The sequence below is a fragment of the Paenibacillus sp. N119s genome (assembly GCF_059447605.1).
The window spans coordinates 1-49,096 of record NZ_JCAJRU010000008.1; the positions used below are offsets into that span (position 1 = coordinate 1).

A 49,096-nucleotide genomic window follows, 5' to 3' on the forward strand; every position below is an offset into this window, starting at 1 on the left:
AAAATCAACACGAATATCAAAAGCAAACACGACCATACACGCAACGGCGATTTGAGCCAAAAATTTGAGCTTTGCATTGAGATCAAAACGATCATCGAGAGCACCAATCAATGTAATCAACGTACCGCCAATCAGAAAGGCTGCGATAAAGTTAATATCCCGCGAGGACAGCATTCCTTCAGGCACAAAAGGTAACATCGCCAATAAGGATAACAGAAATGCCAAGAAAATCCCCAGACCGCCAAGACGCGGCATAATTCGGGTATGTACTTTTCGGGCATTCGGCACATCGACGGCTCCAACCTTCACAGCGAACTTTTTAACAAGCGGTGTCAGTAACAGCGCAAGTCCCAGTGCCATGATGAAACCAATAATATAGATCAATAACATTTGATCATTCGACCCCCAATTTTAAAGCAATGCCTTTTCAGATGTAACCGCATTGAATTATACTCTGATCAAAAATAAATACCAAGCCTCATATTCTGGCAAATTAGCGGGTTTTGAAGGCAGATTCAAGCTATTTATCACACTTTTGTGACGTTTTCTTTTTCACGCATCACTTTCACTGCGAATTTCGGCAACGCAAGCATTCTTTTGTAACGACTGGGCTCTTTTAGGAGTCTATATAACCATTCCGCTCGTAGCTTTTGAAACAGTTTAGGTGCGCGTTTGGTTTTGCCCGATATAACATCGAAACTACCACCAACACCCATCATCACCGGCACTCCCAGTTGTTCTTTATATTTACCAATCCAGGGTTCCTGTGTATCTGCTCCACGCGCTACAAACAATAAATCAGGATTTGCTTCGCGAATAGCCGCAATCACCGCTTCGTCCTCGTTAGGTCCAAAAAAACCATCGCGCTTGCCACAAACCGTAATTCCAGGATAAAGCTCATGTACCCGCTGAGCAGTCGCTTGAATCACTTCAGGCGTTGATCCAAGTAAATAAACTTTCCAATGATAGCTTTCTCCGGCTGCGAGCAATTCATGTAACAAGTCATAGCCCGCCACTCTCTCGGGTACAGGATGTCCAACATAATTTGCTGCCCAAACCACACCCGTTCCATCTGGAACAATCAATTCTGCCTGTTTCATCACATTCATATACACTGGATCTTCCAATGCAGCCATGACCATAATCGGATTGGCAGTGATCACTTGATGAGGGCGGCGAGACTTCACCGCCTGAACTAATACATTTAATGTATCTTTCATATTAAGCCTTGATACCTGAACACCGAAAATCGGGACGGTAGGCACATTCGTAACCTTATCAACTGTCACTGTATCCATCATCCTTTGCGACGCAAGTAATTAACGATATGCTGAGCTGGTAAGCGAGCCTCACTTTTTAACAAAGCAATTGCTGCCCTCTGGCTCTCAATCCATTGACTACGCTGATCTAGCAGCCGCATAGACTCATTAGCCAGCTTTTGCCCATCCAATGCTTCTGTAGTACCTACAGGCTGGCTACCCACACGGCTGAGGAAATGATCAATTTTGGGATCGTAGGATATACCCAACGGGGGCACCTGATGGGATGCTGCATAAATCAAGCTGTGCAGCCTCATTCCGATCATCAAACTGCATCTACTGACTTCCAAAAGCATCTGTTGAGGATCGGTCACTTGGTCACACATACTAACAAGGCTTCCTGTCCCCCTAATATCCCCCAACAAATCTATTACCATCCTAGAGGCCTGTTCATCGTCAGGTAAATGGAATGGTAAGAAACGCAAGTGAATACGACGCTCCGTAGCTAATCTTTTTAAGCCATCCGCAATAGCCGTTAAATCGCGTTGTTCCTTATCCCAGTAGCGTACTGATACGCCAACGATGGGAAGTGTGTCCTCATCTGTCTCAGTTCCCGCATTATGCAGCTCGGAACCGGAGGGCAAAGGAAGCCCCATAACAGGATCAGGAACAACCTCGACAACCGGGTGTTTCAGTTTCATGGTACCCAGCAATGCAGCAGATTGTTCATCTCTTACGGAAACATATTCACAGCGTTGGAACACAGACCGGATCATGGGATAAAATATCTTCCGTTGTACCGGGCCCATGCCCTGAGCATAGATAAACGTTGGCTTTCCAGCCCATTGAGCCAGTTTCAGAATCCCCAGATAATACGGAATGCTTTTAGGGCTTGTAGCATCCTGGAGCAGACTCCCGCCGCCACTAATTAGCCCGTCGCTGTTTTTAATCACTCTCCGAACTTCCCCTAGGCTCATACGTGGAACAGCTTCTACCCCGTACATTTTCTGTGTCCAAGCAGGATCAGAAGATAAAACAACAGGCTTAATCGTAATCCCCGCCTGACGGCTCTCCTCTTCTAAAGCAGTCAAAATCGACTTGAGCACCGCTTCATCCCCACTATTGCGAAACCCGTAATAACCCGAGATTATTATCGTTTTAGCTGTGGTGACCATTTCTTCCAACATCCTTCCAGCACTTGCCACACGACAATTGCGATAATTCCCAGTATCAGACCCAATCCCAATCCCAACAACCCGCGACTAAGCGAAAGTGCCGCTGGAGAGTGAATGTGAGCGAAGGTATCCACCATCGAGGCTTGACCAATAGCAGCTATGATCAGCAAATAGATTGCTTTGCGATATTTTAAAGCCAGGAATGCCCCTGCAATAAACAGTGGATGAGCCATTAAAAATTCCTTATTGCGCGGACGTACACCAAACGCATTCTCCAGGAAGTTACGGAAGACCAGCTCGGTGTTCGACACCGTACCTGCATTCCCAGTACGAGTCAAATAGTAGTAGCCTGCCGCTGCGATCACAGCCAGTGCGATCACCCACAAAACAGTAATCGGTGTACGCAGCAGTTTGGAAATTTCCTCCCGTATAGAAACACCACGATAAAAGAAAATATAAATCGCCGCCAAGAAGATCGGCAGAATATGAAGCAAGCTTACACCTCTAAATTGGTTTAACACCAGACTGTAAGCAATACTGTTCAACAGCGCAATAACAAAAGGCACTGCAGCCAGCGACAAGATCGCAGTCTGTACGTATAGTATAAGCGTTTGAGTCAATCGTTGACCTACAGATAATTCATGTCCCTGTTCACGTTTAATTCTGATCGTACGCACTGCAATAATCATTGCAACCGTAGGTCCGCTAATTGCTGCAAGCAGCGCTAAACCTTGTTCCATCAAGCTGGAGTTCAAAACGTAAAGCCCTGCAGAACCTACCAAACCGAGTGCAAATACCAGCAGAGTCAGCGCTGGGACGAAATAGGACACCATAATGGAGAAGAACGCCAGTGCACCCAGCACGACGAGCATCTTCAGATAACGCTGAATGGATGAATCAACTACTTGGAATGGTTCAGCCTGTCCAAGTTCAAACCCTTTTTTCTCCATCCGCTGTACTGCGTTGCCCGGCTTGTCCAAGCTGTGGATCAGGTTGTCTACTGAATCTTTCACCTTAGCTTCAGCAACACTGCGACTTGGCGCAGTATTCAGATACAACATGCGAATATTACGATCCTTGGTGGCGAGCGCAAAACGATCGGCCAACGTTTCCACATCGAGCATTGAATCTTTATCACTCAATGAATATAGACGCACAACATTATAGTGGATATCGTAAGCGAGCTTGTTGAAGCCTGCCTGCGGTTTTTTTAAGTTTTCGATAGCAGCTAAGCCAATATCGTATTTGTTCAGCAATTTAGCAAATGCCGCTAAGCTATGTTGTTTCTCGTTATCAGTAAAGCCTTTGACTGAATCACCTTCGAACAAAATGCGTTTTACACCATTTTGCTGAAAGGAAGCCAGCATCTCTTCCGTCAACTCCTGGTTATAGGGCAGACTGTCACTCATCCGTGGAACGATAAAAAATCCTTTGCTACGAAGCTGTTTCATAGCAATCGGGTCAGGCTGCATAGGCTTGAGATACGCATCCTCTGGAGATGTTTCTACAACTAGCCCTTCCTGCCCTTGATAACTCCACGGCTTTACATTGATGCCCAGACTTGTAAACGTACGTAAAATTAACGGTTTTAACGCCTCGGCATTTTCTTTGTTGGTGAAAACAACGTAAGTAAAATTCTCATTTGTAGGTGAAAGACGTTTTTCCAGATCCGCAACATTCTGAGTCGTATAAGTTACCACACGACCGGCTTTACGGAAATCATCCAGCGTACTTTCATACATCGCCATGCTGTTTACACCCGCTTGTTGTAGGCGGTCAAGCTGCTCATTCAGATAGTCCTGCGGATGAGCCTGATACGAAGCTGCCTCCGTCAAATCCCGATAATCGAATACAATCTCTACCTTTTTACTTGACGATTCTGTCTTTACACGATCGGCGATGACTGGAATGGAAGCCAGCAAGCCAACAGCGACCAGAATCCATAACCATTTTCGAGAAGCCGTATTCCAATACTGCCATTTCTGATACACCAAAGAACCTCCTTAATATTCGGGATTTTGCAAAATTCAATGCTGCCCACTTTGCCATTCTACTGTTAGGTAGGTCACTCATTGAATTTTGCAAAATCCTCCGTTGCCGGAATAAGCCTATTTTCCCAAAGCCTCTTCCAGGTTATTCTGCAATACAGAGAAATGACCTCCACGGCGTACTGCCCTTTGCCGTGAGAGGTCACCGATAACTTATTTCTATCTAATTACCTTAACCTATTCTATTATAAAGGGAATTTCCTCAAGCGTCTACGCGAGCCATAACAGCCTCGATCAGCTGACCGATTCTGTGCTCTGCGTCAGGCAGCGAGGAGCCGCGTACTGCAAAGTATACTTTGATTTTAGGCTCTGTGCCTGAAGGACGCAGGCAGAACCATGAACCATCCTCCAGTAAAAACTTGAGTACATTTTCCCGCGGAAGTCCGTCCAGGCCTTGTGAGTAGTCTAGTACTTTGTCTACCTTCACACCTGCAATCTCTTGAGGTGCGTTGCTGCGCCAATCCGTCATTTTGCCTTGGATTTGCTCCACTCCATCCTTACCCTTGAGTGTACGAGACTCCAGCTTCTCAAGGAAGTAGCCAAACTGCTCGTACAGCTCTTGCAAAACATCATAAAGCGTCTTGCCTTGTGTACTGTAATAAGCAGCAGCTTCAGCGATCAGCATAGCTGCCAAGACAGCATCCTTATCGCGAGCATAATTTCCTGCCAAATAGCCGTAGCTCTCTTCATAGCCAAACAAGTAGGTATACTCGCCAGTTTGGTCAAACTGATTCATTTTCTCGCCAATATATTTGAAGCCAGTTAGCGTGTTAAACACTGTTGCTCCAAAATGTTCAGCAATGACCGCACCCATTTCGCTAGTTACGATGGTTTTGATAACTGCACCATTATTCGGAAGCTTGCCGGTTTCTTTCAGCTGATTCAGCAAGTAGTAGACCATAATTGCGCCCGACTGATTACCGGACAAAACCACATATTCGCCATCACGGTTTTTTACCACTGCACCCATGCGGTCAGCATCAGGGTCTGTTCCGATCAACAAATCTGCACCAATTTTCTCACCTAGCGCAATGGCCAGCTTGAACGCATCACGTTCTTCCGGATTAGGCGACTTAACGGTCGGAAATTCTGCATCTGGTTGCTCTTGCTCGGGTACAATATGCACCTGTTCAAAGCCGATTTTCTCCAGCACACGACGAACTGGTATATTCCCAGTGCCATGAAGAGGTGTAAACACAACTTTAAAGTTTTTGCCCGGTCCAGCTGCAATCAGTTCTCGGTTCACACTCACACTGGCTACCGTATCCACAAACGCTTCATCTTCCGCTTCTCCAAGCCAAACCAACAATCCCTGTGACTCTGCTTCTTCACGGGTGAGCGTTTTGATGTCAGCAAAAGAAGGGACCTCACGAATGTAGCCAATCACCTTTTCAGCCTGATCTGGAACAAGCTGCCCACCTTCATTGTTGTATACCTTGTACCCATTATACTCGGGAGGGTTGTGACTCGCAGTTACAACAATTCCTCCACTGGCTCCCAAATGACGTACACTAAACGAAAGCTGTGGCGTTGGACGCAGGGAAGGGAACAACTTAGCTACGATCCCATTGCCCGCCAACACCAAAGCTGCATCCAGAGCAAACTCTGGCGAAAAGTGACGCGAATCATGGGCAATGACAACTGAAGGCTTGCCTTCTTTGCCAGCGTGCTGCTCTAAAATATAGCGAGCGAGCCCTTGAGTCGCACGTCCAATCACATAACGATTCATCCGGTTACTGCCTGCCCCGATCACTCCACGCAGACCACCTGTACCAAATTCCAGTTCTTTGTAAAAGCGATCCTCTAGTTCACGGTCATTGCCTTGCAATGCGCGCAACTCCTGTTTGGTTTCTTCATCAATATAAGGGTCTTGCAGCCAGCTCTCAATGCCTTCTAATGCTTTTTTACTCAACTGCGTCATACGGAATTTCCCCTCTCCATTTTTGGTTATCAAAACAGGATTTCTATGTACACATGCACTCGGTTAGACGTGGTGCTTATGTCGGCAGAACTTATTTATTGGGGCGGGTCTGATAAAGCAAACATAATTTCGCCCTCAGCTACCACCGTGTCACCCACTTTCGCCGTTGCTTTCCCTTTACCAAAAGCGCCTTTGGAACGGGTAATTTCCACTTCAAGTGTCAGTGTATCCCCAGGAACTACCTGTCCGCGGAAGCGGAAACCATCCAACCCTGCCAAAAAGCCGATTTTGCCGCGATTGCTTTCTAGGTGCAGTAATGCGACTGCTCCGACTTGAGCCAATGCTTCAGTGATCAACACACCAGGCATAACGGGATAACCCGGAAAATGTCCAATGAAATGAGGCTCAGTCATTGTTACATTTTTGATGCCTACTGCTCTTTTCCCTTCCTCCAGTTCAATAATACGGTCCACCAACAAAAATGGAGGGCGATGCGGAATAATCTCCTGAATTTGATTAACATCCAATTGCAATTTGTCCATTTATCTTAATAACTCCTCCCGCTTGCAGATTTGACTCTGTTCAGCCCTGAGTTACTGCAAGCATAATATTACCCCGCAAACGCTGTATAAAAACAGCTCATCACGGCAACAATGTTAGATATCCTTCACCTACTGCAGAAGTGAAGGTTGAGATAAGGGGCTTTTTCCGCCGGTTACGCAACCAGAGGCGAGAAAAAGCCCTTTTGCATGTGCTTGGTTTTACCCCGCAATGTTATAAACTCCCCATCATTATACATTCATCAGATGCAAAAAGAAAATTATGCGGAAGTACCATATTTGTTGCTCCTATTATGGGGTGAAGCGAAGTTTGATTTGAGTCAAGGTGGGCGGGCTACGGGGATGGATCATTCTTCCGATCGCTGTTACCCTCGGATTTTTTCATTATTTTAAAACCCGGAAAGGTTAAAACCCGAGGATAAAGGCGAACGCTATCGCTTCTTCAGACGATTCCATCCCCTCCGCCGAGTTACTTTTGTTCAAAAAGAAAGCTCGCCTCAATAATGCTCGCTTGTCGCGAAGAGCAAACAAACGAAGGCCTCCGCGATGGCCTCAATTGGTTGCAATCCATACTCGCTACACTGAAGGATTCTCCATTGAAGACAAAACAAAACCCTGCGCCACTGGCACAGGGTTTTGTTTTCTATACTCCCCACACAAATTGCGGGATTATTTATCTTAACAAGAGTGGCCCTGATAGCGGGTAGCCAGCGGAGCGGGCAGAATTGTTCTGGGGAAGCGCAGCGTTTGCCTTTATCCCCGGATTCAAACCTCAAAAGTTAAAATCAAAATAAATCTGGGGATAACAGCAATCGGAAGAACAATCTGCACGCGGAGCGTCCATTTCCCTCCACAGCCACTCTTTTAAAGCAAACTAAGGCGCAAATATAAGATCAATGACATGCTGCCAGGTCTTCCACTCAAATACGCCTGCCAGCCCTTGCTTACCTACAATTACATATCCTGCAATTAAGCCGCCTAACAGCGAGAACAGAAACAACAACGGAACAACGAAATAACGAGCAGTACGCCAGCGGGATTTAGTCTTTTCAGGCACCGGACGGGAATCAGATTGTTCTTCCTTCATCACCAAATCCTTATGCCCTCAAATTGTTGGCCAGGTTCATCATCGTGTCGCTAGAGGTTAAGGCCCGTGCCGCCATTTGATACATCCGCTGGACTTGCATCATATCCGTCATTTCGCCCGCTAAATCCACGTTAGACTCCTCAAGATAGCCGGAACGCACAGTAACGTCCGTTGGAACAGCGCCTGCCACACCTGCTGCTCCGAATACATCGGCTTCAGTCACGCCATTCGCTAACACGAACAGGTTATCATCCCGCTGCTGTAACCCTTCTGGACGCTGTACATCCATTAGCTTAATTCGCTGGCCAGCTGTCGGGGCACCAGTTCCATTAGCCCGAATTAACAATTCGCCATCGGAGGTAATAGCTACCTTGGAACCCGCTGGCGCGGTTACAGGTACATCATTATTGTCTAACACAGCGTAACCCTCAGCCGTGGTCAACATCATCGTTGCATTATCATTCGGATCAGGAACAAAATGAAAACTGCCTGCACGCGTCCAAGCTTTTTGTCCATTCCCCTGAACTTCAAACAAAGCATTTCCCTGAATGGCCAGGTCGGTAGGAAGTCCCGTTTCCTTGAGCGGACCTTGCTCCATATTTTTCATAACTGCGGTTGTTTTGACTCCGTAGCCCAAATTATAGCCAAGCGGCATCGCCCGTCCATTTTGGAGATACGTTGAAGGTTGCTGCTGCACATTAGCCAATACATCTTCAAAGGAACCCTGTTTACTCTTATAACCAACCGTATTGACATTGGCGATATTATCGGCAATTAAATCCAAACGCTGCTGCACACTGGCCATAGACACCATTGCGCCAATCATGGAGTTGTTCATCACTTACCCCCTGTTATACACGGCCTACTTCATTAACGGCCTTGTCCAAGCTTTTATCATAAAATTGAATAACCTTCTGATTCGCTTCATACGCTCTTAACGCAGCCATCATATCCACCATCGACTGAGCAGCATCTACATTCGATACTTCCAGATAGCCCTGACGAACCGATACCGTATCATTAGCGGTCATCATTCTAGCCGTAGCACCATCCGTATTATTCAAACGGAAATTGCCGTTGCCCTCACGAACGAGCTGGTATGGTCGATCAATAACGCTAATCCCAAGTGTCGTTCCGAGCGGCTGGTTGGATTGGCTGTCCACCAATTGACCCCGTTCATTTACTTTAAGCGCTGAGACAGATCCCGTCAATTGAATTGGGTTTCCATTCGTATCTAGCACTGCTGAACCAGTCGACGAAAGCAATGCGCCCGTTCCACTTACTTGAAAATGTCCATCACGTGTATAGCGGACATTACCATTACTGTCCCGTACCGTAAAAAACGCTTCTGGACGATAGGTGACTTCACCGTTAGCATTGATGAATTTCCCTGCCTGATCAAAAGCCATAGGTCGGCCAGTCGCCGGGTCGTTCACATTAATATTGGACTGTATCGCAAAATCCGTAGTTTGTCCACTATCCTTCAACGCTCCCTGAATGTAAGGGGAGAGGCTTTCCTCAGCAAAAACGCCAGTATTGAGTTTGCCGACGGTACGATCCGGGTTATCAGGGTTTCCCCCCGTCATGGAGATAAGCATTTCGGGGAATGAGCGTTGAACGCTGTTCTCCTGCTTGTATCCCGTGGTATTCATATTAGCAATATTTTGCGTTACGGTGTCATGACGTCGCTGTTGTGTCATCATCCCGGCGGCCGCAGTATATAAACCTCTCAACATGTATCGTGCACCCCAATCCTATACTCTGCTCATCAATTGTATGCTCGCATGGAGGCACTAAAGCCAAAACGCTAGGCAGCCTGCCTGACAGCACACGAGTCTCTTATAGTCACTATCGGCAGATTAGAACTTTTTCTTAACCACATGATCCAAATTATCCAGCATAATTCCTGTACCTTTAACGACACAATGCATCGGATCTTCGGCAACGAGTACTGGAACACGCAATTCTTCAGCAAGCAGCTCGTCCAAACCGCTAAGCAGCGCACCACCGCCGGTCAAAATAACCCCACGGTCAATAATATCAGCAGATAGTTCCGGTGGGGTCTGCTCCAGTACAAACTTAGCTGCAGCAACAATCGCTGACACGGGATCTCTTAGTGCATCCTGTACTTCTTCCGCAGAAATGCTTAACGTTTTGGGCAATCCGGATACCATATCCCGTCCACGGATATCCATCTCAGCATGCCGTCCGCTTGGATGTACAGTTCCAATAGCAATTTTGATATCTTCAGCCGTACGTTCCCCGATGAGAAGTTTGTACTTCGTTTTTACATATTTCATAATGGCTGTATCAAATTTGTCCCCCGCCATTTTAATGGAAGAAGCTGTTACAACATCCCCCATAGAAAGGACTGCAACGTCAGTTGTTCCACCACCAATATCTACGACCATGTTGCCGCTAGGCTCAAAGATATCCATTCCTGCCCCGATGGCAGCCGCCTTTGGCTCTTCCTCCAAAAATACTTCTTTCGCCCCGCTACGCTCCGCCGCTTCACGAATCGCTTTTTGCTCCACTGAGGTAATGTTCGTCGGCGCACAAATCAAAATACGAGGGTGACTGTACCAGCTTTTTCCCCCTACCCGATTAATAAAATATTTTAGCATCGCTTCCGTGACTTCAAAATCGGCGATGACACCATCACGCAATGGGCGGATGGCTATGATATTACCAGGAGTACGTCCTACCATTCGGCGCGCTTCCTCTCCGACAGCCAGAACTTTTTTTGTATCGCTTTCTATCGCAACAACGGAAGGTTCGTCAAGAACAACTCCCTTACCTTTGACGTGGATAAGCACGTTGGCCGTACCGAGGTCGATACCAATATCATTACTGAACATATTAAAAAGGCCCCCAAAGTGATATTTTAAAAAGCTAAGATTCGACAAGAAGCGGCAAATATATGTATAAACCTACGGTTACATGTCATTTTTCGTCTTGTACCATCTTTTAACATATCATACTTCAGGGGGTTGATTCAATGGCTTTGCCAGCCAATTCACTATATATTTTTAGGACTTGCCGGAAACAAGAATTCCCCTTCTTTTCCCACTCGTTTTTTTGTACTTAATTTTCGTCGCTTCACCCCCCCGCAGATGGCGGATGGATTTATGGTATTCGAGAATGTGCTTCACCTGATCAGCAAGATCCGGGTTAATTTCAGGCAGCCGTTCGGTCAGATCTTTATGCACCGTGCTCTTGGAGACACCAAATTCCTTGGCAATCGTACGGACCGTATTCCTTGTTTCCACGATACAGCGACCGATTTTGATGGTCCGTTCCTTGATGTAATCGTGCACGCTCCCGCCTCCCTACTGTGGATAGTTTGGTACATTATATGAGGAGCGTGCCTATATATTCGCGGTTTGGCGGGAAGACATGCTTCGGAAGGCCTATTTATTTGGCAACAGCAGCTTATGTTTACGCTATGCGCTAAAACTGCACAAGAAAAAAGCAGGGAATATGAATTCCCCGCTTAACATGCAAAGCTATGGCCTAATTTATTTTTTAGGAAGCAGACCTGTTGGATTCACTGGCTTGTCATCCTGATACACTTCAAAATGCAGATGTGTTTTCAAATCCTTTTCAAGCTCATTGCGACCTGCTGAAGCAATCACATCATTTTGTTTTACTTGATCGCCTTCTTTTACTTTCAGATCACTCAAGCTTTGGTATACTGTTTTGAGATTATTATCATGCGTGATTTCTACGACATTCCCTACCAGCGGATGTTGTTCCACACGGGATACTTTTCCACTCAGGGCGGCTCTCACTTCAAATGCCTGATCGTCGGACCGAGAAAGGTCAATTCCGGTGTTGGCGGTAAATGTTTTATCGTACTCTACCATAGCTGCCGCTTGCTCATCAGCTGTCGCTTTTTCATCAAAGAAAGGCTTTACAACTTTCACTGCACTCGCATCTGCCACCGGCCATGCGATATTTTCCGACTGAGCAACAACTTCCACACTTTCTGGTTGTTGTTCGCTAACGTCGGTACTTACAGCGCTTGTGCTTTGTACCGACGGACTAGCTGGGTCAGGTTTGAAAGACTTCTGGCTAGCATCCTGATAGACCCACACTAAGGTTAGTATAATGGCTGCTGCGGCAATGTAGGCTGCCGGGTATGCCCACCTTTTGGACAACAGCTTTTTCCACGAAGACGGCCGTGAAGCTCTTCCACCCGGAAAGGTTTTGGGTGTATCTTCATGATTTTGGTTCTGGTTTTTATTTTGTTCACTCATTTGCTCATCACCTCAGTAACCAGTGTTACCGGGTGCAACTCTTTTATACTTCAAAGTTACGAAAAATTTACTAACTTAGAATACGAGAGGCATTCGCAAAAGATATACCAGTATAATAGTGAAGGAGAATCTGAGTGGCCGTATGACCTTCTTTGGCCATTCCATTGGCTCCCCACTGGCTCATACCAACGCCATGACCATAGCCATAGGTTGTTATAGCAATCCGATTCCCTTCGGTCTTCCATGTAAATTCAGCCGACCGTAATCCTAGTTTGTTCCGAATCTCCGGTCCCGTAAAGACCAAGCCTCCTACCTCAATCTTCTTGATGCGATGACCTTCTGTCTTGGAGAGGATACGAATCTCTGGCATACCTCCCCCTCCAGTAGAAGCAGTGACCGCAGCACGACTTAATCCCAATCTATCGAACACACTCTGACGGCTCAGTGTAACGGTTTCTGTAAAACGAGGGGCCAACTGCTTGTCCCATGGACTGGACACACTTCGTAAATAGGGCACTGCCTTCGCCCATACATCCTCTGAATTTTCAGTGTAGCCATTGCTGGTAGAAAAAAAGGAAGCAGTAATAGGTTTCCCCTCATATACCATGATGGTATCCTTGGTGTCGCGTACAGCCTGGCGAATTTTTTCCAGATCTGCGGATTTTCCAGAATGCTCCCATTCTCTAGCAAGCTTAGCTTTGGAAATGTAAGCCTGATGTTTGACGGTATCTGTCACATCTGCCCCCGCCGGGGAGCCGCTGGTGTCATCAGCTAACAAACGCCTTGTAATGAAGGTACGTGCAGCAATGGCCTGTGCCTTTAGCGCTTCTTCCTCAAAGCTGGGAGGCATTTCGGCCGCTACTACACCGACAATGTATTGCTCCAAAGGCAGTGATTCCGTCCGGCCAGTAGACGTGACGTACACCCGCACGTCCGGCTCTGCCGCAACCGGCGCGCTGCTCGCTGGAGCAGCGGGTACTGCCGGCATCGGCGGGACGCCCGGCAGGCGCGTTACGGGTGCCTCGCTCTTTGCCGCCTTATTGGGCTGCACGGGTGCGGTTGTGCGGCTCCCAGACGGCAAAGGCTGCGCTGCCTGGCGAGGCCATGCCATTAGCGTGGGCACCACTATGGCAAGCACCAGCACCCCGGCCATGGCGGCAAAGGGCAGCCATGGCCGGCGGCTGCCCCAGCGTGGGGCTCGCCCGGCTGCAGGTCGCAGGTGTGGCTGCGGTCCCTGCGGCTTGCTTGCGTCCCATGTTTTACTGGGCGCTGTTTTTGCGGCGGGAGGCACCACTGTAGTACGCCGATGCGTCTTGACGCAAGTCGGTAATGCATCTGACGTGTCTGGCTGCTGCATAAGCATATTTTTCTGCAATGAAGTTGCTATAGAGCCACAGCTTTTCTCCGCAAATGAGACCTGGCGGTGTTTCTTAGGATGATGAATTGGTATACGGATGCGAACCTGTGAATCTTTCATAGGCTGAAACCTCCATCAAAGGGCTAAATGTCCGGCTGAAAGTACAGATATACTCCAGCTGATATTTTCAATCATATGAGGTCGTCCACTTTGATAGAACCGTTTTAAGAGAACTGAAAGAATGAAAAAGCCAGGCAGCAAAAACACAAAAAGAACCAAGCCCTTTCGGACTTGGTTCTTTTTGCTCAAGTTTATAACTATGCAATAAGTTAAAGCTTAGGCGAGGGAAGGCTGAATCTTCTTGAACAGATTCCCCGATGTTTCTTCTGGTACAACACGTTCTGCGCTAGCCGAATGATCCAGTTTGGATTCATCTACTGTCACTCTGTAAATGTCAGCTCCCAATCCAGTCAGTTTCTCAGCCAAATGAACGTATCCACGGTCGATGTGATGGACGCCGGATACCTCCGTTGTACCTTCCGCAATAAGTCCGGTCAGAATTAACGCAGCACCTGCACGTAAATCTGTCGAGGTTACTTTCGCACCCGTCAGCTTAGCATTGCCAGTTACAATCGCCGTACGACCTTCGACCTTAATTTCCGCATTCATAAGATGAAATTCATCTACATGCATGAAACGATTTTCAAACACGGTTTCTGTAATGATGCTCGTTCCTTCAGCGGCAAGTTGAAGTGCCATCATCTGAGACTGCATATCAGTTGGAAACCCAGGATAAGGCAGCGTTTTAACATCAACGGCCTTCAACGGTTTATCCGCAATGACACGAATACCATTTTCATCAGGTTGAATTGTTACACCCATTTCTTCCATCTTGGATATAACCGGACCCAAATGATCGGATATTGCGCCTTCTACATATACGTTCCCGCCTGTGATCGCAGCAGCAACCATATAAGTACCTGCTTCTACCCGGTCGGGAATAACCGTATGTTTTACACCACGCAGCTTCTCGACGCCTTCTATACGAATGACGCCTGTGCCTGCACCGCGTACTTTCGCTCCCATGCCATTCAGGAAGTTGGCGAGATCAACGATCTCAGGCTCCTTAGCAGCATTCTCAATGGTAGTTACGCCCTCAGCAAGAGTAGCGGCCATCATAATATTCTCGGTTGCTCCTACGCTGGCTACATCCAAATAAACCTTAGCTCCGCGCAGACGACCGTTACTTTTAGCTTCAATAAAACCCTGGCCCAAGCTTATCTCGGCGCCCAACGCTTCAAACCCCTTCAAATGCTGATCAATAGGTCTTGTTCCAATTGCGCATCCGCCTGGAAGCGAGATTCTTGTACGTCCCAAACGAGTAAGCAATGGCCCCATAACCAAAAATGATGCGCGCATTTTCCTAACCCACTCGTAAGGGGCTTCACAGGAAATTATCTTCCGCGCGTCAACACGAATGACCTCGTCTTGGTATGTAACGCCTGCTCCTAAGGACTCCAGCACTTTGTTAATGGTCATCACATCGTCTAGAGGAGGTGCATCCATAATAACACTTTCTCCTTCTTCTCCTAACAGAGAAGCGGCGATGATCGGCAGAACTGAGTTTTTGGCTCCGCTGACTTTGACACTCCCGGTCAATCTGTTGCCACCGCGGACGATAAATTTGCTCATCTATGGTTCCCTCCGCGCGTCATTTCCCTTTTCCATTCTGGAAAAAAAGAACATATTCCGCTATTTTCATGCCTTGCTTTTTCATTACATAAAAAAACAAGATTTTACTAATACCCTAACTGCCATCATACCACTGATTAAAACAAGTATACAAGCGTTTTTTACACTTGACGTCCACATGAGTTCTAACGGATTCATCCTGTTATACATGTATGGTGCTTTTGTTTACCATTGTTAACAATATGGCATGATGTTATTCGACAATTCCTGCACATACGGAGTCATAAAATCATATAACCCGCCTACTTCATGTTAAAACAAATTCTACAGCATCTGGCTCCAAGAGATGTAGCTCAACAAGAAACCAGAAACCAACTGTCCCAAAATAATAGCAAGAAACAAGTGCAGCAATCTGCCCTGCGGTCCTTTGGGTTGCCGGATGAATAAATCCAGCTTTAAGCTCTGCAAAGCCCACCAGGCTAACGCTATACAGATGAGCGATACGATCATAGAGATCAGCGCGGTCATACTCGCCGATTGACTTAACTGTTCAGCCAACTGCTGCTTCCCGTTCATTCGTGATTCCTCCCATCTGCGTCACAGACTTCTTTATAATACTCGGCAAGCGCCTAATTTGCTAGTGCTATTTCTATTCTTAGCATATTTATTTCGACAAAATGTGTATAATCTCTTCTGTTTTGTGAATTTAAAAGGTACTAAATACCTAGCTATTAAACATGAAATAGGACTATACATTTGGAAAATACAACTAAAAAAGGGCTCGATCACAGTGATCGAAGGAAGTAAAGATGTCACTCACCTTCTGTAGGCCCTCTTGGGCAGAAGTCATGAAGTGGTCTCTTTGTCATTCCATCCGTATACTATGCCGAACCCTTTTAAAATTCCACTCAAAATCCAATATTAATTCTTATTGGTTCTGATACTTGTAGCATTCAATCGGTTAAGTGCCCGTTGCAGAGCGACTTCTGCCCGATGATGGTCTATTTGATCCTGCTTACTCTGGAGCCGCAGTTCTGCCCGCTCCCTTGCCGCACGAGCCCGTTCCACATCAATATCTTCGGAACGTTCCGCGCTTTCAGCCAAAATGACCACTTTATCATTGCGGACTTCAATAAAGCCCCCATTGACCGCAATCACTTCGGTTTGACCACCGATTTTAATACGTACCGGTGCAATCTTCAAGGGAGTGACCAAGGGAAGGTGTCCTGGTAAAATCCCAAGATCGCCTTCCGAGCCGCGAACACTGATGCTGTTTACCTGCTCCGTATAGACCAGGCGCTCCGGCGTCACTATCTCTAGTAAATACGTGCTCACTTGAATCCCTCCTGGAAACTGTCCACAGACAGCTCACTTCGTAAGGCTCGGCTATTCTCTGCCTATATGTTTACAAGGTTTTAGCTTTTTCCACTGCTTCTTCAATGGCCCCTACAAAAAGGAAAGCCGCTTCTGGAAGATTGTCATGCTTGCCTTCCAAAATTTCTTTGAAGCTACGTACCGTTTCTTTAACAGGTACATATTTACCTGGGAAGCCGTTAAATGCTTCGGCAACGTGGAAAGGCTGTGAAAGGAAACGCTGGATTTTACGGGCACGTGCTACCAGCATTTTATCTTCTTCACTCAACTCATCCATACCCAGGATCGCGATAATATCCTGAAGCTCATTGTAGCGGGCCAAAATTTGTTTTACCCCTTGTGCTACATTGTAATGCTCTTCACCCACAACGTCTGGCGACAAAATACGGGAACTGGATGCGAGCGGATCAACCGCCGGGTAAATACCCATTTCGGAAATTTTACGTTCCAGGTTCGTTGTAGCATCCAAATGGGCAAACGTCGTAGCAGGAGCCGGGTCAGTGTAGTCATCCGCAGGCACGTAGATTGCCTGAATGGAAGTAACCGAACCTTTTTTAGTAGAAGTAATCCGTTCTTGCAGTTGACCCATCTCCGTTGCCAGCGTTGGCTGGTAACCTACTGCGGAAGGCATACGTCCCAACAGGGCAGAAACCTCAGAGCCTGCTTGGGTGAAGCGGAAAATGTTATCAATAAAGAGCAACACGTCACGGCCTTCTTGGTCACGGAAATATTCCGCCATCGTCAGACCTGTGAGGGCAACACGCAAACGCGCACCTGGAGGCTCGTTCATTTGTCCAAACACCATCGCCGTTTTGTTGATAACGCCGGAATCTCTCATTTCATGGTACAAGTCATTTCCTTCGCGTGTACGTTCACCTACACCCGCAAATACAGAAATACCACCATGCTCCTGAGCGATATTGTTAATCAATTCTTGAATGGTTACGGTTTTACCTACACCCGCGCCACCAAACAACCCGACTTTACCACCCTTGGCATAAGGAGCCAGCAAGTCGATAACTTTAATACCTGTTTCGAGCATCTCTGCTTGAGTTGTCAGTTCTTCGAAAGAAGGCGCTTGACGGTGAATCGGATTTCTTGTTGCTTCACCCATATCAGCACCATTATCAATTGGCGTTCCAAGCACGTTAAATACACGTCCAAGAGTAGCTTCGCCGACAGGTACCGAGATAGGCGCTCCCAGATCTATTGCTTCAGCTCCACGAACCAAACCATCTGTGGAAGACATGGCAATACAACGCACACGGTTGTCACCTAGATGTTTTGAAGCTTCGAGCGTCAGATCAATTTTGACTCCGCTCTCCAGCACAGTCCCAATATGAATGGCATTCAGAATTTCCGGAAGCTGTCCACGTTCAAACTCAACGTCGACAACCGGACCCATGATGCTCACTACGCGTCCTTTGTTCATCTTTTGGTTTCCCTCCTACAAGCTTGCACAGCCGCAAATCCGAACCATTCTGATTTGTTTTGCGCCCGCAATTTATCATAATAGTGTAGACCTTGTTATCAAACAGTCGCAAGAAGTCGCATTAAGACTGAGCGTTAGCCCCTGCAACAATTTCCGTAATTTCCTGGGTAATAGCCGCTTGACGAGCACGGTTATAGGTCAAGGAAAGCTCTCCAATCAACTTGGTAGCATTCTTCGTAGCAGCTCCCATCGCCGTCATTTTCGCTCCCAGCTCACTTGCTTTACCATCCAGCAAAGCGCCGTAAATGAGCGTTTCCGCGTAACGTGGCAGCAATGCTTCCAGTACTCCCTCTGGTGAAGGTTCATACTCGTAGTTAATTGAGGATGAAGCTGTAGCTGACTCCGGTGTTGCCATCGGCAACAAACGATCAACTGTTGGAATTTGAGTCAATGCGTTGACAAAGCGGTTATAGCATAGATAAAGCTCATCAAATTCTTTAAGTTCAAAGCCTTGTACGGCTTTGCTAGCAATCGTTTTGATATCTGCAAATGCAGGTGTATCTGACAGATCGGTTACCGATTCAGCGATAGGGAATTCACGACGTCTGAAATAATCCCGTCCTTTTCGCCCAATGATGAAGATTACAAATTCATCCTGTGAACGGTGACGCTCAGCAATCGTCTGCGTAACCTGTCGCAAAATATTGGCGTTATAACCACCAGCCAGACCACGATCAGATGTAATGATGAGATAAGCCGTCTTTTTAACTGGACGACTCTCCAGCATTGGATGCTTGATGTTATTCGCTCCAGAGGCAATACTACTCACAACTTCTTTAAGCTTTTCCGAGTAAGGTCGAGCTGACTCCGCTTTCTCTTGAGCTCTTCTCAGTTTGGAGGCAGCAACCATTTCCATCGCTTTCGTGATCTGCTTCGAACTCTGCACACTTTTAATCTGACGTTTAATGTCGCGCATACCTTTTGCCATGATTTCACCACCTTCAAGCTTTGGACAAGCCAAAGCTAACTTCATAAGATTAAAATCCAGCCGCACATATGTTAAAGGGCCTGTTATTGAGAGTAAAACATGCCAAGGAAGCCACAACCCAGAGGGTACGCTTCCTTAGACACCTTTCATCATAAACAGGCAAATTCCAATATATTACACCGACGTGGCGAATGATTTCTTGAATTTTTCGATAGCTGCCTTCAAAGCTGCTTCATTATCAGCAACCAAGTCTTTCGTGTCGCGAATAGATTGAAGCACATCCTGATGATCGGACTCCATGAAAGACAGGAAGTCTTTTTCAAAACGTTTTACATCCGATACAGGAATATCATCAAGGAAGCCTTTTACAGCAGTATACAAGCTCACTACTTGTTGCTCTACAGCAAGCGGTTGGTGAACACCTTGTTTCAAAATTTCCATCATGCGTGCGCCACGGTCGAGACGGGCCTTGGTGGATTTATCCAAGTCGGACCCGAATTGGGAGAACGCTTGAAGCTCACGATATTGAGCAAGATCCAGACGCAGGGAACCTGCAACCTTTTTCATCGCTTTAATCTGAGCAGAACCACCTACACGAGATACGGAAATACCTACGTTGATCGCTGGACGTTGGCCTGCATAGAACAAGTCAGCTTCCAGGAATATCTGTCCATCTGTAATGGAAATAACGTTAGTTGGAATATAAGCAGAAACGTCGGAAGCCTGTGTCTCGATGAACGGCAAAGCAGTAAGTGATCCGCCACCCAACTCATCATTCAGCTTCGCTGCACGTTCCAGCAAACGAGAGTGCAGATAGAAAACGTCACCTGGATATGCTTCACGACCCGGTGGACGGCGCAGCAACAGGGAAAGTTCCCGGTAAGCAGACGCTTGTTTAGTCAAATCATCATAAACAACCAGGACATGCTCGCCTTTGTACATAAAGTATTCACCCATGGCACAGCCAGAGTAAGGAGCAATGTACAGCAATGGTGATGGTTCGGAAGCAGATGCCGTAACGACAATCGTGTATTCCAACGCACCATGACGACGCAATGTTTCAACAACTTGAGCAACCGTGGATTGTTTTTGACCAATAGCGACATAAATACATTTCATGCCGTTGCCTTTTTGGTTCAAAATTGCATCGATTGCGATAGAAGTTTTCCCCGTTTGACGGTCACCGATAATCAACTCACGTTGACCACGACCAATCGGAACCATCGCATCAATAGCTTTAATCCCTGTCTGCATAGGCTCATGTACCGATTTACGGGCCATAACGCCTGGAGCCTGACTTTCAACCGGACGGAATTCTGTTGTAGCAATCGGTCCTTTACCGTCAACTGGTTGTCCCAGCGGGTTAACTACACGTCCGATCATTGCTTCGCCTACAGGGACTTGCATGATCTGACCTGTACGTTTTACTTGGCCACCTTCACGAATGTCGGAGAATTGACCCAAAATAACAACACCGACATTGCTTTCTTCCACGTTGAGCGCCAAGCCCAATACGCCAGTGTCGAATTCTACCAATTCACCAGCCATAACTTTTTCCAGTCCGTAGACGCGGGCAATACCGTCGCCGACTTCAACAACAGTGCCGACTTCAACGACCTCGATATCATTTTTATATTGTTCAATCTGACTTTTAATCAATGAACTGATTTCTTCAGGTTTGATACTCAAGTGTGTTCACCCCTATCTTCTATACTCGTCTGTTAAAGGATTTCTCAAGACGATCCAGCTTGCCGGCCAGACTGCCGTCGTACAGTGTATCGCCGATAACCACTTTCAATCCGCCCAGCAGACTCGGGTCCACTATGTTTTCCACACGGATTGTTTTATGTTCACGGGCACCAAATTCTTCGGCTACCGTTGTTTTTTCCTGATCACTTAAAGCATACGTCGAATACACCTTAGCATGGGCAATTCCCAGCTTGTATTCCTGAATCTCAAGGTATCCGGCCAGGAGAGATTCGAACAAATCTGCTCTGCTGCGCTGAATCAACAGCTTAATCGTGTTAATCAGCGACGCAGACAACTTGCCTTCAAAATTGCTAGCCAGTACCTGAAGCTTGACTGCTTCCGTAATGTTAGGAGAATTAATGAATTTACGGATTTCAGCATCCCCCGATACAGCTTCTACAAAAGCACGTAGCTCCTGTTCGGTTTCCATAATGGTCTGTTCCTGCTCTGCTACTTCATACAAAGCTTTCGCATACCGTTTGGCAACTACCGTATCTCGGCTCATGCTTTGCCTCCTACCTCTTTAAGGTATTGGTCGACAAGCTCTCCCTGGACTTGGTCTTCCTTAATTTCCTTTTGAATCAGTTTGGAAGCAATTTGTACCGAAGCTTTACCCACTTCGCTACGCAATTCGGCAACTGCCTTATTACGCTCGCTTGTGATTTCACGAACAGCTTCGTCTTTCAGGCGGACAGCTTCGTCTTTAGCCTGAATAATAATTTGTTCCGCTTGCTTGTTACCTGTTTGTTTTGATTGCTCTATAATATCGTAGGCTTCCTTGCGCGCTTGCTGGAGAGCCTGCTTTTGCTCTTCAACATAAGCAGCAGCCTGTTCACGCGTTTGTGCCGCCTCATTCATTTGCTGTAATACGAGTTGACGCCGCTTTTCCATTACGGAAAAGAGAGGGCCAAATGCATAGCGCGTCAGTAACCAGTACAAGATCAAAAATGCAATGATAGTGAAAACGATACTTGTCCAATTTAAACTCAATTGAAGTCACTCCTTTCCGGTGAACGTCGGTTCTGGATCTTTCATGTTCAAACGAACAAAGAAGGCGCGGATGGCTGTGCCTTCCCCGCCAAACCTTGCTTAGTTCAATTCATTAAGCCTTAGCGTAAAAAATAAATGCCAGAACGACACCGATAATAGGTAGAGCTTCGACCAGACCTACACCGATAAACATAATAGTTTGCAAGGTGGACTTCGCCTCTGGCTGACGAGCGATACCTTCAACTGTTTTACTTACGATCAGACCGTTACCAATACCTGCGCCAAGCGCACCCAAACCTACTGCGATAGCTGCTGCTATTAATGCCCAAGCTCCCATTTTAAAAATCCTCCTTAGAGATGTGTATTTGTATTGTACATGTATTTGCAGTTAAGCGCGAAGCGTACTCCTGAACTTAACTTAAAACTGAAACATAATTTACCTAATGTTCTTCTTCATGTGTGTCAATTGCCTGTGATATATATACGAACGTCAAAATGGTGAAGACGAACGCCTGAATGCTACCGACAAAAATACTGAATCCTTGCCAGACTACGAGTCCCAATACGGAAGCAACCATACCTCCCACACCAAGTGCTGTCATTTTCAACAGAACACTTATCAAAACTTCGCCGGCAAAAATATTACCGAACAGACGCATACCGTGTGTTAATAGTTTTGAGAACTGCTCAATCAAGTTAATTGGCAAAAAGAACGGAAATGGCTGAACGTAATGCTTGAAGTAAGCTTTCGTATTACGGAAGATCCCCAGGAAATGAACCAGAACAAAGATCATCAATGCCAGTCCAATGGACACCCCTGCATCTGCGGTAGGTGATTTCCACCAGCTGATACCTACATGGGCAGCTTCGCCTGGGTGAGACGCCTGTGCTTGTTCTAGTGCTTCTTTCACTGGAATGATTTCATGTCCAAATACTTGGGCACTCTGCACATTATCGAATTCAGTCACAATCCCGAACGGTAACCCCAGCATATTGCCCACGAAAATGAACATGATCAGCGTCATCCCCAAGGAGAGGAATGGCTTCCCTTTTTTCAAATCCATTGTGCTGGAGATCAGTCCTTGAACGAATTCTACGACCCATTCCATAAAATTTTGCAGCTTGCTCGGATTGTCCACAGACAGATTGCGTGTTGCAGCAAATGCCAATCCAAATACAATCGCGCAAGTCACAATAAGCATAATAATGACGGACAAGTCAATGTTAAACCCGCCCAATTCGATAATCGGTGATTCATGCAACATGTTTTCTCACCCCTTTCTCAGTTGAGCCATTATTTTTCCTGTAGTGTGAATATGATGCCTATAATTAGAAGAAGAAATTGTCCAGTCACCAGGCTTGCCATTACAGCGATCTCATGGAAATAGGCTGGAAACTCCATAGCCAGCACCACTGCCAAAATTGAGGTCGCTAATCGAACGCCAAAGCCAATTCCCACCCTTTTCTTCTTTCCTTCACCGGCAGCCGCACTCGCAACCTGTCGAATCTTGTAGGCCATATGTAGCACATTTAGACAGCTTACTCCCGTTCCCAGAATGATTCCGTGAGCAATGTCACGATGTTGGGGCATGAAGGCGGAGACCAGGAAACATAGAGCCATAATCATAAGCGCTACGATCCATAACATCTTTTGCATTCGGGTCATCTCATTCATTTATCCCTCAGTACCTTTCCGATCACAAGGGCAATACTCAATGCGCCTACAACCAAGCCTACGAGAACGCTTACGCCAGTCCAGATCCCAGATCCACCAAGTTTGGCATCAAGCCATTTTCCGGCATAGAAACCACCCAGTGTGCATACCGTCAAATCAATGCCGATCGCGCTCACCAGTCCTATAGCTTTAAAGGCGTTTCCGGTGTTATTTCGGTTGTTGTTTTGCTTGGAAGGTTTGACCACTTTTCTCATGTCACCCCTGCAATTCCAGTCCATTTTACTTAAATATAAGATGCTTTGTCAATTGAGATATTTTAGCGCCCTAAAGTATAAAAATCAGTCGACAAAGCATCTTAAAATGCTGTATCCCTTGGTAACCGTACAGTTTAACTGTATGCTTACCTTGTAAAGATTAATAATTACGGACGAACACCTTTTGTGAACATTGTGTGAAATTGCTCAGGACGTTCTGTTTGAACACCGTAATGGTGAAGAATCGCATTGACAATTCTTACTGATGCCTGTCCATCACCGTAAGGATTCGCTGCCTGACTCATAGACTCATACAATGCAGCATCTGTCAAAAGAGCCTTGGTCCGATTGTACACATTCTCTTCACTTGTACCCACCAGCTCCAAGGTACCCGCTTCGATTCCTTCCGGTCTCTCGGTCGTATCACGCAGCACCAGAACAGGTACTCCGAACGAAGGCGCCTCTTCCTGAAGACCACCAGAATCCGTAAGAATCAGATGCGTGTGTGGATAAAAATTGTGCAGATCCACGACATCCAGCGGATCAATCAGCTTAATACGCGGATGGTTGCCTAAAATCTCAAATGCAGGTTCCTTCACAGCTGGACTCGGATGAACTGGGTAAACAATTGCAATATCCTCAAACTCATCCGCGATCCGCTTAACTGCGTTAAAAATTTGACGATGTGGTTCCCCTTGGGACTCCCGGCGATGTGCTGTCATGAGAATCAGGCGTTTGCCCTGTGCCCAGTCCAGTACAGGGTGCTCGTAGTCCTGGCGAACTGTATACTGAAAGACATCTGTAACTGTATTACCTGTTACATATATTCGCGATTCAGGTTTATTTTCCTTCCGCAAATTGCCAGCTGATAAAGAAGTAGGTGAAAAATGCAAATCGGACAACACGCCTGTGAGCTGACGATTCATTTCTTCTGGATATGGAGAAAGCTTGTTCCACGTCCGCAGACCTGCTTCCACATGCCCTACTTCAATTTGCTGCATAAAGGCCGCATAGCTGGCCAGGAAAGTCGTCAGTGTGTCGCCGTGAACCAACACAATATCAGGTTTGGCCTCACGCAATACAGGCTCCAGACCTTGAAGTACACGTATCGAGATTTCATTGAGGGTCTGGCGATCCTTCATTACATCCAGATCATAGTCAGGGTGAATATTAAAAACCTCCAGAACCTGATCAAGCATCTGGCGATGTTGAGCTGTAACGCATACCACGGACTCGATATGCTCCGGATGACGCTGAAGCTCCAAGATAAGAGGAGCCATCTTAATCGCTTCCGGACGCACACCGAAAATGGTCATCACTTTGATTTTAGACATTTTCTGTTGAACCCCTTTTCATAATAGACGTCTGCTTCCCAGATCTTCTGTGATCCAGATATATGTTCTATCTTAGCATCCATAGATGGTGCCAAATTGCCAAAAGCAGTCTACTTAGTTCCGTACAAGCGGTCGCCCGCATCTCCAAGGCCTGGAATAATGTAACCATGATCATCCAAACGCTCGTCCAGTGCAGCGACATAAATGTCCACATCAGGATGCGCATCCTGCACAGCTTTCACTCCTTCAGGAGCGGCAATCAGATTCATCATTTTAATTTGAGTACAGCCTCTTTTTTTCAACACATCAATCGCTGCAATCGCCGACCCGCCCGTTGCCAGCATGGGATCAATCACGATCAATTCACGTTCAGTTACATCCGTAGGCAGCTTCGTATAATATTCTACTGGTTGCAATGTCTCAGGATCACGGAACAACCCCACATGCCCTACCTTTGCGGCTGGCAAAAGCTTTACGACACCATCCAGCATACCTAAACCTGCACGCAAAATCGGAATAAGGCCCAGCATACGACCAGAAATCACTTTACCTTCTGTTTCAGCAACTGGAGTCTGCACCGTAATGCTCTCCAGTGGTATATCCCTTGTAATTTCATAAGCCATCAATGTTGCTACTTCATCAACCAATTCGCGGAAATCTTTCGTGTTGGTCCGCACATCGCGGATAAATGTAAGTTTGTGTTGGATCAAAGGGTGATCGCAAACCACCAGTTTTGCCATGATATATTCCCTCCGGTATTATCGTCACGTTCTTCCGCATCAGCACATCGAACATCCTGATTCGAAAGGATCTATGTAACCTATTTGTACAAACCAAATAAGCACAGATGCAATGCGTGCCTGTAAATCCTGTTTATTATAACATTCCCTTGGTTGATTTAACACCTGCCACCACAACCTTTTGTCAAGGGAAAGATATGACATGCAAAATACTTGGCAGGCCCCATTTCGTGTGACTTTTGTCATATAAAATCACATCAAAAAGGCTCTGACGGCCCTTGACCGTCAAAGCCTTTTCAGCTTCAAGTTTCCCACCTAAGGTATAGTCTCTACATCCCCATGCAGCATATTTTACCTATACTTCAGATTGTCCCATGCTTCCTGAAATTGCTGAAGCATTTCGTCTTTCGTAATAACTCCTGCAATATAGGCTTGCATACTACTGCTTAAATCCTGATTCAACCCCTTCGGGAAGCGCTGGAAGTTCCAACTCCATATCTTGCCTTCTCTCACATGCCGGGATATTTCCGCACCTAAATCACCTGTGGTCTCGTCACTGGACTTGATACTTTTGAAAGCGGGAACGAACTTAAACTCCTTGGTGATATAATGCTTGCCGGTTTCCGATGTGACCAGCCAGTTGAGAAATTCTTTTGCTTCCTGCTTCACAGGTGAGTTTTTATTGACCACCCAGTTCGAGGCCACTCCCACAGCGAGTTTGTCTCCAGCGGAGGAGTCATTGTCTATAGGTGTAGGAAGAATACCCAAATTCAAGTTAGGATTAATTCCATCTATTTGCGGCTGCGTCCAGTTTCCCTGGTGCATCATAGCAGCCTTGCCTGTCGAAAACAGGGTCACTTGTGTGTTGTAGTCTGTCGTGAGCGGATTAGGATTTCCGTATTTTAAAGTCAGGTCAAGCAATTTCACCCACTGATCAAACACGGTGTTACCAGGGATGCGAGCAGTTCCTTTATTTAAATCGGCAACGTAGCTTTCCGGGTTTGGCTGTCTGGCAAAGGGGATATTGATAAAATGGTTTCCCAGAACCCACCACTCTGCATAGCCGTTAGCAAAAGGGATAATCCCTGACGCTTTCAGTTGCTTGGCCGTTTCCTCCAATTGATCAATCGTCTGAGGCAGTTTGGTGATACCCGCTTTTTTAAACAAATCTTTGTTATAGACAAAACCAAATCCCTCCAGGTTCATAGGCTGTCCATACATCTTGCCGTTAACTGTCATTGGCTTACGAGCAAAATCATCCAGGTCCTTCACCCATGGCTGATCCGACAAATCCTCCAAGTACTCAAACCACGTATCGCGATCCTGGTAGCCTTCATTTGTGAAAATGTCCGGCTGATCGCCTGAGGCGAATTTAGCCTTCAACGAGGCACCGTAGTCCGTCCCACCACCGACAGATTGGATATCCAGCTTGATGCCAGGATGCGTTCTTTCATATTCAGCCTTCAGCTTGTTCAACGGCTCCGAAATCTCCACTTTAAATTGATAAATGTGTATCGTTTTAGTCCCAGTCTGTTGAGCCTTCGTATTACCACAACCTGCAAGCATACATGTGAGCAACAACATCAGGGAGATGACAAGCAACACTGTCTTTTTCATCCGATATCCCTCCCATCAGCCTTTAACCGCTCCGGCTGCAATGCCAGAAACGATATATTTTTGCATCACCAGAAAAAAGACAACGATTGGCGTGATTCCAAGTACCAATGCCGGCAGTGCCAAGTCCCATTGCTTGGTATATTGACCAAACAGCATATAGGTCGCAATCGGAATCGTACGCAGCTCAGGGTCGTTCAAAATGAGTGAAGGCAGCAGATAGTCGTTCCAGATCCATAACGTGTTCAAAATAAGTACGGTCACGAACATAGGGAGCAGCAATGGACAAACGATGCGAAAGAACACCCCATAACGAGAGGACCCGTCCACTCTTGCCGCTTGCTCGACCTCAATAGGCACGGTTTTAATAAAACCATGAAACAGAAACACCGATAGAGGCGCTCCAAAACCCAAATAGCACAAAATCAGTCCTGGTATGCTGTTGTTCAGGCTTAACACATTGGACACTTCCATAAGCGGCAACATAATCGATTGGAAAGGCACGACCATCGCGGCCACAAGCAAACCGAACAGGAACCGATTAAAAAAAGTGTCATGCCGAACCATTTGGTAGGCGGCCATCGAGCTGATCAGCAGCAGAAGCGCATTGCTGACGATCGTGACGATCAGGGAATTCCCGAGTGCGGTGGGAAAGTTTATTTTATTCCAGGCATTAGCATAGTTCTCAAAACGGAAGGTTATCGGCCACGATGCGGAATGGGCCAAAATATCTCCAAAAGATTTAACGGAGTTCACAAGCAAAAAGTAGAACGGAACTAGAAAGACCAACCCAACCACAATAAGTAATATTTCAGCTACCCGTGTGCTTAAACGATAGTTCGATGTTTTTCCCATTACATTTCGACCTCCTTTTTCTTCGTGAGACGCACCTGAATGCTGGTAATGATCGCAACGACCACGAAGAAAATCATAGCCTTGGCAGTCCCCAATCCAAGTCGATTATTTGTAAACGCTTCATTATATATATCCAACGCTACAGACTCTGTCGCCTTGAACGGTCCCCCCTTTGTCAAAGCCAAATTCAACTCAAATACTTTAAAGGACCAGGATATCGCTAGGAACAAGCAGACGGTCACTGCTGGCATAATAAGCGGCACCACAATATGGCGCAAAATCTGTCTACGGCTCGCACCGTCGATTTGCGCCGATTCAATAAGGGAGTGCGGGACATTATTTAGAGAGGATATGTAAATAACCATGAGATAACCTGCGTACTGCCACACAAATACAATCACAGTCCCCCAAAAAGCAGTCGGTCCATCACCCAACCACGGCAATTTGAAAAAGGAAAGCCCTGTCGCCTCGCCCACCGCAGAAAAACCGCGTACAAATATAAACTGCCAGATAAAGCCGAGTAGCAAACCGCCGATCATATTAGGCATAAAAAACACCGTTCGCAGTGCATTGCGGGTACGCAATGGTTTTGTAAGCGCATAGGCCAGGAAAAAGCCAACCAGATTCGTTAGAATGACGACACATACGGTAAAACGGACCGTAAACCAGAAAGCATTACGGAAATCTGGATCATCTCTAAAAATATGAATGTAATTCCCTAGCCCGAGCCATCGGACATGTTCAGATACGCCATCCCAGTTCGTCATGGAATAATAAAGCCCCAGCAGAAACGGAATGACCATAATCAAGACGAAAAACAACGCCATCGGTCCCACAAATATGAGCTGCTGCAATAATTGCGCGGATTTTCTTTGACTCAATGCAATCACTCCTTTGTCGTAGATCTTGAAGGAAAATGCGCATAATCCTTACTGTAATCGCTTATTACCCAAAAACGCAGGTTCCGAGTCGTTTGAAATCAAAAAAAAGGCCTTTTCCCCTCCACGAATGGAAGGGAAAAAGCCTTATAAACATAAAGAATATGAAATGACGACGAATTAGTATTGCGTTCCTGGATAGATCGGGAACTTATCTGTCAACTCGCCAACCGCTTGGCTTGCTTTGGACAATACCGTGTCATCTTTTGGATTTTTAAGGGTGTCCGCAATAATTTTACCAATCTTAACCATAGCCTCTTCATCCATACCACGAGAAGTTGCAGCAGGTGTACCAATACGGATGCCGCTGGTAACGAACGGACTTGTTGGGTCAAACGGAATGGCGTTTTTGTTGACCGTGATCCCCACGGAATCCAACACATGCTCCGCTTCTTTACCTGTAATATTCAAATTACGTGTATCCAGCAGCATCAAGTGATTATCCGTACCCCCGGATACAATGTTAATCCCCTCTGCCAGTAGTGTTTCGGCCAGCACCTGTGCGTTGCGAACTACGTTTTGCGCATAGGTTTTGAATGATGGCTGGAGCGCTTCACCCAAAGCAACCGCTTTGGATGCGATCACGTGCATCAGTGGTCCGCCTTGAGTACCCGGGAAGATAGCTTTATCAATCGCTTGCGCCCATGCTTTGCGGGTCAGAATCAGACCCCCGCGCGGACCACGCAGCGTTTTGTGTGTCGTTGTTGTCACAAATTGGGCATGAGGAACTGGACTTGGGTGGATTCCTGCTGCCACGAGACCAGCGATATGCGCCATATCCACCATGAACAACGCACCTACGTCATTAGCGATAGAAGCAAAAGCTTCAAAATCAATAGTACGCGGATATGCACTTGCACCAGCTACGATCAGACGAGGGCGGTGCTTGAAAGCTGCTTTGCGCACTTCATCGTAGTCGATGCGGAAGTTGTCTTCACGCACACCGTAAGCGGCAAAGTTGTACAACAAGCCGGAGGCATTAACCGGGCTTCCGTGTGTTAAGTGGCCGCCATGCGCCAGATTCATACCCAGTACAGTATCACCAGGTTGAAGAGCAGCCAGATATACCGCCATATTAGCTTGTGCTCCAGAGTGAGGCTGCACGTTCGCATGCTCGGCACCGAATAGTTCTTTCGCGCGATCACGTGCAATATCTTCAACGACATCGACATGCTCACAGCCACCATAATAGCGTTTGTTCGGATAACCTTCAGCATATTTATTGGTAAGCACGGAGCCCATGGCTTCCATTACTGCTTCGCTGACGATGTTTTCGGATGCGATCAGCTCGATATTGTGGCGTTGCCTTTTGAGTTCAAGCCCCATTGCTTCCATCACTGCCGGGTCACTTTTACGCAGATGTTCCATCATGATTGATTACTCCCTCTCCATGGTCAAATTGTTGGGCATACAAGCAAATGCCTGCTCCTCTGTTGGGTACCTCATCATCAATGCAAAGAAATCAGTACAAACATGCCGACATGCCAAATGCTAATCGCAGTTTCCGCCGGCTTCTTGTTCCAGACTGTACACTGCCCGTTGTCCGCCAATAAGTGGAGGACGAGTGAACGCAGCCGTCACACGTGCTTCACCAATCCAGCGAAGGCTTGGGCGAAACGGAACGGCAATCGGGCGCAGATGCATGCCAATCAGCGTTTCGCCGATGTCTATCCCGGCATGAGCCTGTACGTTCGCTGCCAGACACGCATCGTCCATAGAACGATAGGCAACGGTAGCCATAGACCCCCCTGCTGTACGAACAGGAACGGCCGCAACCTCCATCAGTCCTAATCGTTCCAGTAGAGAACGTTCAACAACCAGCGCTCGGTTCAAGTGCTCACAGCATTGAAACGCCACATCAAAGCCATACTCTCTGCGAACGGACTCTACTCCAGACAACACTTGCTGAGCCACGTCGAGCGCCCCTGCCGTGCCGATGCGACTTCCAGCCACTTCACTCGTGCTTGCGCCAATAACCAGCAGGCGACCCGCTTTGAGACTGGCTGCCTCTGCAATTTCCCCCACGACAGAAGCGGTCTGTGCTTCGAGTGAAATCTCATGATCCAATTGTTCTACCATTGGAACCTCCTTTGGTTGAACAGCCTCTCAGAGACTAGGCATGGTCTATGCCCCGAGTTCAACACACTCTCTCCTGATCACAATCTGACTATATTATAGCCGATGTTTCAGATTTCGAGCAGAAAAAATGGAAGAACAAGAAGACAACAGAAAATCTGCTGTAGCTCGTATACGAAAAAAGAGCAGTCCACACCTATGTGGAATTGCTCTTTTGCCCAGGCGACCGGCCGTATATCCGATGCTCCACCGTGGTTAATCCCACTTTTGTCGCCAGTTACACCGGATGCTCATTTTTCCACCTTATCTTAACGGATTAGCTGCTGAAAATCAACAAATTCCGTACAAAATAGAGGGATAGTGCCTATTTCATTCGGAAGAACCCTTTAACTTGTCCAACAACTTATGCAAAGCCGTACGGATTTCCGCTGCTGTAACATCGTAGTCCTCCCGCGAACCGCCAAACGGATCTGAGATATCGAAGCCCGGAATCCGTTGATGCAATTCAATTATACGTTCACGTTCCTCCGCCGATAGCTCTTGTCCCAATGAAGCCATCAACTGCTGTGAAGCATACAAGCCATCTAACTCCTGTACATCATTCAGCACTGCTTCCCGGTCTTCCACATATTCCTTAAGCGTAAATACTTTGCCCGCCGTTTGGGGAAACCGCTGAACGACATGCTGTTTATGTCCTTGCGTCAAGGTTAAGATCAGATGTGCCCACTCGGCAAGCCCGTCGCTTAAAGGGGTTGAAGTGATCTGATCGGTAATATCGTGATCACGCAGAACCGCCTCTGCATGTCGGGATATCGGCGTGCCTTCCATCGCAGCTACTCCCGCAGAACGCACGTCCAGTTCCAATCCATGCTCAGCAGCTAGTTTACGCAGCATCCCCTCAGCCATTGGACTGCGACAAGTGTTCCCTGTGCATACAAATAAAATATTCTTCAACGCCTTCACCCCCCGTATGTTAAAAATATATAAACAGAGGATTACTAAAATCCTGTATTTATTTTACACTGTCCACGTTAAAATCAAAACATAAACATAAAGCCGAATGCCAGTAATATAGCACCACCCACCGCTTCTCCATAATCCCCCAGATTGCGGCTGACCTTGCGCCCCAGCAACAGACCCAGCATGGCCATCGCTCCTCCGCAAAAGCCAAAGGCCAGGACAGTCAGTACCAGATCACTCTGGAACATCCCTAAAGACACTCCTACAGAAAATGAGTCAATGCTCACCCCAAGCGCAAATAGCAAAAGACCCAAAGGCGACCGATGATCCAACACCTGTACGCCGTCCCCTTTAAAGGAGTTATATACCATATGCCCGCCCAAAAGGATGAGTAATCCCCCTGCGAAATAGGTCGTCACATGGCCTAATAAAGAACTCATATAATGGCCTGTGAACATTCCCAGCAATGGCATCAGAATGTGAAAAAAGCCAATCACAATACTGATGCGCAGCACGTCTCGCAGGCGTATCCCCTTCATACCGATCCCTACGCCCAGCGACAGCGCATCCATCCCTAGCGCTACCGCCATGATCAGAATCGTTACAACCTGCCCAGCATCGGCAGAGGCTGCCAGCATATCCATCCCTCCATTGTCCGTCTGTTCTTGTACACGTTATGCGGACAAGGGGCAAATCAGTACAAGCAGGCACTGAAAAGACCCGAAACAGCGACGAGGAAAGAGAAGAAATTAAAAGAAGAAGCTTCATTTTTTACGGATGCTACAGACAGATGATTCGATGACCTGCCGCTTTAAGCAGTCGATTCATAACGGCGTCTCCCAATCCTTTTGGCGGACAGGCTTCCGCCAAAATGTAGGTAACGCCGTCCTCATCGCAGCGGCGCAGCACGCCGTATAGACGTTGCGCCGCCTCATGAAGCGCGTCCAGCCTGCCCAGCGTGTAGACTCGTTCTCCGGCATAGCCGGCGGCATGGTCGTCGAACGCGAGCACCGCTGTGCGCTCTCCGCGCGCGGCAGCCTCCGCCAGCGCGGCGCGAATCCAGCCCGTCACTTCATCAGACGACGGGCCTTGTACCACACTCAAGCGGCCTCGCGGCGCATAGTGTGTATACTTCATGCCTGGCGAGCGCGGTGCCAGGCTATCGGCGTCCTGCCCCGGTGTGGCAGCCAACGCTGGGTCCAATACGACGGCGCGAGCAACCGCAGCGAGCTGTTCAGCCGTCACGCCGCCGGGGCGCAGAATGGTGACGGTTCCGTCGTCACCGACTTGCACTACCGTGGACTCCAGTCCCACCCCCGTGGGACCTCCGTCCAAAATGCCGCCGATGCGGCCCTCCAGGTCCTCCAGCACATGCTGTGCCAAGGTAGGACTGGGTCTTCCCGAGCGGTTGGCGCTTGGTGCAGCCAGCGGACAACCGGCCTCCGTGATCAAGCGCAGCGCGATCGGATGATCTGGCATGCGCACACCGACCGTGTCCAGTCCGGCTGTCACACGTGATGATAGTGCCTGTGACACTACTGGCAATACGAGAGTCAGTGGTCCTGGCCAAAAGGCATTCATCAGCGCTCGGGCTGTATCGTTTATTTCTGCTACCATCCCGTTTAATTGAGCAGCATCGGAAATATGGACAATGAGCGGGTTGTCGGAAGGGCGTCCTTTAGCAGCAAATACCGCCTCCACTGCTTTAGTGCTGCGCGCATCAGCTCCTAGTCCGTACACAGTTTCCGTAGGGAAGGCTACCGTCTCTCCAGCCTGAAGAAGTAGGGCGGCCTCTCGTATGCCCTCTTCCGCAGCGATTGGAGCCTGTCCAGCCGAAACTCCGTCAGAACCATTCCCATCAGCGTTGTTCACAGAACCAACGGAATCCGCTTTTTCCACCTCAGCAGACGATATAGTTGATATAGTCATATCTTCTTTAGGAACCAAGCACCTTACGTCCCACCAGTGTGTGTGAGAAGGCTGTAACGCCTGCTTCTGCGCAGCTTTTTCCTTTTTCACAAGACCTGCGTGCATATCTTGCATTTGATTCACTTTATCGCTCATATTAGATCATCCCATATCTTATTGTCATACAGGCCAGTGCATCTCCCTGATCCTTAAAAATCTACTGTAACAAATCAGTTCAAATTGGCTCTGCCATCTGTATATCTATCGTAAGTTCCATTATAACATATGGGGAAACTTACACTCGCCGTTCTCTTTTTCACAGCTCTGGCGAAGCACTTAGGCAAACAAGCCACTCACCCAGCTCCACAGCCCCGTAAGGGCATCCCACAGAAAAAAGCGTACTTCTGGCTCCTTCCCATTCCCCTTCGTTCGACTGTCTCCATGATTCGTTTTTGCCGATACAGTTTGCGCTGCTGCTTCACCACTACCTGCATCAATAAAACACAACGGCGGGAACAGTACACACCACCAATTTTGTCCTTTTCCTTGCCCCAGTGTAACACGAAGCGCCTCATAATTCCCTGCCGGATAGACAAGCCCCCCGTACATTTTCGTCGGAAAAGGTACACTTGCCAGCTCTACCTGATGAGCATACGCTATACCGCGACGAGCAAGTTCAGCACCTACCAAACGATCAATTTCAGGTAAATGTGCGTCAATCAATACTCTGGCTTGATTCAGGCTTTGTGGATTGTCCAACTCACCCACCCATGTATTCATCTGCTGCACAATAGCGTCCCGTATTTCGCGCTTAACCAACTGATCCTCTGGACGATCGGAATTAGCTAAAATACGCAGTCGAATGGAATCGTGCGGAATGACCTTCAATCCTGAAGTGGTCACTCCAGACGTTACAGCTCCTCTTGCCCCTGTGGTCATCGCAGCATCCGTCTTTTGGCCTTCCCAAGACATCATTAATATCGAAATACAAAAGAGTATCATTGCAACTTGCTTTATCCAACTGCTCATCTTCGTTCCCCCCAAACCCAAACTCTATCATGTCTATCAGTCTGTCCGGTTTGGGAGAGTCTAAACCTATGAATCTCTTAAAAAATCGGGCATCGCAAACTTATCGTCACCTAGAAATATAAAAAAAGCCCAGATTTCATAATCTGGACTCTTTCATTTCACCGTTTCATCTCATAAAATACCCATCAGCTTTTAGCTGCAATTACCTGCACTAAGCTTTTTTCGCCTTCGTCAAGCTTACTCTGGAAGGCTGCGGCAGGTCATCTTCCAGTTCTTGGCCATGGACCTTAATACTCATAACCAGGCCAATACTAGCCATGTTAATAAGCAACGAGGTACCCCCATAGCTTATGAACGGAAGCGTAATTCCCGTAAGTGGCATAATGCCCAGAAACGCACCAATATTCTCAAAAATCTGATACAGCAACATGGACACAATCCCGACAATAATATACGGGCCAGCCCGATCCCGGCATTCCAGTGAAATCAGGATCATTCGATGTATCAATATAAAATATAGCAATAGCAGAACGGATGAACCTACGAATCCAAACTCCTCGGCTACAACTACAAAAATAGAATCCGCATACGTATAAGGAACACGCCCGGACTGTACCGAGGTTCCTTGCAAAAAGCCCTTACCCATCATCCCGCCGGAAGCGATTGCCAGTTTGGCATTTTTGGTATGATAAGATGCCTTCGCGGTTGCTTTATCCGGTACCAGCCAAGGGTCCAAACGCTCTACCCAGTGACTACGGCCAATCCCCTTCATAAAGGAATCAATCTCATCGTGAAACGAAATATACGCTTTGATCCCCCCGCCAACGGCGACTGCAAAAACGATAAACCCGATCAGCGCATGGGATGCCTTCACATTACCAATCCATAGCATCCCAATGACGATGACAATGTAACCAAGCGCATTACCCAAGTCATTTTGTGCCATGACCATGGCAAACGGGACAAAGCTGACCAGTGCAACTGGAAGCACATCCTGAACAAAATACAGCTTGCTTTTGCGTTTTTTAACCAGCATGTACGTCAAAAAAATGATAAGAACCAGCTTGAATACCTCAGCAGGCTGAAGATTCAAACCGCCAATTTTCAAGAACCCTTGAGAGTTATTAACCGTCCCGCCAAAAAAGCCGAGAATCAACAGAAAGATTCCGCCTCCATATACATACAAGGCTTTTTTAATGAATATCCGAAAATCGACTATCGCTAAACCCAAGATCACTACAAAGCCCAATATATAATACCCGATCATCTTCTGGTAATCGTTGCCGTGTTCTGCCAGGTTTGTAGGCCCCCTACCAGCACTGTATACCGTTATAATACTAATCGCCATGAGCAAAACCAGAATAAAAATAACCGGACCATCAACTTTTTTCAATTTCTGAAGCATGATTTCCCCCTGAGCCGTTTCTCGGTCATACTCCTCTTATTCTAAAGGAAAGACTCGCAAAAAGAAAATGCAGCATTACTCCGAGACACCAAGGACATGTCGCTCGATCCCAGCAAGGTCAGGAATGATTAAAATATTCCTCCAATGACCTGCCTGTTCCAGTAGATCAGCCACGTCTCTGGCCTGTCCCATCCCCAGCTCAAACCCGATTAGCCGGGGGGGAGTCTGAAGGAGTCCCAACTGCTCTAGCATGGCCCGATACGGGCCAAGCCCGTCAGGACCTCCGTCCAGCGCCATCCGCGGCTCATGGTCGCGCACTTCCGGCTGCAAGCCAGCGATGTCAGCAGCCGGAATATATGGCGGGTTGGACACAAGGATGTCCACCGCCATGCCGGCAAACGGCCTTAGCAGATCGCCCTCGCGGAATTCTACGGATGCGCCGTTATGAGCGGCGTTCTGAGCCGCCATTTTGAGCGCAGCGGCTGAAATATCCCCCGCCGCCACATGCCAGCGCGGCCGCTCAGCCGCCAGCGTCACGGCAATCGCGCCGCTGCCCGTGCCGATGTCAAGCGCGTGCGGAGCGCCGCTTGACCACAGCCGGTCGCCGTGCTGAAGTATCGCTTCGACGAGCAATTCTGTCTCAGGGCGCGGAATCAGCACCGACGGTGAAACTGCGAACGGGCGGCCGTAAAATTCCTGCCGTCCGATAATATACTGCACCGGTTCTCCCGCAGCTTTGCGGGCGATGATCCGTTCCCATGCCTTCTTGACGGAGGAAGGGAACGGATCACCCAATGCAGCGTAGAATCTCGTTCCCTCCAGCCCAAGCGCATGTTCAAGCAGCAGGCGGGCATTATGCTGCGGCTCCAACACGCCGCAACTTCCCAAAAAAGAAGAAGCCTCAACTAAGGCTTCTCTGATACTCATGTTCCGTTCCGGCGGCATCCGATACACACAATCGCGTTCGTTCCCCAAAACTTAAACCTCTTGTTCCATCAAATCAGCCTGCTCTGCAATGGTGAGTGCTGATACGATTTCTTCGATCTCTCCATTCATCACCTGATCCAGCTTATGCATGGTCAGACCAATGCGATGATCCGTTACACGGCTTTGCGGGAAGTTGTAGGTACGTATACGCTCACTGCGGTCCCCGGTACCTACTTTGCTCTTACGCTCGCCTGCATATTTGGCTTCCTCTTCCTGACGCATCATATCCGAAATACGGGCACGCAAAACTTGCAGCGCCTTCTCCTTGTTGGAGTTCTGGGACTTGCCGTCCTGACAGGTTGCCACAATACCTGTTGGCATATGCGTTACACGCACCGCCGACTTGGTTGTATTAACGGATTGACCGCCCGCACCACTGGAGCAGAAAGTATCCACGCGGATATCCTTGTCTAAAATTTCGATATCCACTTCCTCTGCCTCTGGCATCACGGACACCGTAGAGGTAGATGTATGAATACGTCCACCGGATTCTGTAGTCGGAATCCGCTGTACACGGTGTGCGCCACTTTCGAATTTCATTTTGCTGTATGCACCGCGTCCGTTAATCATGAAGATAACCTCTTTAAAACCTCCAAGGTCATTCATGTTCGCATCCATCAGTTCTACACGCCAGCCTTGGGCATCTGCATAACGGGTGTACATCCGGTACAAGTCCGCTGCAAACAGCGCGGCCTCGTCACCGCCCGCAGCACCACGAATTTCAATAATAACGTTCTTATCATCGTTCGGGTCCTTCGGCAGCAGCAAAATACGAATTTTCTCGTCCAGCTCCCGCTTACGGGCACTCAGTTCTTCAATCTCCATTTTGACCATTTCACGCATCTCGTCGTCCAGCTTTTCAGCCTGCATGGCTTTAGCAGCGTCCAGCTCCTCAACGACAGTTTTATATTCGGTATATGCTTCATAAGCAGGCTGTAAATCAGACTGTTCTTTGGAATAATCTCTAAGTTTTTTGCTATCGTTCGCCACATCCGGATCGCAGAGCAGTTCGCTCAGTTTATCGTAGCGGTCCGCCAATGATTGCAATCGGTCCAACAAGCGATTCACCTCTTCAGTTAAATTAATATGAAACCAGCATAAATTCGCTGGCTACAGCTCTTTATTATAACAACTTTTCGATTAATTAGCTACATAAAATACTTGCTAATTTAGGTTTTTGCAAAAATTCGCAAATCACTTGAAGTCGAATACACCAAATCTCTTTTAGCGCTTTGTATAACAAGCTTCCAACTAAGAAAAAAATGCGAGTCAAATAAAAAGCCGCCGCCCGGGACAGGCAGCGACTACGTAACTGATATATATATAGGAAACCCATATATATTTACCTAATATGTTTATATATAAACACTGGTACTATACACTGAAATGCATACTAGACATTAAAACGGAAATGCATAACGTCTCCGTCCTGCACCACATATTCCTTGCCTTCCAAACGAAGCTGACCACGTTCTTTGGCCCCGTTCATAGAACCAGCAGCGACCAAATCATCATAGGATACAACCTCAGCGCGAATAAATCCGCGTTCAAAATCCGAGTGGATTACGCCGGCAGCGCCAGGTGCTTTGGTTCCTTTGTGAATCGTCCATGCGCGCACTTCCTGCACACCTGCTGTAAAATACGTATACAGCCCCAACAAGCGGTAAGCTGCTTTGATCAGACGGTTCAGACCGGATTCAGCCAGCCCCAGTTCCTCCAGGAACATTGCCTTGTCTTCGCCTTCCAGTTCGGCAATTTCAGCCTCTACTTTGGCGCTGATCGGTACCACTTCAGCATTTTCCGCTATCGCAAATTCACGTACCTTTTGCACATATGGATTGCTGTCCGCTTCCGTTACACCATCTTCACTGACATTAGCCGCATACAGTACAGGCTTCATCGTGAGCAAATGAAGGTCACGTATAATCAGCTTTTCATCTTCTGTCAATTCTACGCTACGTGCAGGCTTGTCAGCATACAGCGATTCCTTGATCCGCTCCAGCACTTCAACTTCTTGGGCGTACTGCTTGTTACCGCCCTTCATGTTCTTGCGGGAACGCTCAATGCGCTTGTCTACACTTTCGATATCCGCCAGAATCAATTCCAAATTGATCGTTTGAATGTCGCTGATCGGGTCAATTTTGCCGTCCACATGAGTAATATTCTCATCTTCAAAGCAGCGTACCACATGAACAATGGCATCTACTTCACGAATATGAGCCAAAAATTTGTTACCCAAACCCTCACCTTTACTGGCGCCTCGTACAAGTCCAGCAATATCAACAAACTCAAAAGCCGTTGGCACCGTTTTGTTTGGTACTACCAGTTCAGTCAGTTTATCCAGCCGCTCATCCGGTACTTCAACAACTCCTACATTGGGGTCAATTGTACAAAATGGATAGTTTGCGGATTCCGCTCCCGCCTGCGTTATTGCGTTAAACAGTGTTGATTTGCCCACGTTCGGCAAGCCCACGATCCCCGCTTTTAAAGCCATAATCAGAACAACTCCCGTTTATATAAAATATGCGTTATACCATCTGTCAGTTTACCAACCCACATTATATAGGAGAACCTATACATGCGGCAAGCATATGACTGTGAATTTAGGATTTTGCTGCATCCCTATACCCTATTTAGATATTTATTTAGATTTCCTTGCTCATCTGGATATCCGTAACCCGATAACCCGACTTGCGATATACATGCAAAGCCCGCTCATTATGCCCGAATACATGCAGACCGATGCGAACCGCACCCAGCCTCCGAGCTTCTTGTTCCAACGCCTGCATCGTCAACGTACCCAGACCTCGTCCCTGATATGAATCGTAAACGAGAATATCCAGCAAAAAGGCCTCTTTGCCCTGCGTACCTTCTGTAATATTGAACCAGATATATCCCACTTCCTCCGGGCCCTGACCCGCACTACCTGAATATTCAAGCATGTACAGGTGAGCATGGGGTGTATCCAGCCTTTGTGGCAAATAGGTTGCAAAGCTTTCCTTTGCCCGTTCCGGTGCCTCTTCCACCGTCCACGTGCCTGCCTGGATTTTCTCCTCCGCATAATCCGCGAGCGAGCGCTGCTCAAAGCGTTCATACTGCTCGGCGTTCATCGGAACCAACTTGATGAATCCACTCATCCGTTCACCTTCCTTCTTAGTCTGGTCGTATCTTTAAGACCTTCAATCTCTGCTACTCCGATGCCGAACATGACTGTACGCAATTCCAGCTCCACTTGCTCCAATCGCGCTTCCAGCGCCTCGCTTGAGGTGACCGCCGAGCCAAGCAAAGAGCGACCAAAGCCTGCCATGTCAGCGCCCAAAGCAAGTGCCTTCGCAGCATCGACACCATTTTTTAGTCCACCGCTACCGATCAGAGTGCCATTAGGCTGAGCTGCTCTAACCTCCACGATACAATCAGCGGTCGAATTGCCCCAATCCGCAAATGCCTCCGCCGCTGCACGGCGTACAGGATCAGGATTACGAAATTTCTCCACCTGGCTCCAGCTTGTCCCGCCCGCACCAGCCACATCAATAAAAGCGGCGCCTGCATCGTACAATCTCGATGCTGTCTCGCCATCTATGCCCCAGCCTACTTCCTTCACACCTACAGGCACCGAAAGACGATGACACAACTCCCTGATGCGATCAAGCAGTCCGCTAAAATCCAAATTCCCTTCCGGTTGGAAAATCTCCTGCAATCCGTTCAAATGCAGCACCAACATATCCGCTCCGGCAATTTCCACTGCACGTTGGCAATCGTCCACACCAAATCCGTAGTTGAGCTGCACTGCTCCCAGATTGGCAAGGATCGGAATGCTCGGCGCTAGACGGCGGACTGCAAAGGTTGAAGCCAGTTCTTCTTTTTCCACCGCAGCTCGTACAGAGCCGACGCCCAACGCCCAGCCGCGTCTCTCTGCGGTCTCTGCCAATCGCTCATTAATCGCTCCTGTCTCCGCGCTGCCGCCAGTCATAGAACTGATGAGCAGCGGTGTCCGTACAGCGCGTCCCATAAAAGTTGTATCCAGACGCACCTCGTCAAAATGCAGCTCAGGCAAAGCGCAGTGCTTAAAAGCATAGCGCTCCAGTCCGCTGGTGATCCCATGTCCGGCCACATCTTCTTGCAGACAAAGACGGACATGCTCAATTTTCCGTTCACCTGTTTGCGCAGGCAACAAAGAGCCGGATCTGTCCGGGTCGTTAGATGATCCCTTTATATTTTCAGCATTGCTCATCTATGTTTCACCTCATCCAATCACTCTGTTTGTTTCAGGTTCATGAAGCACAAATAAGACCGTTCCCGAACACGGTAACCGATCTATTTATTGTCTCCTATTTCAAATATCAGGCTCTTAAAGCAGTTATTTTAAGATATTTTCATTGTATCATGGATGGAAAAATATATACACGACCGTAAACATTTTTTCTCGCCTATGGGATTAAAAAAGCAGTACCTGCTTGAGGTGCTGCTTTTCTGCCTCCTTTAGCCCTTCATCGAATCAGGTATAGGTGTAGTATTTTCTTGCGGTTCCTTAGTACGTCCTTGACCAAGCTTGAATACTAGAATACCTCCGATAATGACGATTACACCGATCAACTTATTTAAGGTAAACGGAATTTTTTCTAATCCCAGCCACCCTAAAGAATCCCATAACAGGGCGGTACCCAATTGTGCCGTCAATACGATGGAGATTGCATAGGTGGGACCCAGTCGCTTCATTCCTTGCACCAGACAGAACACAACGCCGACACCAATCATGCCGCTGAACCAGTACCACGGCTGCATATGCTGTAAAGCAAATGTATTTTTTCCTTCAAAAATAAGACTCCCCAGCAAGGAAGCTAAGAACCCCGTTCCCAGTACCAATGTCGTGGTGGCCCATGAACCTGTCCGCTCATTCACCTTATTATTGAATATCGTTTGCAGACTGACCAAAGCACCTGCAATAATTGCCAATATAAGTCCTAATAACATATTTAACTCTCCCTTGATAGTCCCTTTATTGTTCCGCATTTATTCAATGCCCTATGATTACAACGATTCATAAATATTATGACCCGCCAGTTCACTCAAACCTTTTCTGTCCCGAATGACAATGTAGCCTTTTGCTCGTTCAACCAATCCCTCTTCAATCATCTTGCGAATGACACGGTTGAGGTGCCTGTAGCTGGTTCCGATCAAATTCGCCACATCTACCAGACTGGGTACCCGCAGTTCCTCATGAAAGTCAGAATTGGATTCGTCAAAAGAAACAGATAGCAGGTAGCTCGCCAGCCTGACTTCCACTGGATACATCTGGTTGAAGCTGGAGAAATCAGAATCCAGGCAAAATTTTCGCGTGACAATATCCAATAGGAACTGTAGTAATGGAGCATAATCTCTGCCGTACTTATTCATCCATTGATGATGGACACCAATCACATAAATCGGCGACACGGCCTCTACTGTATTGATGACATGACTACTACGAATATATTCAACATCGCCTATGACCTCGATCGGTGTTTTAAAACAAAGGATTAGCGTCTTTCCTTCTGTAGAGTTGGTAAAAATTTTAACCTTGCCCTGCACCAGAATATACAGATGTTCAATGGCATTCCCCTGCGAACAGAGCTTTTCCCCTTGCTCCAAACGGTGCAGCGACAAATGGGGATGTAGCGGCTCGTAGAGTACGGATTCTAACTGATGCAGTTGCAAAAAATATTTCAGCTGCTCTTGATCCTGTATTTCTCTCATTCCTTAGCTCACCTTCAATTTCTACGGCCTAAGCTTTTTCTGTAATAAAGTTCTACTTTAAAGCTTCAAAATAATGACACCCGCGATCATCATACCAATACCTATAAATTGTGGCAGCTTCATCTTTTGCTTCACGATGCCAAACCATCCCTTGATGTCTACCAGAAAAGTTAAACATAACTGAGCTATCAACAGCGCCGAGATTGTGAATGTAACTCCAATATGTTGGATTGCTGTAACTTCACTAAATATAATGATAGCCGCAAAAGCACCACCCCAAAGATACATCGGCTTTACCTGTTTCATTTCAGCCACACGGCCATCCTTTGTAAACATCCAAACGAATGCTGCCAAAATAAAACCTATGAGCTGAGTAACCGTAGCCGCCTGCCATGTCCCGATATCGTGACTAATCCGTGTATTCGATACCCCCTGTAGCGTAATACAAGCGCCTCCTAGAAAAGCAAACAAGATTCCTCTCATAAATCGTTATTCTCCCCATATCGATGACTTTTGTTATCTATTTAAGTATAGGTCAGCCTGCTCATAAAGGACATATGTCCTCAAATTAATAAAACGTTCTCCATTTCATTCCGTTCTGCATACCGCTTCAATTCGGTAGACTTGCGTTAATAAATTAGACAGTATCTAATCATAACCCGCATGTTGGGACACGATAAAACGGAATGCAGCACACAATTGAGGAGCTGATCGTCATATGACTAAACAAAATCCGCTGCATTCTGCACCGGAATCTCAAAAAAAATCCATGCACAAGGGCCGTGCTCTTAAAATCGCCATTCTGGTGCTGATCCTCTGGTTGATTGCCGTCATGCTGTATCAAACTCATAAACCACTGCCTCCGTTCGTCTCTTATGAAAGTCAGGAGTATTCCACGAACGAGGTAAACTTTTGGACGGATTTGACCTACCCAACCGGGGATGGAAGCAGTGTACAACAGGAAGGGCAAATTTTGAATCGTATGCTACGCATCATTGATGACGCCCAGCAATTTATCGTCATTGATCTGTTTCTGTTCAACGATTATAAGCATAAAGGCCAGCACTTCCCTGAAGTCAGCGAACAAATGGCCCATCATCTTATCGCTAAAAAGAAAGCCCATCCTGATATGCCTATCTTTTTCATTACAGATGAAGTCAATACCAATTATAACTCTGCTCCCAATCCTTTGTTAGAGAATATGAAGCGAGTAGGGATTCAGGTCGTGCAGACTGATGTAGACCCGTTGCGGGACTCCACGCCCCTCTATTCAGCCGTGTGGCGTACCTTTTTTCAATGGTTCGGGCAGCAGGGCACTGGCTGGATTCCCAATCTGATGGCCAGTGACGGACCTGATGTTACGGCACGCTCCTATTTAAAGCTGTTAAATGTCAAGGCCAATCACCGAAAATTGGTTGCCAACGAACAAACTGCGCTTATTTCTTCAGGCAATGTTCACGACGCAAGTGCCTATCATTCCAATATTGCCCTGGAGGTAAAGGGACCGATCATTGCAGATATTTTACAAACAGAGCAGGCGATATTGGACTTCTCGGGTGGAGGACAACTTCCTGCGTATACGCCTCAAACAGCACACCTAGTCCCGTCAGGGAAGGACAGCTACCGGATCAAATATCTCACGGAAGGCAAAGTGTATACCTCCGTTCTGAATGGTATTAAGCAGACGAAGCAAGGGGACAGCATTCATATGGGCATGTTTTATCTAGCTGACCGTAAAGTATTGAATAGTCTGCTGGATGCCTCGGCACGCGGTGTAAACATCCAATTGCTGTTGGACCCCAATGATAATGCGTTTGGACAAGAAAAAATAGGCATACCTAATCGTCCGGTTGCCCAAGAGTTGTCCGATAAATCAAATGGAAACATTCAAATTCGCTGGTATCATACTACCGATGAGCAATTTCATACCAAGCTGATTTATATTGCCAAGGCACAAGGAGAGCACTTGATTTGGGGTGGCTCTACAAATTTGACCCCCCGTAATTTGGATGATTTAAATTTGGAGAATGAATTGTGGGTGGCCGCTCCGGCGGACAGCAAGCTGACCCGACAGGTGGCGGCCTATTTTGATAAACTTTGGAATAATCGGGGAGCTGAATACAGTCTGGATTTGGCAGCTTACGAGGATCATTCAACATTTTGGAAAGATATTATATACCGTCTCCAGGATATTTTAGGCTTTACTACATTTTAACGTGGAGATTACGACTGTAGCCCATTCGTTGAAGCCTACAATAGCGGTGAAAGCAGACGAGCGAGCGATTCCATTAAACGTTTGAACAGACGCTTCTTCATGAATTCCTCGCGTACGATCAAGCTGGCATTGTGCAAATCCCGCTCATAGTCGTTCACCATCTGCTGCACACTGTGGGTTTGAATCAATAGAGCGTTCACTTCAAAATTCAAATGAAAGCTGCGCATATCCATATTGGCTGTCCCAATAGTCGCAACCTCCCCGTCAATAATGAGGAGCTTGGAGTGAAGGAACCCTTTTTCATATTCATATACCTTGACTCCAACCTCCAGCAACGTTTGGAAGTACGAGTGAGATGCGAGAAAAGGCAGCCATTTATCCGGTTTTGCGGGAAACAGAATACGCACGTCCAATCCGGATAGAGCAGCCATGCGCAAAGCAGTCAGGATATCTTCATCCGGGATAAAATACGGAGTGGCAATCCAGACGGATTTTCGGGCAGATGTGATCATGGAGAAAAACAGATTTTTAAGCACTCTCCGCTCATTATCCGGGCCGCTGGCAATAATCTGTACGCCCCCGTCCGTAATCGGTTCAACATCGGGAGACAGATATTCGCTATCCAGCACCGATTCACCCGTCATATGAAGCCAATCCTGTAAAAATATAAGTTGCAACGTCCGCACCGCTTCGCCTTTCACAATCATATGCGTGTCACGCCAGAAGCCGTAGGCTTTGTTGCGGCTGAGATACTCATCTCCTACATTTAGGCCACCAATTAACCCGATATTACCGTCGATCACTACAATTTTACGGTGATTCCGGTAGTTTACCCGGCTGGAGAAGAACAAGATCCGGGCGCCGCCGTATGCGACAACCTCTACTCCTGCATCTTTCATTTCCTTCAAAAATGCCTTCGATAACTGAATACTACCGACTGCATCGTACATAAATCGAACCTTAACACCCGCTTTAGCCTTTTCGATCAAAATTTTCTGAATGCTGGTACCGATATCATCCGACCGGAAAATGTAATATTCCATATGGATATGATGCTGCGCCTTACGCAGTTCTTCCAGCAGCGTGGAGAAAGTTTCATCTCCATTATTCAGAATTTTAGTTTCTGTCGCAAAATAAATCGGGGAGCGGGCCAATCTCCGGGCCAGACGCATCAACTGCTGCTGCTCATCTGTAAAGCAGGTCAGATCTCGCTTGACCCGCAAAGCATCCTTTTCGATACGCTCGTACGCCTGTTGGTCACGCAATGCCTTTTTGTCATACTTACGACGCTTGAATACATTTTGCCCAAACAAAAAGTAAAGAGGAAGTCCAACAACTGGCAGCAACGCCAGCAACAAAATCCAGGACATGGTCGTGGAAGGATTACGATTCTCCGAAAAAATAATCAGACTTATGGAAATAACCGTCAGAGTAGAGAAAATACTGATGACAGTTCCTTCATTTTTGCCGATGTAATTAAACAAGCCAAAATAATAAATAATAAACACCAGAACCGCAATCAATACGGCCAGTAAGCTCCGCCTCATAACTAACCTCACTTCCAGTGGACTGCATTTAAACAGGTATTTTCATTATATTGTACATGAGCCCCTTATTTCTTCCCACTTATTTATTTAAATGTTGATTAAAAAAGTGCACAGCACATAACGAAATGTCTTGGTGTTGACACTTACTTTTTTTCATGCAAAAATAAACTAACGAACGTTAGGTAGGTGATAATATGGGGATGGAAGAGATTCGAAAGGCCGCTCTTTTCCAATTTGCCGCCAATGGGTATGAGGGAGCATCCTTGAGCAGTATTGCCGCCGAGGTTGGAATCCGAAAACCGTCTATATATGCGCACTTTCAGGGTAAGGAGGATCTGTTTTTGCAGGTGGCAAGGTATGCGTTTCAAGAGCAGAATTTACGTATTTTTCAATACTTTACGGAACGCAAAGAACAATCGCTGGAGCATACACTGCATGACTTCCTCTTCTGGATGGAGCAGGAATATGAGAGCAATAACTCAGCCAAGTTTATGCTTCGTTTTTCCTTCTTTCCACCTGTATCTTTATATAACGAGGTACTGAATATTGTGAATCCCTTTCTCGATAAAATGGAGCGAAAATTAACTCGTCGCCTCCGAAATGCACGGGATCGGGAACCTTTTGCACATATGAAACCAGCGGATATGGCTTTAGCCTACATGACATTGGTGGATGGAATTATAGTAGAGCTGCTGTACAGCGGAAGTACCAACTACCACCGAAGGTTAAACGCGGCATGGCCTATTTTTTGGCGTGGGATTACGTTAACTTCATCTCATGAAGGCTCAAGCAGTCTGAATTGTAAAATATAGTAAATCAAGGAGAACATTCATCATGAATCGCAGTTGGATTTACGTTTTTGTTGGAGGCCTGATTGAGGTCGTATGGGTATCGGGTTTAAAGCATGCAGATTCTGTACTCACCTGGGCTGTAACTGTGCTGGCTGTGTTGGCCAGCTTTTATTTAATCATGAAGGCTGCAAAACGCCTGCCTGTAGGCACGGTGTATGCTGTATTTACCGGACTGGGCACAGGGGGAACCGTCGTAGGCGAAATGCTGCTATTCGGGGAACCGTTTCAATGGTCCAAAACGCTGTTAATCGCCCTTTTGCTAGCAGGTGTGATCGGCTTGAAGTTAGTTACCGATCGTGATGCTCAGGAAGGGAGTGGTGCCTAAATGGCTTGGATTGCACTGGTTATTGCGGGATGTTCGGAAGTGCTTGGAGTCATCGGTATGAAGGGAGTTACGGTCGGCAAAGGGTGGAAGGCTTTGGCACTTATGATCCTATCCTTTATTCTTAGCTTTTCTCTGCTCAGCTACGCCATGAAAAGTTTGCCCATGGGAACTTCCTATGCCGTATGGACAGGCATCGGGACGGTCGGTAGTATAGTTACAGGCATGTTCTTGTACGGTGAGCAAAAAAGCGTACTGCGTGTTTTATTCATCGCCATGATTCTGGCCGCAGCACTGGGCTTAAAGCTGATTTCTTAAAGGAGTGATGCCTTGTGATTACCACCGTAACGCTTAACGCAGCCGTGGATAAAATCTACACGGTTGCAGGCTTTGGACTGAATGCCGTCCACCGCATTGAAGGTGGCCTGACAGTGCCTGGCGGCAAGGGCGTAAATGCCGCTCGTGTCATTCGCACGCTAGGCCAGCCTGTGCGAGCGACCGGGTTTGTAGCCGGGCACACGGGGCGGCTGCTCATCGACGGGTTGAGCGCGGAAGGCGTAAGCGCCGATTTCATCGAAACGGCACACGGGGAAACCCGTCTCGCCATTACCGTGCTCGACCCGGCTGCCCGCACGCAGCGCGGCTAGTTCAAGCGGCCCGACCGTTGGTCCGCTTGAACTAGCCGCGCTGCGGCGCAAAATTGCGACCCTTGCCGAGGATTCGGCTTGGGTCGTTCTCTCCGGCAGCCTGCCACCTGGCTGC

General features: G+C 47.2%; 50 protein-coding genes, 1 pseudogene and 1 riboswitch. Of the genes and pseudogenes, 5 read left to right on the plus strand and 46 right to left on the minus strand.

Annotated features, from left to right (window positions below):
* The 45 genes and pseudogenes from AC5V8P_RS02135 to AC5V8P_RS02355 form a co-directional block, all read right to left on the minus strand.
* A pseudogene (locus AC5V8P_RS02135) lies at nucleotides 1–390 on the minus strand (undecaprenyl/decaprenyl-phosphate alpha-N-acetylglucosaminyl 1-phosphate transferase); the annotation flags it as partial.
* Between the two features lie 137 nt (nucleotides 391–527).
* Nucleotides 528–1,289 carry a WecB/TagA/CpsF family glycosyltransferase gene (locus tag AC5V8P_RS02140; protein WP_064797826.1) on the minus strand — a complete coding sequence of 254 codons (762 nt, stop codon included), beginning with the start codon at nucleotides 1,287–1,289 and terminating at the stop codon, nucleotides 528–530.
* Between the two features lie 8 nt (nucleotides 1,290–1,297).
* Nucleotides 1,298–2,434, minus strand: coding sequence for a polysaccharide pyruvyl transferase CsaB (csaB, locus tag AC5V8P_RS02145; RefSeq protein WP_064797792.1), 1,137 nt, complete (start codon nucleotides 2,432–2,434; stop codon nucleotides 1,298–1,300).
* Nucleotides 2,410–4,425 carry a DUF5693 family protein gene (locus AC5V8P_RS02150; RefSeq protein WP_064797791.1) on the minus strand — a complete coding sequence of 672 codons (2,016 nt, stop codon included), beginning with the start codon at nucleotides 4,423–4,425 and terminating at the stop codon, nucleotides 2,410–2,412. Before AC5V8P_RS02150 ends, csaB begins: the two co-directional genes overlap by 25 nt.
* 259 nt (nucleotides 4,426–4,684) lie before the next feature.
* Nucleotides 4,685–6,403, minus strand: coding sequence for a phospho-sugar mutase (locus tag AC5V8P_RS02155; protein ID WP_064797790.1), 1,719 nt, complete (start codon nucleotides 6,401–6,403; stop codon nucleotides 4,685–4,687).
* A 95-nt stretch (nucleotides 6,404–6,498) separates the two neighbouring features.
* A complete protein-coding gene (fabZ, locus tag AC5V8P_RS02160) occupies nucleotides 6,499–6,945 on the minus strand; it encodes a 3-hydroxyacyl-ACP dehydratase FabZ (protein ID WP_013373420.1) in 447 nt (148 codons plus the stop codon).
* Between the two features lie 892 nt (nucleotides 6,946–7,837).
* On the minus strand, nucleotides 7,838–8,050 hold the full coding sequence (locus tag AC5V8P_RS02165; protein WP_063213876.1) for a DNA-directed RNA polymerase subunit beta: 213 nt from the start codon (nucleotides 8,048–8,050) through the stop codon (nucleotides 7,838–7,840).
* A 10-nt stretch (nucleotides 8,051–8,060) separates the two neighbouring features.
* Nucleotides 8,061–8,888, minus strand: coding sequence for a flagellar hook-basal body protein (locus tag AC5V8P_RS02170; RefSeq protein ID WP_064797789.1), 828 nt, complete (start codon nucleotides 8,886–8,888; stop codon nucleotides 8,061–8,063).
* Nucleotides 8,889–8,901: 13 nt separating this feature from the next.
* A complete protein-coding gene (locus tag AC5V8P_RS02175; protein WP_064797788.1) occupies nucleotides 8,902–9,786 on the minus strand; it encodes a flagellar hook-basal body protein in 885 nt (294 codons plus the stop codon).
* A 123-nt stretch (nucleotides 9,787–9,909) separates the two neighbouring features.
* Nucleotides 9,910–10,908 carry a rod shape-determining protein gene (locus AC5V8P_RS02180; protein ID WP_063213873.1) on the minus strand — a complete coding sequence of 333 codons (999 nt, stop codon included), beginning with the start codon at nucleotides 10,906–10,908 and terminating at the stop codon, nucleotides 9,910–9,912.
* A gap of 171 nt (nucleotides 10,909–11,079) precedes the next feature.
* Nucleotides 11,080–11,367, minus strand: a complete 288-nt coding sequence (gene spoIIID / locus AC5V8P_RS02185; protein ID WP_013373425.1) for a sporulation transcriptional regulator SpoIIID — start codon at nucleotides 11,365–11,367, stop codon at nucleotides 11,080–11,082.
* A gap of 201 nt (nucleotides 11,368–11,568) precedes the next feature.
* Complete coding sequence (gene spoIIQ, locus AC5V8P_RS02190; RefSeq protein ID WP_063213872.1) at nucleotides 11,569–12,309, minus strand: stage II sporulation protein SpoIIQ; 741 nt, start codon at nucleotides 12,307–12,309, stop codon at nucleotides 11,569–11,571.
* Between the two features lie 70 nt (nucleotides 12,310–12,379).
* Nucleotides 12,380–13,786, minus strand: coding sequence for a stage II sporulation protein D (gene spoIID, locus AC5V8P_RS02195; protein WP_064797787.1), 1,407 nt, complete (start codon nucleotides 13,784–13,786; stop codon nucleotides 12,380–12,382).
* A 216-nt stretch (nucleotides 13,787–14,002) separates the two neighbouring features.
* Complete coding sequence (gene murA, locus AC5V8P_RS02200; RefSeq protein WP_064797786.1) at nucleotides 14,003–15,358, minus strand: UDP-N-acetylglucosamine 1-carboxyvinyltransferase; 1,356 nt, start codon at nucleotides 15,356–15,358, stop codon at nucleotides 14,003–14,005.
* Between the two features lie 324 nt (nucleotides 15,359–15,682).
* Nucleotides 15,683–15,934 (minus strand): DUF1146 family protein, encoded by a 252-nt coding sequence (locus tag AC5V8P_RS02205; RefSeq protein ID WP_063213869.1) that lies wholly within the window; start codon nucleotides 15,932–15,934, stop codon nucleotides 15,683–15,685.
* A 345-nt stretch (nucleotides 15,935–16,279) separates the two neighbouring features.
* The gene (locus AC5V8P_RS02210) at nucleotides 16,280–16,693 is read right to left on the minus strand and encodes a F0F1 ATP synthase subunit epsilon (protein ID WP_063213868.1); all 414 of its coding nucleotides are present in this window, start codon (nucleotides 16,691–16,693) and stop codon (nucleotides 16,280–16,282) included.
* Nucleotides 16,694–16,763: 70 nt separating this feature from the next.
* A complete protein-coding gene (gene atpD, locus AC5V8P_RS02215; protein WP_063213867.1) occupies nucleotides 16,764–18,164 on the minus strand; it encodes a F0F1 ATP synthase subunit beta in 1,401 nt (466 codons plus the stop codon).
* Nucleotides 18,165–18,285: 121 nt separating this feature from the next.
* Nucleotides 18,286–19,152 carry an ATP synthase F1 subunit gamma gene (gene atpG, locus AC5V8P_RS02220; protein WP_063213866.1) on the minus strand — a complete coding sequence of 289 codons (867 nt, stop codon included), beginning with the start codon at nucleotides 19,150–19,152 and terminating at the stop codon, nucleotides 18,286–18,288.
* A gap of 174 nt (nucleotides 19,153–19,326) precedes the next feature.
* Nucleotides 19,327–20,841, minus strand: coding sequence for a F0F1 ATP synthase subunit alpha (gene atpA, locus AC5V8P_RS02225; RefSeq protein ID WP_063213865.1), 1,515 nt, complete (start codon nucleotides 20,839–20,841; stop codon nucleotides 19,327–19,329).
* 19 nt (nucleotides 20,842–20,860) lie between these two features.
* Nucleotides 20,861–21,406, minus strand: a complete 546-nt coding sequence (locus AC5V8P_RS02230; protein ID WP_063213864.1) for a F0F1 ATP synthase subunit delta — start codon at nucleotides 21,404–21,406, stop codon at nucleotides 20,861–20,863.
* Nucleotides 21,403–21,891 (minus strand): F0F1 ATP synthase subunit B, encoded by a 489-nt coding sequence (gene atpF, locus AC5V8P_RS02235; protein ID WP_063213863.1) that lies wholly within the window; start codon nucleotides 21,889–21,891, stop codon nucleotides 21,403–21,405. Before atpF ends, AC5V8P_RS02230 begins: the two co-directional genes overlap by 4 nt.
* 112 nt (nucleotides 21,892–22,003) lie before the next feature.
* Nucleotides 22,004–22,228 carry a F0F1 ATP synthase subunit C gene (atpE, locus tag AC5V8P_RS02240; RefSeq protein WP_013373437.1) on the minus strand — a complete coding sequence of 75 codons (225 nt, stop codon included), beginning with the start codon at nucleotides 22,226–22,228 and terminating at the stop codon, nucleotides 22,004–22,006.
* Between the two features lie 103 nt (nucleotides 22,229–22,331).
* Nucleotides 22,332–23,156: a F0F1 ATP synthase subunit A gene (gene atpB / locus AC5V8P_RS02245; RefSeq protein WP_063213862.1), complete on the minus strand. Its 825-nt coding sequence runs from the start codon at nucleotides 23,154–23,156 to the stop codon at nucleotides 22,332–22,334.
* 29 nt (nucleotides 23,157–23,185) lie between these two features.
* The gene (locus AC5V8P_RS02250; RefSeq protein WP_063213861.1) at nucleotides 23,186–23,566 is read right to left on the minus strand and encodes an ATP synthase subunit I; all 381 of its coding nucleotides are present in this window, start codon (nucleotides 23,564–23,566) and stop codon (nucleotides 23,186–23,188) included.
* Nucleotides 23,563–23,820, minus strand: coding sequence for an AtpZ/AtpI family protein (locus AC5V8P_RS02255; RefSeq protein WP_063213860.1), 258 nt, complete (start codon nucleotides 23,818–23,820; stop codon nucleotides 23,563–23,565). Before AC5V8P_RS02255 ends, AC5V8P_RS02250 begins: the two co-directional genes overlap by 4 nt.
* Nucleotides 23,821–23,987: 167 nt before the next feature.
* Entirely contained in the window at nucleotides 23,988–25,154 is a 1,167-nt protein-coding gene (wecB, locus tag AC5V8P_RS02260) for a non-hydrolyzing UDP-N-acetylglucosamine 2-epimerase (protein WP_064797785.1), read from the minus strand.
* A 110-nt stretch (nucleotides 25,155–25,264) separates the two neighbouring features.
* Nucleotides 25,265–25,894, minus strand: coding sequence for a uracil phosphoribosyltransferase (gene upp / locus AC5V8P_RS02265; protein ID WP_013312332.1), 630 nt, complete (start codon nucleotides 25,892–25,894; stop codon nucleotides 25,265–25,267).
* A 351-nt stretch (nucleotides 25,895–26,245) separates the two neighbouring features.
* Nucleotides 26,246–27,511 (minus strand): ABC transporter substrate-binding protein, encoded by a 1,266-nt coding sequence (locus AC5V8P_RS02270; protein WP_063213858.1) that lies wholly within the window; start codon nucleotides 27,509–27,511, stop codon nucleotides 26,246–26,248.
* Nucleotides 27,512–27,526: 15 nt separating this feature from the next.
* Entirely contained in the window at nucleotides 27,527–28,363 is an 837-nt protein-coding gene (locus AC5V8P_RS02275) for a carbohydrate ABC transporter permease (RefSeq protein WP_063213857.1), read from the minus strand.
* Nucleotides 28,363–29,244, minus strand: coding sequence for a carbohydrate ABC transporter permease (locus AC5V8P_RS02280; RefSeq protein ID WP_063213856.1), 882 nt, complete (start codon nucleotides 29,242–29,244; stop codon nucleotides 28,363–28,365). The genes AC5V8P_RS02275 and AC5V8P_RS02280 overlap by 1 nt, the downstream gene beginning before the upstream one ends.
* 177 nt (nucleotides 29,245–29,421) lie before the next feature.
* Complete coding sequence (gene glyA / locus AC5V8P_RS02285) at nucleotides 29,422–30,672, minus strand: serine hydroxymethyltransferase (RefSeq protein WP_063213855.1); 1,251 nt, start codon at nucleotides 30,670–30,672, stop codon at nucleotides 29,422–29,424.
* Between the two features lie 120 nt (nucleotides 30,673–30,792).
* Complete coding sequence (locus AC5V8P_RS02290) at nucleotides 30,793–31,380, minus strand: TIGR01440 family protein (protein WP_064797784.1); 588 nt, start codon at nucleotides 31,378–31,380, stop codon at nucleotides 30,793–30,795.
* 206 nt (nucleotides 31,381–31,586) lie between these two features.
* A riboswitch (ZMP/ZTP riboswitch) is annotated at nucleotides 31,587–31,668 on the minus strand.
* Nucleotides 31,669–31,746: 78 nt separating this feature from the next.
* Entirely contained in the window at nucleotides 31,747–32,331 is a 585-nt protein-coding gene (locus AC5V8P_RS02295) for a low molecular weight protein arginine phosphatase (RefSeq protein ID WP_063213853.1), read from the minus strand.
* A gap of 83 nt (nucleotides 32,332–32,414) precedes the next feature.
* Nucleotides 32,415–32,975: a manganese efflux pump MntP gene (locus AC5V8P_RS02300; protein ID WP_064797783.1), complete on the minus strand. Its 561-nt coding sequence runs from the start codon at nucleotides 32,973–32,975 to the stop codon at nucleotides 32,415–32,417.
* A 142-nt stretch (nucleotides 32,976–33,117) separates the two neighbouring features.
* Entirely contained in the window at nucleotides 33,118–34,401 is a 1,284-nt protein-coding gene (locus AC5V8P_RS02305; protein ID WP_064797782.1) for an L-threonylcarbamoyladenylate synthase, read from the minus strand.
* Nucleotides 34,402–34,581: 180 nt separating this feature from the next.
* Nucleotides 34,582–35,274: a stage II sporulation protein R gene (spoIIR, locus tag AC5V8P_RS02310; protein ID WP_064797781.1), complete on the minus strand. Its 693-nt coding sequence runs from the start codon at nucleotides 35,272–35,274 to the stop codon at nucleotides 34,582–34,584.
* Between the two features lie 211 nt (nucleotides 35,275–35,485).
* Nucleotides 35,486–36,679 carry an FtsW/RodA/SpoVE family cell cycle protein gene (locus AC5V8P_RS02315; RefSeq protein ID WP_063213849.1) on the minus strand — a complete coding sequence of 398 codons (1,194 nt, stop codon included), beginning with the start codon at nucleotides 36,677–36,679 and terminating at the stop codon, nucleotides 35,486–35,488.
* Between the two features lie 75 nt (nucleotides 36,680–36,754).
* A complete protein-coding gene (gene prmC, locus AC5V8P_RS02320) occupies nucleotides 36,755–37,654 on the minus strand; it encodes a peptide chain release factor N(5)-glutamine methyltransferase (RefSeq protein ID WP_064797780.1) in 900 nt (299 codons plus the stop codon).
* Nucleotides 37,655–37,657: 3 nt separating this feature from the next.
* Nucleotides 37,658–38,725 (minus strand): peptide chain release factor 1, encoded by a 1,068-nt coding sequence (prfA, locus tag AC5V8P_RS02325; RefSeq protein WP_063213847.1) that lies wholly within the window; start codon nucleotides 38,723–38,725, stop codon nucleotides 37,658–37,660.
* Between the two features lie 334 nt (nucleotides 38,726–39,059).
* Nucleotides 39,060–40,160: a redox-regulated ATPase YchF gene (ychF, locus tag AC5V8P_RS02330; protein ID WP_064797779.1), complete on the minus strand. Its 1,101-nt coding sequence runs from the start codon at nucleotides 40,158–40,160 to the stop codon at nucleotides 39,060–39,062.
* A 151-nt stretch (nucleotides 40,161–40,311) separates the two neighbouring features.
* Nucleotides 40,312–40,803, minus strand: a complete 492-nt coding sequence (locus tag AC5V8P_RS02335) for a GNAT family N-acetyltransferase (RefSeq protein ID WP_064797778.1) — start codon at nucleotides 40,801–40,803, stop codon at nucleotides 40,312–40,314.
* A complete protein-coding gene (gene fni, locus AC5V8P_RS02340) occupies nucleotides 40,800–41,897 on the minus strand; it encodes a type 2 isopentenyl-diphosphate Delta-isomerase (RefSeq protein WP_064797777.1) in 1,098 nt (365 codons plus the stop codon). The genes AC5V8P_RS02335 and fni overlap by 4 nt, the downstream gene beginning before the upstream one ends.
* 248 nt (nucleotides 41,898–42,145) lie before the next feature.
* On the minus strand, nucleotides 42,146–42,637 hold the full coding sequence (locus AC5V8P_RS02345; RefSeq protein ID WP_064797776.1) for a DMT family transporter: 492 nt from the start codon (nucleotides 42,635–42,637) through the stop codon (nucleotides 42,146–42,148).
* 57 nt (nucleotides 42,638–42,694) lie between these two features.
* Entirely contained in the window at nucleotides 42,695–43,399 is a 705-nt protein-coding gene (locus AC5V8P_RS02350; protein ID WP_064797775.1) for a Crp/Fnr family transcriptional regulator, read from the minus strand.
* Between the two features lie 57 nt (nucleotides 43,400–43,456).
* Complete coding sequence (locus AC5V8P_RS02355) at nucleotides 43,457–43,882, minus strand: DMT family transporter (RefSeq protein ID WP_064797774.1); 426 nt, start codon at nucleotides 43,880–43,882, stop codon at nucleotides 43,457–43,459.
* Nucleotides 43,883–44,117: 235 nt separating this feature from the next.
* On the opposite strand from AC5V8P_RS02355, the gene AC5V8P_RS02360 reads away from it, so the two are divergent.
* Nucleotides 44,118–45,614 carry a phospholipase D family protein gene (locus tag AC5V8P_RS02360; RefSeq protein WP_064797773.1) on the plus strand — a complete coding sequence of 499 codons (1,497 nt, stop codon included), beginning with the start codon at nucleotides 44,118–44,120 and terminating at the stop codon, nucleotides 45,612–45,614.
* 35 nt (nucleotides 45,615–45,649) lie between these two features.
* On the opposite strand, the gene cls is transcribed toward AC5V8P_RS02360, so the two are convergent.
* The gene (gene cls, locus AC5V8P_RS02365; protein ID WP_064797772.1) at nucleotides 45,650–47,161 is read right to left on the minus strand and encodes a cardiolipin synthase; all 1,512 of its coding nucleotides are present in this window, start codon (nucleotides 47,159–47,161) and stop codon (nucleotides 45,650–45,652) included.
* 194 nt (nucleotides 47,162–47,355) lie between these two features.
* On the opposite strand from cls, the gene AC5V8P_RS02370 reads away from it, so the two are divergent.
* From AC5V8P_RS02370 to AC5V8P_RS02385, 4 genes are read left to right on the plus strand one after another with little or no spacing between them, the layout of a single operon-like run.
* Complete coding sequence (locus AC5V8P_RS02370; protein ID WP_063213838.1) at nucleotides 47,356–47,973, plus strand: TetR/AcrR family transcriptional regulator; 618 nt, start codon at nucleotides 47,356–47,358, stop codon at nucleotides 47,971–47,973.
* Between the two features lie 22 nt (nucleotides 47,974–47,995).
* The gene (locus tag AC5V8P_RS02375) at nucleotides 47,996–48,337 is read left to right on the plus strand and encodes a DMT family transporter (RefSeq protein ID WP_063213837.1); all 342 of its coding nucleotides are present in this window, start codon (nucleotides 47,996–47,998) and stop codon (nucleotides 48,335–48,337) included.
* On the plus strand, nucleotides 48,338–48,652 hold the full coding sequence (locus AC5V8P_RS02380) for a DMT family transporter (RefSeq protein WP_064797771.1): 315 nt from the start codon (nucleotides 48,338–48,340) through the stop codon (nucleotides 48,650–48,652).
* Between the two features lie 14 nt (nucleotides 48,653–48,666).
* On the plus strand, nucleotides 48,667–48,981 hold the full coding sequence (locus AC5V8P_RS02385; RefSeq protein ID WP_269203325.1) for a PfkB family carbohydrate kinase: 315 nt from the start codon (nucleotides 48,667–48,669) through the stop codon (nucleotides 48,979–48,981).
* The last annotated feature ends 115 nt before the right edge of the window (nucleotides 48,982–49,096 follow it).

Excerpts from the sequence above, each read along its gene's own strand:
- csaB (WP_064797792.1), bottom strand. The coding sequence starts at position 2,434 with ATGGTCACCACAGCTAAAACGATAATAATCTCGGGTTATTACGGGTTT.
- AC5V8P_RS02155 (WP_064797790.1), bottom strand. The coding sequence starts at position 6,403 with ATGACGCAGTTGAGTAAAAAAGCATTAGAAGGCATTGAGAGCTGGCTG.
- fabZ (WP_013373420.1), bottom strand. The coding sequence starts at position 6,945 with ATGGACAAATTGCAATTGGATGTTAATCAAATTCAGGAGATTATTCCG.
- AC5V8P_RS02165 (WP_063213876.1), bottom strand. The coding sequence starts at position 8,050 with ATGAAGGAAGAACAATCTGATTCCCGTCCGGTGCCTGAAAAGACTAAA.
- AC5V8P_RS02170 (WP_064797789.1), bottom strand. The coding sequence starts at position 8,888 with ATGAACAACTCCATGATTGGCGCAATGGTGTCTATGGCCAGTGTGCAG.
- AC5V8P_RS02175 (WP_064797788.1), bottom strand. The coding sequence starts at position 9,786 with ATGTTGAGAGGTTTATATACTGCGGCCGCCGGGATGATGACACAACAG.
- AC5V8P_RS02180 (WP_063213873.1), bottom strand. The coding sequence starts at position 10,908 with ATGTTCAGTAATGATATTGGTATCGACCTCGGTACGGCCAACGTGCTT.
- spoIIQ (WP_063213872.1), bottom strand. The coding sequence starts at position 12,309 with ATGAGTGAACAAAATAAAAACCAGAACCAAAATCATGAAGATACACCC.
- spoIID (WP_064797787.1), bottom strand. The coding sequence starts at position 13,786 with ATGAAAGATTCACAGGTTCGCATCCGTATACCAATTCATCATCCTAAG.
- murA (WP_064797786.1), bottom strand. The coding sequence starts at position 15,358 with ATGAGCAAATTTATCGTCCGCGGTGGCAACAGATTGACCGGGAGTGTC.
- AC5V8P_RS02205 (WP_063213869.1), bottom strand. The coding sequence starts at position 15,934 with ATGAACGGGAAGCAGCAGTTGGCTGAACAGTTAAGTCAATCGGCGAGT.
- atpD (WP_063213867.1), bottom strand. The coding sequence starts at position 18,164 with ATGAACAAAGGACGCGTAGTGAGCATCATGGGTCCGGTTGTCGACGTT.
- atpG (WP_063213866.1), bottom strand. The coding sequence starts at position 19,152 with ATGGCAAAAGGTATGCGCGACATTAAACGTCAGATTAAAAGTGTGCAG.
- AC5V8P_RS02230 (WP_063213864.1), bottom strand. The coding sequence starts at position 21,406 with ATGAGCCGAGATACGGTAGTTGCCAAACGGTATGCGAAAGCTTTGTAT.
- atpE (WP_013373437.1), bottom strand. The coding sequence starts at position 22,228 with ATGGGAGCTTGGGCATTAATAGCAGCAGCTATCGCAGTAGGTTTGGGT.
- atpB (WP_063213862.1), bottom strand. The coding sequence starts at position 23,156 with ATGTTGCATGAATCACCGATTATCGAATTGGGCGGGTTTAACATTGAC.
- AC5V8P_RS02250 (WP_063213861.1), bottom strand. The coding sequence starts at position 23,566 with ATGAATGAGATGACCCGAATGCAAAAGATGTTATGGATCGTAGCGCTT.
- AC5V8P_RS02255 (WP_063213860.1), bottom strand. The coding sequence starts at position 23,820 with ATGAGAAAAGTGGTCAAACCTTCCAAGCAAAACAACAACCGAAATAAC.
- wecB (WP_064797785.1), bottom strand. The coding sequence starts at position 25,154 with ATGTCTAAAATCAAAGTGATGACCATTTTCGGTGTGCGTCCGGAAGCG.
- upp (WP_013312332.1), bottom strand. The coding sequence starts at position 25,894 with ATGGCAAAACTGGTGGTTTGCGATCACCCTTTGATCCAACACAAACTT.
- AC5V8P_RS02270 (WP_063213858.1), bottom strand. The coding sequence starts at position 27,511 with ATGAAAAAGACAGTGTTGCTTGTCATCTCCCTGATGTTGTTGCTCACA.
- AC5V8P_RS02275 (WP_063213857.1), bottom strand. The coding sequence starts at position 28,363 with ATGGGAAAAACATCGAACTATCGTTTAAGCACACGGGTAGCTGAAATA.
- glyA (WP_063213855.1), bottom strand. The coding sequence starts at position 30,672 with ATGATGGAACATCTGCGTAAAAGTGACCCGGCAGTGATGGAAGCAATG.
- AC5V8P_RS02290 (WP_064797784.1), bottom strand. The coding sequence starts at position 31,380 with ATGGTAGAACAATTGGATCATGAGATTTCACTCGAAGCACAGACCGCT.
- AC5V8P_RS02300 (WP_064797783.1), bottom strand. The coding sequence starts at position 32,975 with ATGCTGGCAGCCTCTGCCGATGCTGGGCAGGTTGTAACGATTCTGATC.
- AC5V8P_RS02305 (WP_064797782.1), bottom strand. The coding sequence starts at position 34,401 with ATGAGCGATAAAGTGAATCAAATGCAAGATATGCACGCAGGTCTTGTG.
- spoIIR (WP_064797781.1), bottom strand. The coding sequence starts at position 35,274 with ATGAGCAGTTGGATAAAGCAAGTTGCAATGATACTCTTTTGTATTTCG.
- AC5V8P_RS02315 (WP_063213849.1), bottom strand. The coding sequence starts at position 36,679 with ATGCTTCAGAAATTGAAAAAAGTTGATGGTCCGGTTATTTTTATTCTG.
- ychF (WP_064797779.1), bottom strand. The coding sequence starts at position 40,160 with ATGGCTTTAAAAGCGGGGATCGTGGGCTTGCCGAACGTGGGCAAATCA.
- AC5V8P_RS02335 (WP_064797778.1), bottom strand. The coding sequence starts at position 40,803 with ATGAGTGGATTCATCAAGTTGGTTCCGATGAACGCCGAGCAGTATGAA.
- fni (WP_064797777.1), bottom strand. The coding sequence starts at position 41,897 with ATGAGCAATGCTGAAAATATAAAGGGATCATCTAACGACCCGGACAGA.
- AC5V8P_RS02345 (WP_064797776.1), bottom strand. The coding sequence starts at position 42,637 with ATGTTATTAGGACTTATATTGGCAATTATTGCAGGTGCTTTGGTCAGT.
- AC5V8P_RS02350 (WP_064797775.1), bottom strand. The coding sequence starts at position 43,399 with ATGAGAGAAATACAGGATCAAGAGCAGCTGAAATATTTTTTGCAACTG.
- AC5V8P_RS02355 (WP_064797774.1), bottom strand. The coding sequence starts at position 43,882 with ATGAGAGGAATCTTGTTTGCTTTTCTAGGAGGCGCTTGTATTACGCTA.
- AC5V8P_RS02360 (WP_064797773.1), top strand. The coding sequence starts at position 44,118 with ATGACTAAACAAAATCCGCTGCATTCTGCACCGGAATCTCAAAAAAAA.
- cls (WP_064797772.1), bottom strand. The coding sequence starts at position 47,161 with ATGAGGCGGAGCTTACTGGCCGTATTGATTGCGGTTCTGGTGTTTATT.
- AC5V8P_RS02370 (WP_063213838.1), top strand. The coding sequence starts at position 47,356 with ATGGGGATGGAAGAGATTCGAAAGGCCGCTCTTTTCCAATTTGCCGCC.
- AC5V8P_RS02375 (WP_063213837.1), top strand. The coding sequence starts at position 47,996 with ATGAATCGCAGTTGGATTTACGTTTTTGTTGGAGGCCTGATTGAGGTC.
- AC5V8P_RS02380 (WP_064797771.1), top strand. The coding sequence starts at position 48,338 with ATGGCTTGGATTGCACTGGTTATTGCGGGATGTTCGGAAGTGCTTGGA.